Origin of the sequence: Sphingobium soli (assembly GCF_020782245.1) — a bacterium.
GTDB lineage: Bacteria > Pseudomonadota > Alphaproteobacteria > Sphingomonadales > Sphingomonadaceae > Sphingobium > Sphingobium soli.
Genome location: NZ_JAJGNP010000003.1, coordinates 1 through 57012, shown reverse-complemented (window position 1 = coordinate 57012; position 57012 = coordinate 1). Strand labels below are relative to the sequence as shown.

Here is a 57012-nt window from a genome sequence, read left to right as displayed (position 1 = left end):
CATGCCCGGCCCGACGCGACCAGTGGCCAGACGATCCGGTCGATCCTGGGCCAGCGCGCTACCGGCAGTTATCTGGGCAGCATCAATGTCGCCCGAGACGCACAGCGCACCGATGCGTTCCAGTCGGTGAAGGCGATGCTGCTTGATCGCACGGCCACTGCCAACGCCAAGCCGGAACTGGAAATCTTTGCCGACGACGTCAAATGCGCCCATGGCGCGACGGTCGGTGAACTGGATCGCCAGGCGCTGTTCTACATGGCAAGTCGCGGCATGGACCCGGCGACGGCCAAGACGCTGCTGCTCAAGGCGTTCGTCGCCGGCGTGTTTGACGATGTGAGCGACGAAGCGGTGAAGGACCGGCTGGAGGCTGCCGCGATCGCGAAGCTGGAGACGCTGGTATGACCGACCTCGCCCAGGGCCTGCGACTGCGCGACGATTTCCCCGGTGTCGGTGACTGGCATTATCTTGACAGCGCCGCGACCGCGCAAAAGCCCCAGGCGGTGATCGACGCTATCGCCCGCGCTTATGGAGCCGACTATGCGACCGTGCATCGCGGCGTCTATGAACGGTCGGCCAATATGACACTGGCCTATGAAGCCGCCCGGCGAAAGGTCGCGCAGTTCATCGGCGCGGCGTCGGATGCTGAGATCGTCTATGTCCGTGGCGCGACCGAGGGGATCAATCTGGTCGCGCAAAGCTGGGCGGGCACGCAACTCAAGGCCGGCGACCGCATCCTGCTGTCCACGCTGGAGCATCACAGCAATATCGTTCCCTGGCAGATCGTGGCCGAGCGGGTCGGCGCGCAGATCGATGTCGTGCCGCTGATGCGGGATGGCTGCATAGACCTCGACGCCATGGCGGCGATGATCACGCCCGCGCACAAGATGGTGGCGCTGGCCCATGTCTCGAACGTGCTGGGAAGCGTGCTCGACTGCCGCCGCGCGGCCGATATCGCCCATGGGGCGGGCGCGAAAATATTGATCGACGGATGCCAGGCCGTCCCGCGCCTCGCCGTGAATGTGGCCGCGCTTGATTGCGACTTCTACGTCTTTTCCGCCCACAAGCTCTACGGCCCGACCGGCATCGGTGTGCTGTGGGCGCGGCAGGACCTTTTGGACGCCATGCCTCCCTATCAGGGCGGCGGGTCCATGATCGACAAGGTGACGTTCGAAAAGACCACCTATGCGCCTGCGCCAACCCGGTTCGAGGCGGGGACGCCGCATATCACAGGCGTGGTCGGTCTGTCAGCCGCGATCGATTATGTGCAAGCCATCGGATTGGCGACGATCCACGCTCATGAATGCGCGCTCGTCGCCAAGGCGCGGTCCGCCCTGGACGACCTCAACAGCGTGCGGCTGTTCGGGCCGGAAAGCTCGGCTGGAATCCTCTCTTTTGAGGTTCAGGGGGTGCACCCGCATGATGTCGGCACCATATTGGACGAAGGCGGCGTCGCCATCAGGGCTGGCCATCATTGCGCCCAGCCGCTGATGCGTCATCTGGGCGTGGAGGCGACTGCGCGGGCCAGTTTTGGCCTGTATAGTGATGATAGCGATGTGGACGCGCTGGTGCAGGGCCTGGCGCGGGTAAGGAAGATTTTCGGATGACCGACGAACGCAGGATCATGGTCGAGGAAGTGGACGCCGTGGACGCGCCGCCCAAGGCGCGGGTCGATGCAGCGGAGCCTGCTCCCCGCCAGCGCGACTATCTGGACGGATTTCTAACGCAGGCGCCCGCGCCGCAGCCCGTCGGTGAGCCGGGCGGCGACGTTTATGAAGCGGTGATCGATGCGCTCAAAGAAATCTACGACCCGGAAATTCCGGTGAATATCTATGATCTGGGCCTGATCTATGGCGTGGATATCAACGAAGGCCATGTCGCCGTCACCATGACGCTGACGACCCCCCATTGTCCGGTGGCCGAATCCATGCCGGGCGAAGTCGAACTGCGCGTCGGCGCGGTGCCGGGGGTTGGCGACGCGGAAGTGAATCTCGTCTGGGACCCGCCATGGGACCCGCAGAAGATGAGCGATGAGGCCAAGCTCGAACTGGGAATGCTGTAATGACGACGGACACCAAAGCGCGCGCCCGCCCCGCGGCCGTCATCCTGACTCCCAATGCCGAGGCGCGGATCGCCGACCTGATGGCGCAGGCGCCCGAGGGCACGATTGGCGTCAAGTTGTCGACCCCCCGTCGGGGATGTTCAGGCCTTGCCTATTCGGTCGATTATGTGACCGAAGAGGCGAAGTTCGACGAGAAGATCGAAACGCCCGGCGGCACCTTCTACATTGATGGCGCGTCGGTTCTGTATCTTGTCGGATCGACAATGGATTGGGTGGAGGACGACTTCACCGCTGGATTTGTTTTCAACAATCCCAATGCCAAGGGCAGTTGCGGCTGCGGCGAAAGCTTCACGGTCTGATCTTCGACGGCTGACTGTTTGATGCCGCACATGCTTATCCTGGGCATGGGATATAGCGCATCGCGACTGGCGGATCGGTTGCGTGGGGATGGCTGGCGCGTCACCGGCGTTCGGCGTGCCGCTGACGTTCAGGCTGGCATCCTCGCATTTGACGACGACAACGCCGTGCTCTGCGCTATCGCCACAGCCAGTCACATTCTGTCGTCCGTGCCGCCCTTAGGCGATCTGGATCCCGTGCTGCACCGCTACGGCTCGGCCATCACCACCGCGCCTGCCATCTGGACCGGCTATCTGTCCTCAACTGGCGTCTACGGCGACACGAACGGGGCGTGGGTGGATGAAAGTGCGCCGATCGGGCGCGGCCGCCGCACTGCGCGGGTGCAGGCGGATCAGGACTGGGGCGCGTTGCGGGCCGACATGCGGCGTTTCCGTCTGCCGGGCATTTACGGCCCGGGCCGCTCAGCGCTTGACCGGGTCCGCGCCGGGCGCGCGCATCGGATCGATCTGCCCAATCAGATTTTCAGCCGCATCCATGTCGATGATATCGCGAAGGGCATTATCGCCTCGTTTGGAGGGCCGCCCGGCGTCTATAATCTGGCGGACGATCTGCCTTGCTCTCAAAACCGGGTCATCGAATTGGCGTGTGATCTCACGACATTGCCGTGGCCACCGCTCCAGTCCCTCGACGCGGCGAAATTGTCCCCCATGGCGCGGGGCTTTTACGCCGAAAACCGCCGTGTCGCCAATGGGCGGGCCAAGCGTCTTTTGGGCTGGACGCCGAACTATCCGACCTATGTCGAGGGCTTGCGCGCCTGCCTCTGACAGGCGGAACATGGTTTAGCCGTTGTTAACCTCTTCTGGCGACAAGCGGACATCGCTTCAGAAGGATAGCATGATGACCCGCTTCGACCAGGCATTCGCCGCAATTTCTGACCGGATGCTTATGCCGTCGGCCCAGCAGGCCAGGACGATGCAGGGATCCTCCCTATCCACCCTCATCGAACGGGTGAATAGGGCCAAGCAACGGTATCAGCCGGGACGACGCTAAGGGTTTTTCGAGCGCATGGCGACGACCATGCCAGCTACGGCCAGCACCGCTCCTGGCGCAGCGAAGCCGGTCCAGCGATACCCCTCGAGCAGCGTGGAGATGAGCATCGCGATCACCGGGATAAGCACGGCGGTATAGGCAGCCCGTCCCGCGCCGATCGTCTGGATCAACCGGAAGTAGAGCGGAAAGGTCACGACCGATCCAGCAATGCCCAGATAGGCGATGCCGGCCAGATAGCCAAGCCGCAACTCGATGACAGGGGGGCCCGCCGTGGCCCAGGCAAAGCCCGCATCGACCACCGCGCCAATCAGCATCGCCCACGCCAGCACCGCCATCATGGGGAGCCGCCGGGCAATGTCGGTGCCTTGCATGACATTGGCGACCGAAGCACTCAGCAGCCCCAGGATCGAGAAGGCTGCGCCCAGCAGCACAGTGTCCGGCGCGACATCGGCAGCGCGATATTCGTGGACCAGCATCATGACGATTCCCGTCATGGCGATCGCCGACCCGAGAACGAAGCCGCGTGTTACCGGCTGGCGAAAGGCGATATAGGCCAGTAACGAATTGGGGATCAATAACATCGCATAGATGACGGCCACGACACCGGATGTGAGGTGCTGTTCGGCGCGATAGACGAAGTTGAAGTTGAGCATGAACTGCGCGGTGCCCAGCAGGCCGGCAAACATCATGCCCGGCCCGCCGATGCGAAGCGAAACGCCCCGTATCCGTGCAAATATCGCCATGGCGATGCCGGCCAGCAAAAAGCGGTAGCAGACCGACCAGCTTGGAGGGACGGTGCCCAACTGATCCCTGATTACGATCCAGGTCGAACTCCAGATCAGCGTGACGAGCGCGAAGGGCAGCAAGATCCCTCTGGTTGTGTTTGTTGACACAGGAGCCGCGTCAGCCACAGTCAAAGCCGGGCCAGCGCCGCAGCGAGCGGTGCGACGGCGGCCACGTCCTGCGACCAGTTCGTGACCAATCGCGCCGCGCCTTCTCCCCAGTTGTGAAAATCAAAGTCCTGGGCACGCAAATTCGCGGCCTCTTCTGCCGTCAGGTGCACGAACAGCTCGTTGGCCTCGACAGGGTGCATCAATCGCTTGCCAGCCCCTTTGGCGAGGGCCTGGGCCGCTGCATTGGCGGCGCTGGCATTGCGAAGCCACAGGCCATCTTCGATCATCGCCAGCAGTTGCGTGGCAAGATAGCGTCCCTTCGAAAACAGATGCCCTGAGCGCTTGCGCCAGCGCCGAGCCTCTGCTGCCCGATCCTGCGCCTGGGCGCCGAAGAAGAGCAGCGCCTCACCGATCATGCCGCCATTTTTCACGCACCCAAAGGACAGGGCGTTCACGCCTGCGCGCCACGTCAAGTCTGCCGGTGCGCAGCCCAGATGTGCCACGGCGTTGGCGAACCGGGCGCCATCCATATGCAACCCCAGGTCATGCGCCTTGGCGACATCCCCCAGCGCCGCGACCTCCTCTGGCGCGTAGACGAGACCGTATTCAGTGGCGTTGGTAATGCTGATGGCGCGCGCCGGCACCTGATGCACATCTGGTCTGATCGTTTTCAGCCGATCGCGCACACTGTCCGGCGTCAGTTTCGCTCCGACGCCCGGCAGCGGCATCAGCGTCGCGCCGTGGGTGAAGAAACCCGGCGCGCCGCATTCGTCCACGACGATATGCGCCTCTTCATGCGCTATCACGCCGCCATAAGGGGGGCAAAGACAGGCGAGCGCGATGCTATTTGCTGCCGTTCCGCTCGCAACCCACAATGCTTGCACTTCGGTTTCGAAGAGCGTGGAAAAGGCATCGTCAAGCCGTGCGCTCCACGCGTCGCCGTCATAGCCATGATCCGCTCTGTCGGCAGCCGCAATGGCGGCCATCACCTCGGGGCAAACAGGCGTCGCATTATCGGAAAAAAAGTGCATGGTTTTGCGATAGCGAGCAGGCCGCCGGACGGGAAGGGGCCATCGGGAACGGGGTGGCCCTGCCCCTGGGCATTAGGTCAGTATAGATGACCAATTGTTTCCCGCGCCGCTCTGTGACATAGGCGGCCCATCCAATCCATGCACAAGGAGCCCTCTCCATGGACGTCGAGCAGAAATCGCGCTTCACCGTCACTCGCAGCAGCCAGGCTGTAGCAGCGGACCAGCGCGCGATCCTGCTTGCCGATCCGGGCTTCGGCCGCATTTTCACGGATCATATGGTGACCATCCGCTATACGGAAGGGCAGGGGTGGCACAGCCACATGGTGGGTCCCCGCGAACCGTTCCAGATCGATCCTGCCTGCGCGGTGCTGCATTATGCACAGGAAATATTCGAAGGCATGAAAGCCTATCGCCTGGGCGATGGCCAAATTGCCATGTTCCGGCCAGAGGAAAATGCTCGCCGTTTCGCGGAATCGGCTGAGCGCATGGCAATGCCGGCGCTGCCCGAGGACCTGTTTCTGGAAGCGGTCGCCGAACTAGTGAAGATCGACGCGGACTGGATTCCCGAAGGCGAGGGCAGCCTGTATCTGCGCCCCTTCCTGTTCGCGAGCGAGACGTTCCTGGGCGTGCGCCCGTCCAATGAATATATATTCTGCGTCATCGCCTCACCCGCCGGCGCCTATTTCAAGGGTGGCAGCAAGGCTGTGACCCTTTGGGTGTCGGAACATTATAGCCGTGCCGCGCGGGGCGGGACGGGCGCTGCCAAATGTGGCGGCAATTATGCCGCCAGCCTGATCGCGCAGAAGGAAGCGATCGGCCATGGCTGCGATCAGGTCGTCTTCCTCGATGCTGCCGAGAACAAGTGGGTCGAAGAACTGGGCGGCATGAACGTCTTTTTCGTCATGGACGACGGATCGATCATAACTCCCCCGCTCGGTGGCACCATCCTGCCCGGCATCACGCGCAATTCGATCATTCATCTGGCCCGCGCCAACGGTCATGATGTGCGCGAAGAGCCTTACAGCTTCATGCAATGGCGCGATGATGCCGCCAGTGGCCGACTACGCGAGGCCTTTGCCTGTGGTACGGCGGCAGTCGTCACGGCGATCGGCACGGTCAAGAGCAGCAGCGGTGAGTTCACGATCGGAAACGGCGATGGCGGGATCGTGACCGAAAAGCTGCGCGCCGAACTGACCGGTATTCAGCGCGGGACCGTCGCTGATCCGGCCGGCTGGGTGCACATGGTCTGATTTCTCGAAGTCCGCTGCGGGGCCGTCTTCCCATTTCCGGCGTCAGGACCTAGATACAAGGCATGGAACGCTACGACGTCGTCATCCTGGGCGGGGGTCTTGTCGGCCTCACCCTGGGCATCGCCCTTTCCGGCCATGGCGTGAAAACCGCCATTGTCGATCCTGCGGATCCTGTTGATACGACCGCCGCGGGTTTTGACGGACGGGTTTCGGCGATCAGTTCGACAAGCTATGCGATGCTCAAAGCGATTGGCGTGGCGCAGCATCTGGATGGCAAGGGTTGCCCGATCGATCGGATCTGGGTCAGCGACGGACTGGAACCGGGCGCACTGGATTTCGTGCCCGATGCCGATGACGGTCTGATGGGAACGATGTTTCCCAACCGAGATCTGCGGATCGCGCTGGCGCGGACGGCGGCGGAGGCCGACAATCTGACCTTCTATCAGCCCGATCGCGCGACGACCGTCGATCGGAGCAGCGATGGGGTAACACTGACGTTGCAGAATGGCGCGACTATCTGCACGCCCTTGCTGGTTGCGGCTGAAGGGCGCAACAGCCCCACGCGCGAAGCCGCCGGCATTCGCACGACCCGCTGGCAATATAGTCACACGGCTATGGTCACGGCGATCGACCATGACGTGCCGCACGCCAATACCGCCTACGAGATTTTCTATGTCGGCGGCCCCTTCGCCCTGCTGCCGATGCAGCCGGGGACGCGGTCGGCCGTTGTCTGGACCGTTCCGACGAACCAGGCGCCAGCCATGCTCAAATTGTCGGAACGCGCCTGGCTGGCCGAGGCTCAGAAGCGAATGGGCGGTTTTCTGGGAGACATCAGGCTCGCCGGACCGCGCTCCTCCTACCCGTTGGGCTTTCATCACGCCGCGCGCATCACCGATACGCGACTGGCTCTGGTCGGGGACAGCGCCCATGCGATCCACCCCATCGCGGGTCAAGGGCTGAACCTGGGCTTCCGCGACGTCGCCGCATTGGTGGAGGTGCTGGTCGAGGGCATGCGCCTGGGCCTTGACCCCGGCGATGCGCAACTGCTCGCGCGCTACCAGCGTTGGCGCGGACTGGATGCTTTGATGACCAGCGTCGCCATGGACGGGCTGGTGCGTTTGTTCGACATTCCCGGCAAATTGCCCTCCCTTGTCCGTCGGGCGGGATTGGCGGCTGTCCAGTGCACGCCCATGCTCAAGGGGCGGTTCATGGCAGAAGCCCGGGGTCAATCGGGCGCTCTCCCGCGCCTGCTCGCCGGCGAACGGGTCTGACGCCCGCGCCCCTCTCCCATAAGGGTATTTCCTTCGGAAAGGGGCGGCTGCCAATGCGTAAGGCGCAAAAGGATGCGACCAAGCGTGAGCGCCAGCACGATAAGTCCGATCGACTTTGTGCACTGGCATGACACCCTAAATGCGTGGCGGTGCCTGACGCGCGAACCCGAGCACTAGATTGGCGATGACGAGCATTGCCATGATCCAGTGCATAGCGCGCGCGACACCTTTGTAACGGGTCACGTCACGCTTCTTGTGTCAGGCGGGGCCAACAAGGCCGTGATCGGCATGATCGCTCACCCGCCCTGACGATTGGCGACAAGATTATCGACCACTGAAGGGTCCGCAAGGGTGCTGGTGTCGCCCAACGCCTGCGCCGATACTTCACCTTCGGCGATCTTGCGCAGGATACGGCGCATGATCTTGCCCGACCGCGTTTTGGGCAGGCCCGGCGCGAACTGGATCGCATCCGGGGTGGCAATGGGGCCGATTTCCCGGCGCACCCAATTTATCAGCGTCTTGCGCAGCTCGTCATTGGCTTCATCATCATTGTTGAGCGTCACATAGGCATAAATGCCCTGACCTTTTATATCATGGGGGAAGCCTACCACCGCCGCCTCCGCTACGCTTTCGTGCAGCACCAGCGCGCTTTCGACTTCCGCCGTCCCCATGCGATGACCCGATACGTTGATGACATCGTCGACCCGGCCCGTGATCCAATAATAGCCGTCGGCATCCCGCCGTGCGCCGTCCCCGGTCGTATATTTGCCCGGGAAGGTCGTGAAATAGGTCTGAAAGAAGCGATCATGATCGCCCCAGACCGTCCGCATCTGCCCCGGCCAGCTTTGCGCGATGACCAGATTGCCTTCGGTCGCGCCATCCAGCACCTTGCCTTCGGAATCGACGATCTGCGGCACCACGCCAGGCATGGGCAGGGTCGCTGATCCGGGCTTCAGGTCGGTGGCGCCGGGCATGGGCGCGATCATCGCTCCGCCCGTTTCCGTCTGCCACCAGGTGTCGATGATCGGGCAGCGATCCTCGCCGACCACATGATGATACCAGCGCCAGGCCTCTGGATTGATCGGCTCACCGACCGTCCCCAGCAGGCGTAGTGATGCGCGGCTGGTCGCCTTCACATGATCGTCGCCTTCCTTCATCAGCGCGCGCAGCGCGGTGGGGGCAGTGAACAGGGTCCGGACCTGATGCCGGTCCACGATCTGCCAGATGCGCGCTGACGTAGGATGATTGGGTACGCCTTCGTACATCAGCGTCGTCGCCCCGTTGGCGAGCGGCCCATAGACGATATAGGTGTGGCCCGTGACCCAGCCTATATCGGCGGCGCACCAATAGACATCCCCCGGCCGATAGTCGAAGCACAGTTCATGGGTGAGGCTGGCCCAAAGCAGATAGCCGCCGGTCGTATGGAGCACCCCTTTGGGCTTCCCGGTGGACCCGGAGGTGTAGAGGATGAACAGCGGATCTTCCGCCTGCATGGGTTCGGCCGGGCAATCGGCCGCGACCTTTTCGGCTTCTTCATGCAGCCAAACGTCGCGGCCTTCCGCCATGACGACGTCACCACCGGTCGCCTTTACCACGATCACCGACTTGACGCTCGGACAGTCCTTCAGCGCAGCATCAACATTGGACTTGAGCGCCACCTTTCTGCCTGCCCGGCATCCTTCATCGGCGGTCACAACGATGGTGGAGTCGCAATCCTGAATGCGGCCACACAGCGCATCGGGGGAAAAGCCGCCGAAAACCACCGAATGGATCGCTCCTATCCGCGCGCAGGCCAGCAAAGCGAATGCCGCTTCCGGGATCATCGGCAGATAGATGGTGATTCTGTCGCCCTTCTTCGCGCCGGCTGCTTTCAACACATTGGCGAAGCGACACACTTCGGCATGGACCTGCCGATAGCTGTAACGGCGCGGTTCGGCATCGGGGGAATCGGGTTCCCAGATGATCGCGGTCTGGTCACCCCGCTCGTCGAGATGCCGATCGAGGCAGTTGACACTGACGTTCAAAACGCCATCCGCGAACCATTTGATGCCGAAATCGGCTTCTGCAAAACTGCTTTCGTTGGCCAGCGTCGGTGGCGTCATCCAGTCCAGCCGCCCTGCGCGGTCCAGCCAATAGCCGTCGCTGTCCTCGACCGAACGGGCGTAATCGGCTTCGCGCTTGCCCCGATCCATATAGGCACCCTCGGCCCAGGCTTGCGGCACGGGGAAGAAATCTTCGGGCATCAGCTATCCTTTCCAAGGCAAAACCGGTTTTCGTTGCCCTTCTATCGTCGGCTTTCCCTCGCCGAAAGGGGCGAGGCAGACCCTGGCCGCCATCCTTTTGGCCAATGTCCTTGTCAGGAGGGTACGCCAGCCGTCGCTTTGCGGCTTCCCCCGCAGCGCTCGTGCGCCTAACAGACAGTCTCTATGTGGCTGCTCTATCAATTTCCTCTCTGTCCTTTTTCCCGCAAGGTCCGGCTGTTGCTGGGCGAAAAGGGCATCGGCTATGATCTGGTGCGCGAATCGCCATGGGCGATGCGCGACGAATTTCTGGATCTTAATCCCGCCGGCCTGACTCCGGTCATGACGGATCAGGAACGGGGCATTACCCTGCTCGACAGCCAGGCGATCTGCGAATATTTCGAAGAGACGGTGGAGAAAGTGCCGCTGATTTCCGGCACCGCTGCCGGTCGCGCTGAAGTCCGCCGACTCACCGCCTTTTTCGACCAAAGTTTCTATGGCGACGTGGTCGGCCCGCTTTTGCATGAGCGCATGAAGAAAAGGCTGATCGAACGCGCGCCGCCCGACGCCCGAGTATTGCGCGAAGCGATGAAGCGAGCGAACGTCCATATGGATTATATGGACTATCTGCTCGATCACCGCAGCTGGATGGCCGGCGGCACCCTCAGCCTGGCGGATATCGCCGCCGCGGCGCATCTGTCAGTCGCCGATTATCTGGGGGGCATCGACTGGGCCGGCCATGAGCCGGTGCGGCGCTGGTATGCCGGGTTCAAGTCCCGACCGTCTTTCCGTCCGCTTCTATCCGAACGGATGGAGGTCATCACGCCGCCGCCGCATTATGAGAAGCCTGATTTCTAAACCCTCGCGGCTTTCGTTGCTGCCCGAGAGGATGGTCACTCTGTTTCGGCGGCCAGGTAAACCCGGTTGCGGCCATGTTCCTTGGCCAGATAGAGCGCGCGATCAGCAGCCTTGAGCGCGGCGCGGGGATCGTCATAGGCCAGCACATTGGCAACGCCCGCCGAAAAGCTGACCCTGTCCATCCGCTCGCCATTGGTGCGATTGACAAGGCTGCGGCTGGCTAGGTCTTCGCGAACGTCATCCACCGCTTCGCATGTTTCCGCTGCTGTCTTGCCCCGGAACAGCATCACAAATTCCTCACCGCCATGGCGCGCGACATGACAGCGATCATCCGACACCTTGGCGAGCAAGCCCGCCACGAATTTCAGCACACGGTCGCCGGTATCATGACCATGCGTGTCGTTGATCACCTTGAAATGGTCGATGTCGCAGAAGGCGATGGACAATGATTCGCCCGCAGCCTGAGCCTCCGCCACTTCGTCCCGCAACCGCGCTTCAAAGGCGCGGCGGTTGGGGAGACCGGTCAGATGGTCTTGCTCCGCGGCGCGGCGCGCGGTTTCCAGACTGGATTTAAGCGCCTGCGTCTGCTTCTGGTTTTCCCGCAGCTGTGTTTCCACGGCCCGTGTTTTTTCCACCATCGAGCGCGTCAACCCGACCAGGCGCGCCAGCACCGGCTCGCCCTCGGCAACGTCAGCCAGATCCTTCGCCTGCTCCTGCAATGCCGCGCCATAGTCCTTCGCTGACTTGCGCGATTCGTGCATGAGGCCGGTGAACTGATCGAGATTTTCCTCCACCTTGTCCAACATGGTGGCGAGCGATTCGGGCGTGACCTCATCCGCGCGCTGTTCAGCGGCCAGGGTTTCGAGCCAGCCGTTGGTGATCTTGCCGCGTTCCATCATGACGGCGCGGATGGCTTTTTCGACGCCGATATTCGCGCCGGTCAGATAATCGAGCGCGACGCTGAAATTTATGGCGGTCAGATCCAGGTCATGGGCGAAGAGGAAGTCGCCAATGTCGGCATAAAGTTGGCGCCGTCGGTTGATTTCGCGATTGGCGGCGGTGCCGGCCCGCGGCCGGGGCGCAGTTTCTACGTCTTGCGACTCTTCCGCTCGCCCGGAAAGTCCCTTTGCCCACCGGGTCAGGCGGTCGGTCAGCCCATGTTGCGCATTGGCGGTGGAAGGTGGTGCCCCGATCATGACCTTCATAACGGCCGCGCAAGGAGAGGCTTAAATGCGCGGCAACAAGAATCCTGTTGCCTGGTGCGGCCTAGATTTCAGCGGCCACCAGCCAGTCGCGAAAGATGCGCACCGCGCGCGTCTGAAGCGCGCGGGGCCGACACACGAAGAAATAGCGATAGGGGCTTTCGACATGAATGGGGAACAGCCGCACGAGCCGGGGGTCCCTGGACTGCTCGAAATGGCTGGCGTGCATGACGGCTACGCCCAGCCCTTGCGCTGCCGCTTCCAGCATAAGCTGGCCCGAGTCATAATTGTCCACGGCCAGCGGTTGCAGGTCGGGCAGGCCGGCCGCTTCCTTCCAGGCGTCAAAGGACAAGGCCATGTCGCGGTGAAGCAGGATCGTCTGCTGCGCCAGTTCCTCGGGGGACTTGAGCGCCTGCGGCCCTTCCAGCAACTGCCGGCGACCGATCAGATACACCTGCTCATGGTCCAGCTCATGCGCGTAAAGCGCAGAGTCGATGTCTTTGGCCATCAGGACGATCGCGGCGTCCAGTCCTTCACCCAGCCGCGCAACGGCGTGGGGCGTCGTTTCGATGTCGATGTGCAACTGCGGATGCTGCTGACGCAGCCGACCAAGATGTGGGAACAGGCGCTGTGTCGCAAACAGCGGCATGACCGCCAGCCGCAAGCGCAGTTGATTGCCGCCGCTCTGGATATTTTCCAGCGCCTGGCTGAGGGAATCCAGCGCTGGCGCGATATCGTCGAGCAGCCGCTGGCCATCGATGTTGATCTCCAACGCCTGATGCTTGCGGTCGAACAAAGGCCGCCCGATGAATCGCTCGAGCGCCTGAACCCGGCGACTGAGCGCGGGCGTCGACAGGGCGAGTTCCTCCGCAGCAGCCTTGACGGAGCCAAGGCGAGCGACCTGAACAAAGGCCTCCAGGGCCGTAAGGGGCGGCAATCTGCGCATACTATGTTACTATTCCGAAGCCGATCCGCTGCGCCGCGTCAATTCTCTTTATCGAACGGCGCGCTTCCCGGTTCCAAGCATCCTGTCGACAATGAGCAGGAAAATGCGAAAAATGGCAAGATGCATTTTTTGCAACTTGATCCTTCATTTCGCACTTGCGAAATATCTCGTTGCGACGCACATAGGATGAGCCTTTCAGGCATCCTCTCCTAAAACTTTACGGGCTGGCTCATTGGGCTGGCCCTTTTTTTGTTCGTTCTCTTGGTGGCGACAGGGTCTTTCCGACCGGCTTTGCGTTCCCTATCTCGTTTCGACACGAACGATGGGGAAGCCGCGTGGCTGATCAGGAACAAACAGGACGCAGGATACAGGTCGCCAATGCGCGGCCGGAGGATGCGGGGCGCGGATTGGCGCGCCTGCCCTTGGCGGTAATGGCCCAGTTGCAGTTGAGCGAAGGCGACGTCATCGAAATCGTCGGCAAACGCAATACGCCCGCGCGCGTGGTGCGGCCGTACAAAGAGGATGAAGGGCTTGACGTTCTTCGTCTCGATGGATTGCAGCGCGCAAACGCGGGCGTTGGGTCCGGCGATTTCGTCCAGATCAGCAAGGCCGAACCCAGGGCGGCACAGCGCGTTGTGTTCGCGCCTGCACAAAATAATCTGCGCCTTCAGGGCAATCCTGAGGCCTTGAAGCGGGTTTTCTACCAACGTCCGCTCGCGTCGGGCGATGTTGTCGCTACCGCCGGCCAGCAGCAGGTGCCGCCCGGCGATATGCCGCCTCAGCTGCGCCAGATGCTGGCCGCGCCGGCCTATGCGCTGCAGGAAATCCGGCTGGTTGTGGTGTCGACAACGCCCAAGGGCATCGTTCACATCGACGCGGACACCGAAGTCGAATTACGCGCCGAATATGAGGAACCGCGCGAATCCCGTCGCGCCGACGTAACCTATGACGATGTCGGCGGCATGGCCGAGACGATCGACCAGTTGCGCGAAATGGTCGAACTGCCGCTGCGCTATCCTGAACTGTTCGAACGGCTGGGCGTCGACCCGCCAAAGGGCGTCTTGCTGCACGGGCCGCCGGGGACAGGCAAAACCCGGCTTGCGCGCGCGGTCGCCAACGAATCGGAAGCCGAATTTTTCCTGATTAACGGCCCGGAAATCATGGGTTCGGCCTATGGCGAGTCCGAAAAGAAGTTGCGCGAGATTTTCGAGGAAGCGGCCAAGGCCGCGCCTTCGATCCTGTTCATCGACGAGATCGATTCGATTGCGCCCAAGCGCGGCAATGTGACCGGCGAGACGGAAAAGCGGCTGGTCGCGCAACTGCTGACGCTGATGGACGGGCTGGAGCCGCGCACCAATCTGGTGGTCATCGCGGCGACCAATCGGCCCGAGGCGATCGATGAGGCATTGCGCCGGCCCGGTCGCTTTGATCGGGAGATCGTGGTGGGCGTTCCCGATGAGCGCGGACGCCGGGAAATATTGGGGATCCATACCCGCGGCATGCCGCTGGGCGATCGGGTCGACCTGACCGAACTGGCGCGCATGACCTACGGCTTTGTCGGTGCCGACTTGGCGGCACTCACGCGCGAGGCCGCGATCGAAGCGGTGCGCCGCTTCATGCCGCGCCTCAATCTGGAGGAAGGCACGATCCCGGCCGACGTGCTGGAGGAACTGTCGGTTACGCGCGAGGATTTCATGTCTGCGATCAAGCGCGTCCAGCCGTCGGCGATGCGGGAAGTGATGGTGCAGGCACCCAACATCGGTTGGGCTGACATCGGTGGGCTGGACGATGCGCAGATGCGCCTCAAGGAAGGCGTCGAACTGCCGCTCAAGGACCCGGATGCGTTCCGCCGGATCGGCATTCGTCCGGCCAAGGGTTTCCTCCTCTACGGACCACCGGGAACCGGCAAGACGTTGCTGGCCAAGGCGGTGGCCCGCGAGGCGCAGGCGAACTTCATCGCCACCAAGTCGAGCGATCTCCTCAGCAAATGGTATGGCGAAAGCGAACAGCAGATCGCCCGCCTGTTCGCGCGCGCGCGGCAGGTGGCGCCGACGGTCATCTTCATCGACGAACTGGACAGTCTTGTCCCGGCACGGGGTGGCGGGCTTGGTGAACCGGCGGTGACAGAGCGGGTGGTGAACACGATCCTGGCCGAGATGGACGGCCTGGAGGAATTGCAATCCGTGGTCGTGATCGGCGCCACCAACCGGCCGAACCTGGTCGATCCTGCGCTGTTGCGGCCCGGCCGGTTCGACGAGCTCGTCTATGTTCCGGTGCCGCAGGAAGCGGGCCGTCGTCGCATCCTCGACATCCATACGCGCAAGATGCCGCTGGCCGACGATGTCGATCTGGATGCGTTGGCGCATCGGACTGAGCGCTTCACCGGCGCGGACCTGGAAGACCTTGCGCGGCGCGCGGGGCTGATTGCGCTGCGTCAGTCGCTGTCCGTCGATGCGGTCACAATGGCGCATTTCGAAGCGGCGCTGGACGAAACTCGCGCGTCCGTCACGCCGGAGATGGAACGGGAATATGAACAGATCCAGGCGACGCTGAAGCAGAACGCGATGCAACTGGATCCGATCGGCTTCGTGGCGCCAGGGATGTTGCGCGCACGCGAACGTTAGAACGCGGAGGACGACGGAATGAACACTTCTGTCGTCCATACGTTACCGCCCCATGACCCGCAAAGCCGCTTGCCAGCGGACTCCGATTTTGCGAGTCCGAACGAAAATGACAGACAGGCGGTTTTAATGGCGTCCCTTCCCTTCAAGGACAAGCATAAGACAGGTTTCAAAAGCACCCGCAGTGGCTCCTTCCTGAAGCAGTGGAACATCTTCTTCCGCCAGTTCCTGAAGCATCCCGGCATGATCGGTTCGGTAATCCCGTCGTCCCGCGCCTTGGTCGACGCTGTGCTGGAACCGGTAGATTGGGAACGGACGCGGTTGTTCGTGGAATATGGGCCGGGCGTCGGCACCTTCACCCGCCCGATCCTGGAGAGGATGCACCCCGATGCGACGTTGATCGCGATCGACCTCAATCTGGATTTCGTGGCCTGGCTTGACGCTCAGATAGACGACCCCCGGCTGCGCGTGGTGCATGGGTCGGCAATCGATGTGCGCCGCTTCATCCGCGAAGCAGGGTATCAGCAGGCTGATTATGTCGTGTCCGGGTTGCCCTTTTCGACCTTGCCCGACGGGGTGGGCGCGGCGATCTGCGCCGAGACGCGTGCGGCGCTTCGGCCGGGCGGAGAGTTTTTGATCTATCAATATTCCCGCTTTGTGATGCGCCTTTTGACCCCGGTCTTCGGCGCGATCAGCGATCGGCTGGAATGGCGTAACATTCCGCCCTGCCGCGTCATTCGCGCAACCAGTGACGAGGCGCTGGCCCAGGCGGCCTAACACCGTAAAAATTCCTCGACGCCCGCTTCAACGTTCGCGCCGCCATAACGATTGACTCGGCCTTTTATGTGGAGGACGACGGTCCGGGGCAATATGTGGGGCTGGCGATGGCATCGGCTGTCGGGACTGACGCGCAATGGGCGGACATTTTTCTAGGCGCCGCGCTGGAGCCGCATCGGTGGGAAGAGGCGCTGAGCGCCATGGCGCGGGCCACCGGATCGCACCATGGCCAGATGGTGGGCTTTGGTCCGGCGGGCGCTGCGTTCAATTGGATCAGTGATGTCGATCCGGCCATCATACCGGCCAGCCTTTCCATAGATCATGGATCGCCGGGCCTGAATTATCGGGTCGGCGCCGACCTGCTGCCGGACAGGCCAGATATCGTGCATGAAGCGCATTACGACATAGCGCGCCAAGGCTTGCACGCAGCGGACTATCTGGACCTGTGCGCCGATTTCGACATTTTCGACGGATGCCAGACGCGTCTGCATCAGGGGCGGGACGCGATGATCGGGCTGGCCCTGCTGCGGTCCGCGAAGGACGGCCGCACCACGCAGGAACAACGTGACCTGTTCGGGGAGATCGCGGATCACGCCCGCACGGCCGTGCGATTGCAGCAGGCGGTCGAACGGCAAGGATTTGCGCTGCTGGCGGGCACGTTCGAGGCGATGGACCGCGCCTGCTGGCTGATCGACGCGGCTGGCCGGGTAGGCGGCATGACGCCGGCGGCAGACGCGCTGCTGTGCGCCGGTGCCTTGCGGCTGGCCGAAGGATATTTGTCGTGCGACCGAGGCGAAGACAGCCGCGCGCTGAACCAGTCGGTGCGCGCCGTTCTGGGCGTGCCGGCACGGGCTGGAGATCCGGTTATCCTAACGGATAGGGAGGGCAATGTTCAATTGTCGATCGAATGCTACCCGCTCCCTGCGCGCCCATGGGCACTGCCCTTCGCTCCGCGCGCGATCATCGTCGCGCGCACCGGCGCGCCTGCCAATCGTCAGGCGGAGATCCTGATCCGCATGTTCCGACTGACGCCGGCAGAGGCGGATATTGCCGTGCGGATCGCATCCGGCCAGAGCCGGCAGCAGGTGGCCGCCGCGCGGATGGTGAGCGCGGAGACGCTCAAGGTGCAGTTGCGCAGCATCTACGACAAGACCGGATGCGGCCGGGAGGCGCAGCTGGTGCGGCTCGTGGGTCTTCTGACGCAGTAGCGATGCGGGCCTTACCCCCATTGGGGTATGCGCAAGCCTGCGCGAATCGCTAGGAGAGTCTGCGTGACAGCTTGGCTGTCTGTCGGCAGCCGGATCATATGCGACCCATGGTCCGGCCGCCGGCCTTTGGCTCGCCTGCCTTTCATGCTAAGCCGCCGCGCAATGGACCGGCGAGACATGCGATGAATGACCTGACACAGACCCCCGAAATGCTGATTGCGACGATGGGCGCACGGGCGCGCCGCGCGGCTGTGACCATTGCGCAGGCAAGTGACGCGCAAAAGGCCGATGCACTGCGCCGCGCCGCGCAGGCGGTGCGGGACCAGGCGCCGGCGATCATCGCCGCCAATGCGCGGGACATGGATAATGCCGCCGCCAATGGCCTGTCCGCCGCGATGCTCGACCGGCTGAAGCTGGTCGAGGATCGTATTGCGGGCGCGGCCGCGGGCGTGGAACAGGTCGCGGCGCTGCCCAGCCCGCTGGGATCGGTCATTGATCGGCAGGTGCGGCCCAACGGGCTGGAGCTAAGCCGGGTGCGCGTGCCGCTGGGGGTGATCGGCATCATTTATGAAAGCCGGCCGAATGTGACTGCTGACGCCGCGGCGCTGTGCCTGCGGGCGGGCAATGCGGTGATCCTGCGCGGCGGCAGCGAGGCGAAGGAAAGCAATCGCGCCATCCATGCCGCGATGCTGGAGGGGATCGTTGCGGCGGGCCTGCCGGCCGAAGTCGTGCAACTGGTCCCCACGACCGATCGCGCGGCCGTGGGCGCGCTGCTCAAGGCGGCGGAGTTTGTCGACCTGATCGTCCCGCGCGGGGGCAAGAGCCTGGTCGCGCGGGTGCAGGAGGAAGCGCGGGTGCCCGTGCTGGCGCATCTCGATGGGATCAACCACAGCTATGTCGATGGCGCGGCGGACCCGGCGATGGCGGAAAAGCTGGTGGTGAACGCCAAGATGCGTCGGACCGGCATTTGCGGATCGACCGAGACAGTGTTGATCGACCGGGCCTATCGCGAAGCGCCGGCGCTGGTGCGTGCGCTGATCGGGGCGGGATGTGAAGTGCGCGGCGATGACGCGGTGCAGGGCATGGACGCGCGAGTGAAGCCGGCGCAGGAGGCGGACTGGGATACCGAATATCTGGACGCGATCGTGTCGATCCGGATGGTGGATGGCGTGGAGGATGCGATTGCCCATATCGTCGCCCATGCCAGCCACCACACCGACGCCATCATCACCGATGACGGCGCGCGGGCCGAGCGATTCCTCAACGCGGTCGACAGCGCCATCGTGATGTGGAACGCATCGACCCAGTTCGCCGATGGCGGCGAATTCGGGCTGGGCGCCGAGATCGGCATTTCGACCGGGCGGTTGCATGCGCGCGGGCCGGTCGCCCTGGAGGGGCTGACGACGTATAAGTGGATCGTTCGGGGGACGGGGCAGGTTCGTCCCTGAGCCGCGAGCAGGTTGTCGCGACAGCAAGCGCGACATGTAGAAGCATAGGGCATTTCGTTAGTTAGCTAACGAATCATAGGATCAGGCTTTGGCGATCGCGTCGATCGCCTTGAGCTTGTCCAGCATCGGGCCGACCCAATTAAGCGGCAGCATGACCGGGCCGTCCGAGGGCGCATTATCCGGATCATCATGCGCTTCGGCAAAGATGGCGGCGACGCCGGCCGCCATGGCGCTGCGCGCGAGAAGCGGCGCATAGTCGCGCTGGCCACCCGATGCTGAGCCGAGCCCGCCGGGTTGCTGAACCGAATGGGTGGCGTCGAATATCACGGGATAGCCGGTCTGCGCCATCACCGGCAGCGCGCGCATATCGCTGACCAATGTATTATAGCCGAAACTTGCGCCGCGTTCGGTGAGCAGGATGCGATCATTGCCGGTCGAGGCGACCTTCTGCGCCACCGCCGCCATGTCCCAGGGGGCAAGAAATTGTCCCTTCTTGACGTTGATGACTGCGCCGCTGCGTCCGGCGGCGAGCAGCAGGTCGGTCTGGCGGCAGAGAAAGGCGGGAATCTGGAGGATATCGACCGCCTGTGCTGCGGCTTCCACCTGATCGGGGCCGTGAATGTCGGTCAGCACCGGGCAGCCGAGCGACGCCTTGACCTCCGCCAGGATGGCGAGGCCAGCATCGATGCCGACGCCGCGCTTGCCAGATACCGATGTGCGGTTCGCCTTGTCGAAGCTGCTCTTGAAGATGAAGGGCACGCCCGCCTGCTCGGCGGCGCGCGCCAGCGCATCGGCCATGAACAATGCATGGTCGCGGCTTTCGATCTGGCAGGGGCCGGAGATGAGGACGAAGGGCAGGTCGTTGCCGATGGTGATCGGGCCGACCGCGACATGGCGAGGGGTGGTCATGGCGCGATCATTTGGGCGCTTTTGCAAAGCGGCGCAACAATTGCCCGCGCCACAGCCCCTTGCCGGGATGATAATTCCAGCAAAACCAACCAAAGGCGAGGCAGGCGAGCAGCGAGGGCAGCGCCATCGGATCGCCATTGGATTTCATATGGCGATAAAATTCCAGATCCGCGCGCCAGCGGTCGCGCTCACTGCCGCCGCCATTGATGCCATAGAGATTGTCATGACGCCGGCAGCCGACATTGCGGTTGTATTTCCGGTGGTCGATGAAATAGCAGTAATCGCGTTCGGGCGTGTTCATGCCCCGATTAGGGCGGCGGTGTTGGAAAAGTTCAAGCGTAAAGTCTTTTACCTCGGCGGTTTCGATCCGCGCGGCGTCCGTTTCTATCACCAGCTCTATCGCGAGCAGGCGGTGCGTTATGCCGCGCTGACCGGCGAAGCCGTGACGGTAAGCGGGCGGCAGGCGGGCGATGCGGGCGCGGCTGTGTCGGCGCGCTGGAGCGTGGAGAACGCGACCGCCGGGGTCGAAATTGACTATGAATATCTGCGCTGGGAAGATGTGATCGGCAAGGTGTGGATCCGCAATCCCCTGGCGCTCGCGCTCAAATCGGCGCGCGCCTATGCGGGCCATGCCCGGCACATGGATTTTGCGCGGATGCGGCGGCTGCGCCAGGGGCCGGTCATCACCATCCTCTATCCGCCAATCCTGGCGGTGCTGATCCCGCTGATGCTGGCGCTGGTCCCGGCGCTGATCCTGGCATTGGCCTTGCCCTGGTGGGCGGCGGCGATCATCGGCATCGCTCTGAGCGCGCTATTGTCCGGGCGCATTCTGGCCAAGCTGGTCGTGCCTTGGCTGTTGCGGTTCATGACCTATCATGGCGCGCTGGCGGCGCAGGGGCCGGGCGCGGCGCTGGACGGGCGGATCGACGCCTTCGCGCAGCGGATCGCGGCGGCGCTGGATGGCGACTGGGACGAGGTGCAGCTGGTGACGCACAGCGCCGGCACGATTTTGGGCATGCGGCTGTTGCGCCGGGTGATCGCCCTGCGCGGCGGAACGCTGCCCGACCGGTTCGTGATGCTGGGGCTGGGGCAGGTGGTGCCGGTGATTGCGCTGCGGCGCGACGCGCGCTGGTATCATGAGGATCTGAAAGCACTGGCGGATGCGCCGTTCCGTTATGTCGACATCAGTTCGCCGCCCGATGGCGCGGCCTATTTCGACGTGAACCCGTTCCGGCTGGTCGCCCCCGCTTATGCGGCGCGGGTCGATATGCTCTCGCCGCGCTTCCATCTTTTTTACGAGCCGCACAATTATCATGGCGGCTGGTCGAACAAATATGAGGCGCATTTCGACTATCTGCGCGTGGGCGACCGGCTGTCGCCGCTGGACTTCATCAGCCTGACCGCGGGCCGCCGCACCGTTGATGAGGCCGTCGAAGCCTTCAGGACGATCGCATGACCGAGATTTTCACCCCGCCCTATCCCCGGCCGCCCAGGAACAAGCGGGGGTTGGTGAAGCGATTCCTGCGCGGCTGGCACAGCTGGATCCATGTGTTGTTCGACAAAAGCTATACCATGAAGATGGGCGAGATTCGCCTGCCGGGGCGGACCATGTATATCGCCAACGAATTGCCGCTGGTGGACAGGATATTGCGCGGCGGCACTGCCTTTCCCAAGCATAGCGAACTGGTCCGCAACCTCGATCCGCTGATCGGCAATTCGGTTTTTTCGGCCAATGGCGCGGATTGGGAAAGCCAGCGGGCCATGGTCAATCCGGCCTTTGCCCATACCGCGCTCGGGCGGTCGATGCCGCTGATGGTCGCGGCGGCAGATGATCTGGTCGCGCGGATCGAGGCGGCGGCGCGAGACGGCGGGCCGGTCGATATCGACCCCATGATGACCCATGTGGCGGCTGATATCATATTTCGCACCTTGTTCAGCCAGACGCTGGACGCGGAGCGATCCAACATCATCCATACAGCCTTCGGCCGGTTTCAGCGGCTGGCGCATTCAGCATCGATGCTGCGGCTTTATGGCCTGCCCGCCGGCTGGTTCGAGAAACGGTCCAAAGGTCCGGCGCGGGCGATCCATGACGTGTTCCGGCCGATCGTCGAGGCGCGTTATGCCGGTTTTCATGGCCGGGGAGAGGCCGGGACGCGGGACATCCTGCAATCGCTGATCGAGGCGAAGCATCCCGAAACGGGCGCGCATTTCACCTGCGAAGAGGTGATGGAGCAGGTATCGACCATTTTCCTGGCGGGGCATGAGACGTCGGCGAGCACCATGACCTGGGCGCTCTATATGCTGGGCGAATGCGGCCACATCCAGACGCGGGTGCGCGAGGAGGTGGCGCGGTTGGCGGGCGGCCAGCCGCTGACCGGCGCGATGCTCAAGGACATGGGCCAGCTGCGCAATATCTTCAAGGAAACGCTGCGGCTTTATCCGCCGGTGTCCTTCCTCCCGCGTGAGGTGACGTGCCCGGTGGACATGCGCGACAAGCATCTGGAGGCGGGCGCGATGCTGGTGGTCGCGCCGTGGCTGACACAGCGGAACAAGGATAATTGGGCGTGTCCGCATGCGTTCGATCCCGACCGGTTCGAGGATCCGGCCAATGCCGAGATGGCGAAGCAGGCCTGGTTCCCCTTCGGCCGGGGGCCGCGCGTGTGCGTGGGCGCAGGCTTTGCCCAGCAGGAGGTGATGACGGTGATCGCCAGTGTCGTGCGGCGCTTCGCCATCAGCGTGCCGGCAGGATTCACGCCCGAACCGATCAGCCGACTGACGATCCGGCCCCGGACGGGCATGCCGTTGCTGTTTACGCCGATCAGCTGAGCGCCGGTTCGTCTTCCGGCGCGACATCGACCATGACGGACTGGCTCTGGCCCGCGCCGCCGACGAACAGGCCGTCCATCGGCGCGACATCGGCATAGTCGCGGCCCATGGCGACGAAGAGATGCCCGTCGCCCGTGATGCAGCCATTGGTGGGATCAAAGCCGATCCAGCCGCGCGTCGGCCCGCACCAGAGCATGACCCAGGCGTGCATGGCGTCGGCCCCGACCAGGCGCGGCATGCCCGGCGGCGGCAGGGTGCGCAGATAGCCGCTGACATAGGCGGCGGGCAGGCCGGCCAGACGCAGCGCGATCACCATCACATGGGCGAAATCCTGGCACACGCCATGGCGCGCGGCGAAGGCGTCGGCGACCGGCGTGTCGGCATCGGTGACGCCGGGGCGATAGGCGAAGGCATGCTGGATATGCAGCGCGAGGTCCAGCGCGGCGGCGACAATGGGCGCATCGGCCGCAAGGTGTGCACGCGACCAATCGCCGATTGCCGCCAGCATCGGCGTGCGCGCGCCGGCATAAAGATAATGGGCGGGCGCTGTCGGCCCCATAGTGCGGTCCACCAGCGCCGCTTGCGCCACTGCGCCGACCGTCGGATCGGCGGCCTGCGGCGTGATGTCGCCGCCCTGCACGCCGCAGCGGAACCGGCTTTCGATGCTGAGCTGCCGGATCGGGCTTTCGATCACGAGGCGGGCAACGGTGACAGGCCAGCCGCCGGGACGGGTTTCGACCAGCGCAGGGGCAGGATCGACATCCAGCCGATAGTCGGACGTCCACTGGCCGGGCCAGGGCGCGGGCTGCAGGCGCAGGTTGAAGCGGGCGAGGCGCACGGGCGCGGCGTAGCGCAGGATCGTGCGATGGCGGACCTGGTAGATCATGCCAGTATCTCGGCACTTTCCGTTTTGCGAAGCTGAAGGAAATAGCGCTGCCCGATGGCGTCGGAAAGGGCGAGCAGCCGGCGTTCGGCATCCGCGATATGATCCATTGTCAGCATGTCGCCGGTCAGCGGTTTAAGCTGCGCGACCAGCGCGTCGGCGATACGGCGCGGTTCTTCGGGCATGCCGTCGGCGCGCAGCGTTGGCAGGGCGGCGACATGCTCGGCGAGGCGCAGCGCCTGCCAGGCCAGCGCGCGGGGATTGAACGGCTCCAGCGCGATGAGGTCGCGCACCGGCGCGAGCGCGGGACCGGCAAGATAGCGGGTACGGTAGCTGATCTGGCTGTCCATCAGGTCAAGGAGGACAGTGAGATCATCGTCCGACGCCTGATCGCCACCGAACTGGTTGATGAGCCGGCACCCGTTGATCGCCCGCTCCAGTCGACGGCCCATGTCGTGGAAGCGCCAACCATCGCCGCGCGCCATATTTTCCGCCGCGAGGCCAGAGAGCGCCGAGATACGCTCGATCATGCGGGACGAGGCGTCGAGCAGCGTTTCCGTGACCGCGCCTTCGAAGGCGGGCAGCGGCAGGCGAACGAGCCGCCAGACGTCGCTCGCCAGGCGATCGCGCAGGCCTTCGCCAATATTGGCGACGATTGCCATTAATGCGCGGACACTGCCGGCCTGGCGCGCATCGCCCAGCGCCGTGGCGCAAAGCGCGCCGATGGCGGCCCCCGGCGCGCCCGAGCCGGCGGGCACCGCGCCCCAGGCGGCAAGCAGGCCGACCAGCCGTCCCATGGTTGGGCTGGCGAGCGAGGGGCCAAGATCGGCCTCGATCGAGCCGCCGGCGACCGCGCGGATGAGGCGCAGCGTCGCCTCGGTCCGTTCGATATAGCGGCCGAGCCAGAAGAGATTGTCCGCCGCCTTGGCTGGCAACATGCCGCCCATCCGGCGAATGGCGGGCGTGCCGCCCCCCAGCAGGCTTTCGGCGGACGCCGGCTGACGATCGATAACGCACATGTCGGCGGAGATGTCGCCCCGGCCCATTAGCGCCGCGCGGATGTCGCCATGGGCGGCAAGCCGGGCGAAGGCACCGGGCATGACGCGCCACTGCCCCGCGCCGTCACGCGCAACGAAGATGCGCAGAGTGAAGGGCAGGGGGGTGAGCTGTCCGTCGATGATTGCAGGCGTCGTGGACAGCTTCACCATTTCCTGCCCGACATAGTCCATCGGCCGCCGGTCGAGCGCGTCAAGCAAGCGCGCGCGCTGGTCGGCGTCGAGCGTCGCGCCGGGCAGGAACGGCGCTTCGGGTAGGCCGGCAGCGGGCTGATCGAAGGCGGAGCCGATCACCAACTGATCGAGCCGGGCGCGCACATGATCGCGCTCGCGCGGCTGGCCGCACCACCAGGTGGCGATATTGGGGAGGATCAGGTCCGCGCCCAGCACGGCCCTGGCCAGTTGCGGCAGGAAGGCGGCGAGCGCGCGCGATTCGATGACGCCCGCGCCCGGCCAGTTGCTGACCATCAGCCCGCCGCGCGCGCAGGCGTCATACAGGTCGGCGACGCCGATCCGCGACTGGCCGTCAAAGGCGAGCGGATCGAGAAAGCGGCTGTCCATCCAGCGCCACAGGCCATCGACGCGCTTCAACCCCTGGATGGTGCGGACGAACAGGCGCCCATCGGAGACGATGAGGTCGTCGCCTTCCACCAGCATGAGGCCGAGATAGCGGGCAAGATGCGCCTGTTCGGCATAGCTCTGGTTGAAGCGGCCGGGGGTGAGCAGGCCGATGCGCGGGTCCGAGCGGGCACAGTCGGCGGCCAGGCCCCGGCGCAGGTCGGAAAAGAAGGGGGCGAGCCGGCGCGCGTTCATCGCGCCGAGCAGGTCGCCGGTGGCGCGCGAGAAAGCGAGGCGGTTTTCCAGCGCATAGCCGACGCCTACGGGCGTGCGCACCCGGTCGGCGAGCACGCGCCATTCGCCGCCCGGTCCGCGGCCGATATCGGCGGCGTAGAAATGAAGGACATGGCCGTTGGGCGGCGCGGTGCCCGTCATCACCCGCCAATAATGGGTGCTGCCGGTGACGACGCTGGCGGGCAGATGCCCGTCGCGCACCAGCGACTGGGTGGAATAAATGTCGCCGACGATCCGCTCGAGCAACTGGGCGCGCTGAATGAGGCCCGATTCGATGTGAGTCCATTGCCCGGCGTCGATCAGCAGCGGCAGGGGCCCCAGCGGCCAGGCGCGTTCCTGCTCATCGCCGGTGAGGCGAAAGGCAAGTCCCTGATCGGCGGCCTGACGCGCGACATGATCGGCCAGCGTCGCCGGATCGCCCTTCGCCTGCGCGGACAGCCGGTCCAGCATCGCGCGCCAGTGCCCGGCCGTGTCCGGGTCGGCATCGGCGAACAGGTCGCCGCGCGGTGCGGCGGCGAGATAGGCGTCGGCCCAGTTGCCTGCCCCCAGCGAAGGCGCGAGGGCGTCCGCCTGGTTCATGCGCCCGGCTGGCGGGGCAGGCGTAGGTCGAGCGTCATGGGGAATTCGCCGGGCAGTTCGGCCGGCGGCATGTCGACAGGTCCGGGTGTATGGCCATGATCCTGGAATCGCGCCTTGCGCCGGGATTCAGCCTCATAACCGTTGATCGGCAATGTATCGTAATTGCGCCCGCCCGGATGCGCGACATGATAGACGCAGCCGCCCAGCGACCGGCCGCTCCAGCTGTCGAACACGTCGAAGGTAAGCGGTGCGTTGGCCGGAAGTTGCGGGTGCAGGCAATTGGCCGGTGTCCACGCCTTGTACCGCACGCCGCCCACCGCTTCGCCCGGCACGGCGGTGGGGCTCATCGGCACGCGGCGGCCGTTGCAGGCGACGATGTGGCGCCCCGCGACCAGACCGGTGGCGCGTACCTGCAACCGTTCGGTCGATGAATCGACATAGCGCACCGTGCCGCCGATCGCCCCGGTTTCGCCCAGCACGTTCCAGGGTTCGAGCGCATGGGTGATTTCGATGCCCACGCCGCCCGCATCCACCTGACCATGGACGGGGAAGCGGAACTGGCGCTGCGCTTCAAACCAGTTGGGGTCGAAATCATAGCCCGCGCCGCGCAGGTCGGCGAGCACCTCCAGAAAGTCGGACCAGACGCAATGGGGCAGCATGAAGCGATCATGCAGCGCCGTGCCCCAGCGCACGAAGCCGCCCTGTTGCGGGTGACGCCAGAACCAGGCGGTGAGCGCGCGCAGCAATAATTGTTGCGCAAGGCTCATCCGCGCCTCGGGCGGCATTTCGAACCCGCGAAATTCCAGCAGGCCGAGGCGTCCGGTCGGGCCGTCGGGCGAGAACATCTTGTCGATGCAGATTTCGGTGCGGTGGGTGTTGCCGGTCACATCGACCAGCAGGTTGCGGAACAGACGGTCGACCAGCCAGGGCGGCGGCAGCTTGTCTTCGCCCTCGCGGGTCGGATCGGGCACCTGCGCGAGTGCGATCTCCAGTTCGTAGAGGCCGTCATGCCGGGCTTCATCGATGCGCGGCGCCTGGCTGGTCGGGCCGATGAACAGGCCCGAAAAGAGATAGGAGAGCGAGGGGTGCCGCTGCCAGTAGAGGACGAAGCTCTTGAGCAGGTCCGGGCGGCGGATGAAGGGCGAATTATTGAGGGTCGGCCCACCGAGCACGATATGATTGCCGCCGCCCGTGCCGATCGAGCGGCCATCGACCATGAATTTGTCGGCCGTCAGCCGGCATTCGCGCGCGGCGGCGTAGAGTCGTTCGGTGATATCGACCGTGTCCCGCCAGCTAGCGGCGGGGTGGACATTGACTTCGATCACGCCGGGGTCGGGCGTGGCTTTGAGCACGTTGAGGCGCGGGTCGGGGGGTGGCGCATAGCCTTCGATCCTGACGGGGATGCGGGTGGCTTCGGCGACGCGCTCCACCTGCGCGATCAATTCCAGATAATCTTCCAGTTCGCGGACCGGGGGCAGGAAGACGGACAGGTGCGCGCCATGCGGTTCGACCGTGATGGCGGTGCGCACCGCGCCTTCGATGATGACCTGTTCGACCCGGTCCTGCGCGGCTGCGCCGCCTTCGGCATCGGCGACGCGCTGGACGCGCTGCGCTTCCTCACGGCTGGCCGCTTCGCTGACCTGCGCGCGGGCGTCGGCGAGCGGCCCGCGCGGCTCGCTCGTGTCACGGGGATGGATATAGGGATAGTCCGATTCGGGCACATGCGGCAGCGACCCCAGCGGCAGGCGATAGCCGAGCGCCGAATCGCCCGGCACCGCGAACAGCTTGCCCCGGCGCAGCTGCCAGATTTCGCTTTGCCAGCGCGGCGTCGCAGCCTGGCTTTGCCAGCGCTGGACTGGCAGGACATAGCCGACCGGCTTATCGAGGCCGCGTTCGAACGTCTTGACCATGCGTGCGCGCGCTTCGGGATCGGCGATGGCCGGATCCTGCGGGTCGGTGTTGATGGGAAGATCGCCCTCCTTCACCATCCACACCGCCGGATCTTCATAGACGGGATGGGTATAATCGGCCGAAAAGCCCATAGTGGCGGCCAGCGCGGTGAGGAACGCCTGCGCGTCCTGCGCCGTGGTCGGCCGGGCGTCGGCAGGGGCGTCATCCGTCGCGATCAGGCTTTCATCGCGCCACAGCGGGACGCCGTCGGTCCGCCAATAGACGGCATAGGCCCAGCGCGGCAGGCTTTCGCCCGGATACCATTTGCCCTGCCCATGATGCAGCAGGCCGCCGGGCGCAAAGTCGCTGCGCAGCTTGCGGATCAGCCGGTCGGCATAAGCCGCCTTGGTCGGGCCGACGGCGTCGCCATTCCATTCGCCCGCGTCCCCGCCATCCTGCGCGACGAAGGTCGGTTCGCCGCCGATGGTGAGGCGCACGTCCTGGCGCCGGAGGTCGGCATCGACCCGTTCGCCCAGCGCCATGACCGCGTCCCACCGGGTGTCGGTGAAGGGCTTGGTGATGCGCACGGCTTCGGCAATGCGGCTGACCGACATTTCGAAGCGGAAGTCGACTTCGGCTGGTTCGGCCATGCCACTGATCGGCGCGGCGGAGCGATAATGGGGCGTGGCGCACAGCGGGATATGGCCTTCGCCCGCGAACATGCCGCTGGTGGCGTCGAGTGCGACCCAGCCCGCGCCCGGCACATAGGCTTCGGCCCAGGCGTGAAGATCGACCACGTCCTGCGTCACCCCTTTTGGCCCTTCGATCGGTTCCACGTCAGCGACCAGCTGAATCGAATAGCCCGACACGAAGCGGGCGGCGAACCCCAGCCGACGCAGCAACTGGACCAGCAACCAGGCGGAATCGCGGCAGGAGCCGGTGCCGATGTCCAGCGTTTCCTCGGGCGTCTGCACGCCGGTTTCCATGCGGATGACATAGCCGACTTGGCTTTGCAGGCGACGGTTAACCTCTACCAGAAAATCGACGGTGCGGCCTTCATGCCCCTGATGTTCGGCGACCAGCGCCTCGAACAGCGGCCCCTGATCCTCCACGTCGAAATAGGCGGCAAGGTCGGTCTTCAGCTGGTCATCATAGGCGAAAGGGTAATTTTCCGCATAAGGCTCCACGAAAAAGTCGAACGGGTTGATGATGTCGAGGTCGGCGAGCAGGTCGACCTCGATCGAGAAATGATCGACCGGATCGGGAAAGACGATGCGCGCCAGCCAATTACCGTGCGGGTCCTGCTGCCAGTTGAGAAAATGGTTCGCCGGTTCGATCTTCAGCGCGTAATTGGGTACTTTGGTCCGACTGTGCGGCGCGGGGCGCAGGCGGATAACCTGCGGGCCGAGCCGGATCGGCCGGCTGTAGGAATAAGCGGTGAGGTGGTGCAGCGCGGCCTTGAGCATGGCGCGATCAAACGCCACGCCTTGTTGCAATGCAATGCGAAACTGTCGGCTGGCGCAAGAAACTTTGCAGGGATGGCGGCGTGATGGTTCAGTTGTTTGTCAGTCCATCGATCGCTGCCCAGCCCGCGGCGCTGAGCGCGGCGAGGCTGCGCCGGTGCCGGGCGGTCACGCCGCCCAGGGCGATCACCGGCAGGGGCGTGGCATGGGCCAGCGCCGCGAAACGCGCGCGACCGAGCGACCGCGCGCCTGGGTGCGAGCGGGTGGGAAAGAGGGGGGAGAGGAAAAGAAGGTCGGACCCCGCGCGCTGCGCCATCCTGATTTCCCGGCTGTCATGCGCGGGCGCGCTGTGCAGCAAGGGGCGGGGCGGGCGGCGGGAATCGCGGCCATGCCAGCCATCGGCACGCCAGGCCGCCGCCGCGCGCACTGGGCCTGCGAGCAGCAGGATGAGCCGCCGCCGCCGGGCGATGGCGCGCAGCGCATCGAACAGCGCGCGGCGCTGCGCGGGCGGGGTGCGATAATGGCGCAGGATGATGCCCGCCCGGCCACGGGGCAGCGCGCGGGCGGCGGCCAGCAACCGGTCATCGGCCACGCGTTCGTCGGTCAACAGCCAGAGACCGGGCAGCGATTTGCGGTGGCGGCGGTGCATGGCCATCCCTATAGCAGCGCGCATGACGACCGCCAGCATCCCCGCCGATCCGGCCGCCCAGCGGCTGGCCGCCGTGCGCGACGCCATGCGCCGCGCCGCCCGCCTGACCGACCGCAGCGCCGACGACATTCGCCTGATCGCGGTGTCGAAAACGCATGACGCCGACGCCATTCGGCCTTTGATAGCCGCCGGACAGCGCGTGTTCGGGGAAAATCGCGTGCAGGAAAGCCAGCAGAAATGGCCGGCGCTGCGCGAGGCGCAGGAGGATATCGAACTGCATCTGGTGGGGCAGCTGCAATCGAACAAGGCGGCCGAGGCCGTGGCGCTGTTCGACGTGATCCATGGTCTGGACCGGCCGTCGCTGCTGACCGCGCTGGCCAGGGCGATGGACGGGGAGGGCAGGCGCGTGCCCTGTTTCATTCAGGTCAATATCGGCGCGGAAGAGCAGAAGGGCGGATGCCCGATCGCCGACACGCCCGCGCTGATCGCGGCGGCGCGCGATGCCGACATTCCGATATTGGGCCTGATGTGCGTGCCGCCCGCCGATGTGGAGCCGGCGCCTTTCTTCGCGCTGCTGGCCAAGATGGCGCGGGAGGAGGGGCTGGAGCGCCTGTCCATGGGCATGTCTGGCGATTATGAAACCGCGATCATGCTGGGCGCGACCGACATTCGCGTGGGCACAGCGCTGTTCGGCGAGCGCCCCGCGCCCGCCCGCCCGGTGCCGGGGAGCGGGCGGGGGATGATCCGCAATTCAGGAGGATAAGCCCGTCTTTCGATCCTCCCCATGGTGGGGAGTGGTGGAAGGGTGCCACCCTCTTAAAAAGCAGGACACCCCTCCGTCAGGGCTTCGCCCTGCCACCTCCCCTGCCAGGGGAGGATGGCGACTCTAAAAACTGCCGCGCAGGGTGATGCCATAGGTGCGCGGTTCGGCGAGATAGGCCGAAATCAGCTGGTTCGCCATGGGTGCGCCAGCAGCGAACTGGCCCGTGGTCGATGTCGCCGGGCTGCTGGACTGGAGCGGGCTGGAGAAAGCGACCTGGGTGAAATCCTGGTTGAAGATGTTCTGGCCCCAGAATTCGATCGCCCAGCGTTGATCCTTGCCGCGGATGCCGACGCGCGCATTGACGATGGCATAGCCATCCTGACGCTTTTCGGGGAAGAGGTCAGAGCCTGTATTATAGTCGCTGGTCAGGCGGCCATCGACATAGAAGAGCGCGGAAAGGCCGCTGGACCCAAGCTGCGGCGTCCAGGCGGCGCTGGCGGTGGTGACGAGTTGCGGCGCGTTGGAATTGATCGATCCGGGCAGCAGGAACAGCGCGGGATCGAGCGGGACGCTGCCGTCGCCGCTGCCGACCAGCCGGTTGGCGAATTTGGCGCGGGCATAGGTTAGGCCGCCGGAAATGCGGACATTGCGCGCGGGGCTTGCCGACAATTCCAGTTCCACGCCCTGACTGATGAGCCCCGGCCCCACATCGCCGCTGTCGCAGGTGCGCGCGGCGCTGAGCGCGCTGTCGCAGCCATTGATATTCTGTACGACGAAGCTGGTGCCGTTGAAGGTGTTGAGCTGGAAATTCTTGAACTCCTGCCGGAAGGCGGCGATGTTCGCGCTCCATTTGGGCTGCGCATATTTGAGGCCGATTTCAAAGGCGTCGACCTTTTCGGCTGCGAATCGCAGGCTGGTGACATCGGCATTGGTGCGCGGCGCGAAGACGGCGGGAATGGCGTTGAGGCCAGTCGACCCCAGCTGGAAGCGATCAAGGTTGAAGCCGCCGGCCTTATACCCCTTCGAATAGCTGCCATAGAGCAGCAGATCGTCGATCGGCTTCCACGACAGCACGGCCGTACCGGAAAATTCGCCATCGCTGATGCGGTCGTTGAGGTCGAGCGCGTTGAGGCTGGTCGATCCGTTGCCCAGGCAGCCGAGCGTCAGGATGCCGCCGGCCAATGCGGCGGCGCTGCCCAGTTGCGGATTGGTCGCGATGCCCGGCAGCGCGGACGACTGAAGCGCGGCGCAGGTGGCATTGTTATTATTGAAATCGGCCGAGAAGCGCTTGCTTTCATGGGTGTAGCGCAGGCCCAGTGTCAGATCGAGCCGGTTGGTGAGGTGGACGATATTATGCGTGAAAAGCGCCCAATTCTCACTCTTCTGCCGGTAGATGGACGCGGTGTCGCCGGTGCCGCCGGGAATGGCGGCGAGCGCGCGCAACCCATTGCCAAGGCCGGTCGAGATCGCGCCCGCCTGCGCCGCGGCAAGGGCTGGGGGCAGGCCGGCATTGATGAAGGACGCGGTCAGGCCCGAATTCAGATTGGCCTGCGTGCCGGTGATCAGCGGTTGGGTGGCAAGGCCGCTGCCGCAGGCGGCGAGTTGCTGTGCGGTGAAATTGCTGGTTGCGCCAGCCCCGGCCATCAAGCGACAGGCGGCAAAGCGGCCATAGTCGGCGCCGAATCGGATATTGTCCTGTAACGTCAGCCGTTCATTGGCGTAATAGCCGCCTACCAGCCAGTCGAGCGCGTCGCTGAACGCTGATCCTTGCAGCCGCAATTCCTGCGTGAAGGTCTTGAACTGACGATAGGTGTTGGGATCGCGATAGAGGAGGTCGGCGCGATTATAGTCATAATCGCCATAGTCGCGGGATTTGTAGTCGCGATAGGCGGTGATGCTGGTCAGCTTGGCGCCACCGAAATCATAGTTGATTTCGCCTGAAACGCCCCAGTCCTTCAGCTTGCTGACATAGTCGCGGCCCGGCGTGATCGACAGTTCGCGATCATAGGGATCGGCGGGAATGACGCTGCCCTGGCCCGCCAGGATCGCGGCGATGCGGTTGAAGGGCGCGTCGGTGTAGCCGCCGCCGGCGGCGGGCAGCCGTTCGCGCGATTCGATATAGGCCGCGCCGCAGCAGCTTTCGTCGCGATTGGTATAGTCGCCGATCAGGCGGATGGAGAGCGCGTCATTGGGTTCGATCAGCGCCTGCCCGCGCAGAAAATAGCGGTCGCGGTCATTGGTGTCGCCCACGGTCGCGCCGGTGCCGTCGACCAGCTTGTAGAAGCCGTCGCGCTTGCTCCACACGCCGTCGAGCGCCAGCGCGATGCTGTCGCTGATCGGCCCGGTGACGCGGCCCGACAGACGCCAATAATCATAATTGCCGTAGGTGATTTCCCCCTTGGCATGGAATTCGCGTTCGGGCGCTTTGCTGATGATGTTGATGAGGCCCGCCGATGCGTTGCGGCCGAACAGCGTGCCCTGCGGCCCGCGCAGCACTTCCACCCGCTCGATTTCGCCCAGTTCGTTAAGGCCAGCGCCCGTGCGCGAGCGGTAGACGCCGTCGATGAAGACCGCGACCGAGCTTTCCAGGCCTGGATTGTCGCCGACAGTGCCGATGCCGCGAATACGGGCCGAGGCATTGGCTTCGGAGCCGGTGGAGGAAACGAGCAACGAGGGCGCGAGCTGGTTCAGCGTACGGATGTCGCTGGCGCCGCTATTCTGCATCGCCTGCGCGCCCACGGCCGACACCGCGATCGGTACGTCCGACAGCGGGCTGGCTCGGCGGGTGGCGGTGACGATGATGTCAGCGGCCGGATCGTCGGCCGCGGCCTGCGGTATAGCGGCGTCCTGCGCCAGCGCGGCGGGGGCAAGCATGCCCAGCGCCAGCGCGCCGGTGGTGGTCAGCCAGAGACTCTTGTCTGTCAGCATCATATCATCCTCTCCTGGCCCGCGCGGCTTTTCGGCGCTTCGGGTTCGGGTGCGATTATGCTGCCACAGCAGGGGATTGGCAAGAGTTGCCCGCTTTTCCGGGGCTTTTACGCAGATGCGAGATGCATCCATGTCGGCGCTGTTGCACAGTGGCAACATTTGCGCTTTGCTTTCCGTAACGTCGCTTTACGAAAGCGGAAAGCGCAGCAGGCGGTCCGCGACGGGCACGAGCGCGGCCGCACCCGGCCCGACGGCGCGGCGAATCTCGCCATGGCCGGCATCCAGCCCGCCGGTGAGCGCGCCGAGCGCGGGCAGGATCAGCTTGGTCGCCGATCCGACAAAGCAGCGGCGCGACACATGGCGGCCGCGCAGCGATAGGCGCAGCTTGGGGTGGAAATGGCCGGAAATTTCAGGGTCGGGATCACCGGCCTGCGCCTCATGCCGCAGCCAGATGCCGCCGACTTGCGCCTGGGCGACGCGCCGTCCACCGGGCATTGCGGCCACGCCAATGTCATGATTGCCGGTGATCCAGGTCCAGTCCAGCCGACCGGTCAGGGCCGCCAGCCGATCGCGCGCCTGTGGGTCGAGCCGGGCGGCGCCGTCGCTGTCGTGAAAACTGTCGCCCAGCGAGTAGACCGCCTGCGCGCCCGTGCGCGCCACCAGCGCGTCGATCATGTCGAGCGTGGCATGGCTGTCATGCGGGGGCAGGAACTGGCCGAAACGGGCATACCAGCTCGCCTTTTCGAAATGCAGGTCGGCGACCAGCAGCGCGCGGCGCGCGGGCCAATAGAGCGCGGCTTCGGGCAGGGCCAGAAACGCCTCTCCTGCGAACGAAAGGGGAACCATCCAGCGCCTATGCGCCTGTCCGTCGCGGCTTTCAAGTGGCGGCCTACAGGCCTATAGGCGCTGCCATGCCCGCCACATCGCCCGCCACCCCGTCCGCCTACGCCATTGCCGCCTTGTATCGCTTCGCCCGGTTCGATGATCCCGATGCGATCGCCGTGCAGTTGCGGGCGCTGTGCGGCGATCTTGGCACGTGCGGCACACTGATCGTCGCGGGCGAGGGAATCAACGGCACGGTGGCAGGCAGCGATGACGCCATCGCCGCGCTGGTCGATCATATCCGCACCCTGCCGGGCTGCGCGGATCTCGACGTCAAATATGCGCGCGCCGATGCCGCGCCGTTCGCGCGCATGAAGGTCAAGGTGAAGGCGGAGATCGTAACGCTGGGCGCGGGCGATCTGGACCCTGCGACCCAGGCGGGCGATTATCTGGACCCGGCGCAATGGAACGCGTTGATCGCCGATCCCGACACGATCGTCATCGACACGCGCAACGCCTATGAGGTGGCCTGCGGTACATTTGAAAATGCGATCGATCCGGCGACGCGGTCCTTTCGCGACTTTCCCGCCTGGTTCGATGGGCTGGCGGAGCGGCTGCGCGCCAAGGGACGGGCGCCCAAGATCGCGATGTTCTGCACCGGCGGGATACGGTGCGAGAAATCGACCGCGCTGGTGAAGGCGCGCGGCTTCGACGATGTCTATCACCTGAAAGGCGGCATCCTGCGCTATCTGGAGGAGATGCCGGAAGCTGACAGCCGCTGGCAGGGCGAATGCTATGTCTTCGACGAGCGGGTGACGGTGGGCCATGGGCTGAAACCGGGCAACCATGTCGCCTGCCCCGCCTGCGGCCTGCCCTATCCGCGCGAGGGGGAGCATATGTGCGCCGGGGACGAAACGGGCGCCTGGCCGCATCGGGGGTAGGAGCCTCCCGCGCTCAGCGCGGCTCTTCGACCAGTTCGGCGATTTCGAAGACATAGCTGGCCCAGCCGCGCATCTTCGCGCCATCGGCGGCCGGCGCTTTCAGCTTCTTCGCTTCGGCCAGCGAGCGAGTGTGGCCCCAGAACACCTCGGTCCTGCCATTTTCCAGTTGCGCGACGATCCGCCAATAATGGGTGAGCGGGTCGGCGGTAGGGCCGATACGCTTCACATAGCCATCGGCCATGGTGGCGACGAGATAGCGTTTGCGGCGGGCCATGGATCAGGCGCGGTAGCGGTGGAGGCTGGCGCCATGGGCGCGCAACCAGGCGCGCGCGGGGCGGGGATCAGCGCCCAGGATGCGGCGATGCGCGGCATGGAAGGCGGAGCTGTGGTCCATGTGAAGCAGATGCGCCAGTTCGTGCGCGACCGTGGCGCGGCGCACGTCGGGCGGGGCGAGGATCAGCCGCCAGCTATAGCGGATCGCGCCAGAGGCGGCGCAACTGCCCCAGCGGCTGCGCGGATCACCCACGCCCACCGATGCGACGATGAGGCCATGATCGCGCGCGATGGCATGGCTTTCGGTTTCCAGCACGGCCCGCGCCCGCGCGACCAGCCAGCGCTGCACGCGCGCCCCGACCGATTCCGCCGGGCCGCCCAGCAGGAGACGGTCGCCCTCCAGCCGAATCGTGCGGGTCGCGCCTGCGATCCAGCAGATGGTGACATCGCGCCCTTCGAGCGGGAAGGTCGCGCCATCGGCGAGTAGGGTGATGGCGGGCTGCTTGGCCAGTTGCGCGCGCACCCATGCTTCATGGTCCTGCGCCCAGGCCAGCGCCTTTTTCAGGTTCGCGCGCGCGGGCAGCGAGAGGCGAAGGCCGCCACGGGCGCTGTCCAGCGTCAGCCGATAGGCGCGGGCGCGGGCCGAGCGGCGGATGCGCACCGGCACGGGCGCGCCATCGATCAGGATCGCGGCATCGCCCTCAAAGCTCGCGGTCGACAAGATGATGTTCCCAGTCGCCTGCATCCGCCTCCGCCACGGTCCAGCCGCGCACCGATTCGCCGGCGCGATGCACCGCTTCCCGGTCGCCGCTGACGAGATAATGCCAGTCGGGCAGGGGCAGGCCGTCCCCACGCAGCCGGTAGGCGCAGGTGCGCGGCAGCCAGCCGAGGTTGCGCACCTTGGCCGGGGTCAGCCGCACGCAATCGGGCACGAAGCGGCGGCGGTCCTTGTAATTGCTGCACTGGGCGCTCTGGCGGTCGAGCAGGCGGCAGGCGACATTGGTGGGATAAATGCGCCCCGTATCCTCATCCTCCGCCTTGTGCAGGCAGCATTTGCCGCAGCCGTCGCACAGGGCTTCCCATTGCGCGCGATCCAGCTGGTCCAGCGGCTTTTCCCAGAAGGGGGTCATTTGATCCATTGGTGCAGGAAGGCGCGGACCTTGTCCGGCGCGCCTTCGTCCACGTCGGCGGTGGCGGGGTCATCCACCGGGACCAGAGCGATCGGCTGACCGTCCGGACCGAACAGATAAGGGGTGCGGCTGTGGCTCACCAGATAGTCGCTGGCGCTCGCGCTCTCTTCCTTGCCGTAGATGACCGCGAAATCCTTAGCGACCTTGGCGATCTGGTCCGGCGTGCCGGTAAGGCCGATGAGGCGGGGGTGAAAGGCGGCCACATAGGTTTTGAGCACGGCGGGCGTGTCGCGGGCCGGATCGACGCTGATCAGCATCGGCTGCACCTTGGCGGCCAGTTGGGGACTGGCTTTTTCAAACTGGGCAAAGCCCTGCATGATGCGTTGCAGGTCGACCGGGCAGATGTCCGGGCAATAGGTATAGCCGAAATAGACGAGGCGATACTGGCCCTTGAAGTCATCCCAGCGGACCTGTTTTCCGTCCTGATCGGTAAGGGTGAAAGGGCCGCCGATGCGCGCGCCGGCAAGGTCGCCCTGGGCTGCGCCATTGTTTGATGCGGCGTTGCCGCCCCCCATATCGCAGGCGGAAAGCAGGGCGAGCATCGGCAGGGCGCAGGTCAAGATGGCTTTGTTCATGGCATCGCCAGCCATGCCCTGCTAGAAGCCGATTTGCAAATAGACAGGGCGCAGCATGACGAAGACCTTCCTTTCCGCTTTCCTGGTTCCGGCCGCTATGGCGATGATGGCGCCCGGCGTCGCGCAGGCGCAGTTTTCGGATAATTACAACTTTCTCAAAGCGGTGAAGGATCGCGACGGACAGAAGGTGACGGACTTCATCCAGAAGCCCGGCTCCACCGTCATCAACAGCCGCGACGTCACCAGCGGCGAAAATGCGCTGCACATCGTGGTGGCGCGGCGCGACAATAGCTGGCTGACATTCCTGCTGTCCAAGGGCGCCAATCCCAACCTGACCGACAATGACGGCAACACGCCGCTGATGGACGCGGTGCAGGCCCGGTTCGAGGAAGGCGTGCGCACGTTGCTGGCCTATAAGGCGCAGGTCGACAAGCCAAACGACAATGGCGAGACGCCGCTGATCCGCGCGGTGCAGTTGCGTGACGTGGGGCTGGTGCGCCTGCTGGTGGCGCAGGGGGCCAATGTCGACAAGCGCGACAGCCTGGCGGGCATGTCGGCGCGCGACTATGCGGCGCGCGACAATCGCACGCCGGGGCTGGCCGATGCGCTGGACGCAGCGAAGGACAGCGGCGCGGCCAAGCCGTCGGGACCGGTGCAGGGTCCGGTCTTCTGATCGGCAGGCTTTGAGCGGGGGCGTAAAGCCCCGCTCTCTTTCCCCGCCGCGCAAATGGCGATATGGGCGGCCGATGACGACTTCGCCCGCGCCCATCAGCCGATCGCTCTTCTTCTTTTCCATCTTTTATGGCGGCATGGTCTGCATCGCGGGCGTGCTGGGCAACAAGCAGGTGGCGCTTGGCCCGCTGTCGAGCATCGGGCCGATGGTAGGGCTGGGTCCGCTGGCGGTGGAGGCGGGGATTTTTGCCTTTCTGCTGCTGGTCACGATATCCAGCGCGGTGGCGGAATTGCATGGCCGTGCCGTGGCGACACGATTGGTGCAGATCGGCTTCCTGCCGCTGATCGCGTCGATCCTGCTGTCGATCCTGGTGCTGGCGGCCCCGGCGGCCGGCGACATGGACCCGGCGCGGGCCGATGCCTTCGCGCTGATGATGGGTGGCACGCCGCGCATATGGCTGGGCGGGATCATCGCCTATGGCATTTCCCAAACGCTGAACGTGACGCTGTTCGCGGCGCTCAAGGGGCGGGAGGGCAGCCGGCTGCTGTGGTTGCGCGCGGCGACGGCAAGCATATTGTCGCAGATCGTCGACACGCTGCTGTTCGTGACCATCGCCTTTTACGGTATCTTTCCGATCGGCGAATTGCTGCTGGGGCAGATGCTGGCCAAGGTGCTGCTGTCGGCGATCCTGGTGCCGCCGGTCATCTATCTGCTGGTCGGGCTGGGGCGGCGGCTGGACCGGCAGAGCTGAAAACGACAGCAAAGCCGACATATCCAGAGACGGGTTTTTTGATTAGTTAGCTAACTAATGGAATGGCGGTTCTTGCGGGTGCGGGCATATCGGCCTATGCGCGCGCGCATGAACAGCAAGCACGCCCCCGATCCCGCGCTCCTGGCCAAGGCCGAAACCCTGGTGGAGGCGCTGCCCTATATGCAGCGTTATGCCGGCAAGACCTTCGTGGTCAAATATGGCGGGCACGCCATGGGCGACCCTGAAGCCGCGCGCGATTTCGCCGAGGATGTCGTGCTGATGAAGGCGGTCGGCATCAATGTCGTCGTCGTCCATGGCGGCGGACCGCAGATCGGCGCGATGCTGAAGAAACTGGGCGTCGAATCGCAGTTCATCGGCGGCCTGCGCGTCACCGACAAGGAAACCGCGCAGATCGCCGAAATGGTGCTGGCCGGGTCCATCAACAAGGAAATCGTGGGCTGGATCGCGGGTGCCGGCGGCAAGGCGGTGGGCATTTCGGGCAAGGATGGCGGCCTGGTCGTCTGCGAAAAGGTGCTGGGCAAGCGTGAGGCGGACCCCAATTCGGGCATCGAGCGCAATGTTGACCTCGGCTTTGTCGGTGACCCGGTTTCGGTTGACCGGTCGATCCTGGACACGCTGGCCAATAACGGCATCATCCCGGTGGTGGCGCCGGTGGGCATCGGCGCGGACGGCCACACCTATAATGTCAACGCCGACACGATGGCGGGCGCGATCGCGGCGGAATTGAAGGCGTCGCGCTTCTTCCTGCTGACCGATGTGGCGGGTGTGCTCGACAAGCAGGGACAATTGCTGTCCGACCTCGATCCGGCAGCGATCCACGGGCTGGAAGCCGATGGCACGATCAGCGGGGGCATGATCCCGAAGCTGGAAACCTGCGTGCGCGCGGTCGAGGGCGGGGTCGATGCGGCCGTCATCCTGGACGGGCGGGTGCCGCACGCGATGCTGCTGGAAATCTTTACCGATCAGGGCGCGGGCACGCTGGTCCATAAATAGGCGCGGCAGCACGGGCCGCAACCAATGGCGGTGCGCCGCGTATATGGCTATCGACCCCCCAAGGTGAGGAGCATGACGTGGCAAAATCGGCGGAAAAACGCGGCAAGGACGAGACCAAGGCCGCCGAGAAGACGGTCAAGGCGACCGGCAAGAAGGCCGGCGGCGCGCGCGGCGGCATCACTGCGCCGGTCACGCCCTCCCCGGAGCTGGCCGAAATTGTCGGCGACAAGGACCTGCCCCGCAGCGAGGTGGTGAGCAAGGTGTGGGATTATATCAAGAAGCATGACCTGCAGGACGCCAAGGACCGGCGCCAGATCAATGCCGACGCCAAGCTGGAAAAGATTTTCGGCAAGAAATCAGTGAGCATGTTCGAGATGAACAAGCATCTGAGCCAGCATCTGACCGCCAAGAAGGCCTGAGTGGCAGGGGCGGCCGGAACGCCCGGTCGCCCGCAGCCGCCTGTCCAATGCCTCTCTATTCGATGCCGGTGAAGACCAGTTTCTGCACCCGGCGGCCGGTATTGACTTCGGTCGCGTAGAGATTGCCCTGGCTGTCGGTGTCGATGCTGTGCAGCCAGGTGAACTGGCCCGCCTGCCGGCCGATCCGACCGACTGCGCCCAGCACCTCATGGGTGGCGCGGCGCAAGATCCAGATCCGGCCGTTCATCATATCGGCGACATAAAGATAGGTCTGGTCCGGGTCGGGCGAGAAGGCGATGTCGGTAACGCTGTGGGTGCCGCCGGTGTCGCCTGCGATGACGAGATCGCGCACGAAGGTCAGGCTGCCGTCCTTCCCCCGCTTGAACAGCTGCGCCCGGTTGTTGTTGCGATCGCAGACATAGACATGGCCGTCGCGGGTCGGCACCACGCAATGGACGATATCGGCGAAGATGGGGGCCTTGGGATCGGCGACCTTGCTAGGGTCGACGGCATGGCTCTGGTCGAAATCGCCGGTGCGGGTGGGGGCGACCGGCGGCTTGCCATAGGCACCCCAGCGGCCCTTATAGGCGTTGCTCTTCGCGTCGAAGCCGATGACGCGGCGATTGATATAGCCGTCCGAAATCAGCACCATGTCCTCGCTATGATTGACGTCCGACGGGTTGCCGAGCAGGTCGGTCGCGTCATTGCCGCCGGTCCTGCCGCGACGACCGAAGCTGCGGATATGGCGGCCATCGGCGCTGTAGTTCAGGACGACATGATCGCCCTTGCCATTGCCGCCGAACCAGATTGTCCCGGCCTTGTCGACGAAGATGCCGTGCAGGCTTGAGGGCCACTGCGTGACGCCATCGACGCTGGGCGCGCTGTCGGGGCCGCCCCATCCGCCGAGATAGCGGCCGTCGCTGGCGAAGCGCACCACGGGAGGCGCGGGCTTGCAGCAGACGGCGATTGGCGGGTCTTGCGCCAGGCCCGTATCGGTGGCGGTGAGCGAATGGGGGCGATGGACAACCCAGACACTGTCGTCGGGGCCGACCGCGACGCCGCTCACCTGCCCCAGCAATAGGTCCGGCGGCATGGCGGGCCAGGCGGCGTCGACCATGAAGCGCGGCATTTTCGTTCCGGGGCGCGCGATCTGTTCGAAGGCGAGCGGCGCGAGCGCGGGGCGCGCGGGCATTGGCGCATCGGGCGCGGGACTGGTCGCGCCGAGAAGCGGCAGGGCGAGGAGGAGGGCAAGCAGGCGGCGCATGGGGTAGCTCCCGGATCGCGAGGTTAGGGGATCATGCCAGCGGTCAGGCCGGCGTCAAGGATCGTGCACGAGACCGGCGATCATGGCTTGAGAGAAAGGGCAGCTTTGGCGCAACTGGCCTTTTCCATCAAGGCCAGTTTTGGATAAGTGGACAGGATAGACCCTTCAGTCGGAGGAATGTTCATGTCCACTTCGCTGCTTCGCCCGCCGTCCCTGTTGCGCCTGCTCGGCGCATGGCGCGCGCAGGACAGCGCGGAGCCGGCCTATCGCCAATTGGCGCAGGCGCTGCGGATGCTGGTGCTGGACGGGCGGGTCGGATTGAATGTGAGGTTGCCGGGCGAGCGGGAACTGGCCGCTGCGCTGGGCCTGTCGCGCACGACCATTGCCGCAGCATTCGACCGGCTGCGCGACGAAGGGTTTCTGGAAAGCCGGCAGGGGTCGGGCAGCGTCACCCGCTTGCCCGCCGGACATGCGACGACGCCGGCCACCGATCCGGAGAGGACGAGCGGCGGCAACCTGCTCAACTGGACCCACGCGGCATTGCCCGCCGCGCCCGGTGTCGCCCGCGCCTATGCCCATGCAGTCGAGGCGCTGCCTGCCTATCTGGGCGATCTGGGCTATGATCCTTTCGGCCTGATGGTGCTGCGCCGCGCGATCGCCGCCCATTATGAGCGGCGCGGTTGCCCGACATCGCCCGACCAGATCATGGTGACGAACGGTGCGCAGCAGGGATTTTCGCTGTTGCTGAAGTGGCTGGCGGGGCCGGGCGATCGGGCGGTGATCGATCATCCGACCTATCATAACGTCATCCAGGCGTTGCAGCGCGCCCATGTCGTGCCGGTGCCGGTCGGCCTGCCCGAACAGGGGTGGGATATTGACGCGATGGAGGCGGCGTTCCGCCAGACCGCGCCGCGCTTTGCCTATGTGATCGCTGATTTCCACAATCCGACCGGGCGGTCGATGGACCCGGCCACACGGCGCGCGCTGGTGGCGGCGGCCACGCGCACGCACACGCCGCTGATCGTCGATGAAACGATGGTGGCGATGGGACTGGACTTTGCGCCGCCGCCGCCGGTCGCCTGCCACGACCCATCGGGGCGGCAGGTGATTTCGCTGGGGTCGGCGAGCAAGATTTTCTGGGGCGGGTTGCGCGTCGGATGGATCCGGGCGGACGCGCAGACGGTCGCGGCGCTGGGGCGGTTGCGCACGACGATGGATATGGCAAGCCCGGTGGTGGAGCAATTGGCGGTGGCGCAGCTGATCGATGCGGATGTCGGGCTGGGCGCGCGGGCGCAGACACTGCGCGACCGGCGCGACCATCTGCTGGGCCTGATCGCCACGCATCTGCCGCACTGGCGGGTCGAATCGCCGGCGGGCGGCCTGTCGCTCTGGGCCGAATTGCCGCGCGCGGAGGCGACCGCGCTCGCCGCGCTGGCCGAAAGCCTGGGCGTGCGGGTGGCGGCGGGGCCGCGCTTTGGCGTGGGCGGCGCGTTCGAGCGATTCCTGCGCCTGCCCTTCACGCTGGACGAGGGCCAGCTGGAGGCGGGGGTTGCGCGGCTGGTGGAGGCGGACGCGCGGCTGCATGCGCGCCTGCCGCGCGGGCGCGACAGTTTCGCGCTGGCGATGGAGGCGGACCGGCTGATTTAAGGCGCGCAGCGCGCTTTAGACAGAAAAAGGCCGCGCGGTGCGGGACCGCGCGGCCTTTCTGTCTAAACCTGACGGGCGTGGTTCAGGCGGTCTTTTTCGCCGCCTGATAGCGCTCGATCGCTTCCACCGTGATCTGGCGTGCGTCTTCCGCGCCGCCCCAGGTGCCGATGCGCACCCACTTCTTCTTCTCCAGATCCTTATAATGGGTGAAGAAATGCTCGATCTGCTGGAAGACGATTTCCGGCAGGTCGTCGCGTTCGCCCACATTGGAATAATAAGGGAAGGTCGAATCCACCGGCACGCACACCAGCTTTTCATCGCCGCCCGCTTCGTCTTCCAGGTTCAGCACCGCGATCGGACGGGCGCGCACGACGCAACCGGGGATGAAGGGCGACCGCGCGACGACCAGCGCGTCGAGCGGATCGCCGTCGGGCGACAGCGTATGCGGCACGAAGCCGTAATTGGCCGGATAGCGCATCGGCGTGTGCAGGATGCGATCCACGAACAGCGCGCCCGACGCCTTGTCGAACTCATATTTGACCGGCTCGCCGCCCACCGGCACCTCGATGACGACATTGAGGTTGTTGGGCGGATCATCGCCAACGGAGATCAGTTCGATATTCATGAAAACGCCTTTTTCCTACACGTTTCGCTGCGGGTGAGTCATGTTCTTGGCTTGAGCAGCCGGTCGAGGCTGCCTTCACCCTCTCCTGTCTTTTCGAGGCGCGGATAGCGCAAGCCACCTGAATATGCGAGCGACAAAGTGCGGTAATATTTGTCCTGCTTGACGATGATCTGGATCGGCGTCTTGCCGTCCTTTGCCGCGGTGATTGCCGCCTTCCAGTCTTCGGGCGAAAATTCGTTGCCGTTGACCGCCAGTATCTTGGCGCCCACGACTAGACCGGCCTTGAACGCCGCGCTGTCCCAGATGACGCTGCTGATATCGCCGTCATTCTTGACGATCGCGCCGATGCCCGACCCCTGGTCGACATATTTGCCCGCTGTTTCGGCCGCCTTGGTGAAGCTGTTGGGCTCTTCGGTGTAGACAAGCTTGTAGCCGCCCATGAAGAAGCCGCCCTTGGGCGTTTCGCCGGTGGGGCGATCGACATATTTCTGGAAGAAGCCGGCCCAGTCATAGGGTGCGATGCCGTTGAGCGTCGCGATGACGTCGTCGCGATTATAGACGACCTGGCCCCAGTCGCCCGGCTTGATGCCGAAAAAGGCCTTCGCGAAATCGTCCAGCCCCTTGCGGCCACGGGTTGCCTTGCTGATGATGGCGTCGGCCTCCAGCCACATCATCAGGCCTTCATTGTAATAATCCTCCGACCGCTGCCAGCTGCTCCAGCCCTTGGGGCGGCGCGCGGATATGATGGGATCATGGGTGGTGTCTTCCAGCGGACGCCATTGCCGGCCGACTGCCGTGTCGAGCCGCGCGGCGATATTGGCATAGGCGTCGAGCGTTTCCTGCTTGGTGAACATGCCCGACCGCGCGCCCAGCACATAGCCCCAGAATTGCGTCTGGCCTTCATAGACCCACAGCAGATTATCCTGCATCGGCGTGCGGAAATCGGGCGTCCAGAGCAGGTCGGGGCGGCGGAACTTGCCGTCCCAGCTATGGGTGAATTCATGCGGGAGAAGGTTGCGGTCAAGCAGCGCCTTGTCCGAATCCCAATCCTTGAAATAGCCCGGTTCGACCTGGTTTTCCGAGCTGCGCTGATGTTCCAGGCCAATGCCGCCCATTTCGTCCGTGATAGCGAGCAGAAAGTCATAATGGTTGAAATGATAGGCGCCAAACAGCGCGCCGGCTTCGTCGACCAGCTTTTTATGCTTGGCGATCTGTTCGGGCTTGTAAGCGAGTTCGTCGGCATCGTCGGCGACGATGTTGAGCGTCACGTCATGGCCCAGGTCCACCGGCTTGAAATAGCGGCCGGCAAAGACGGGCGAATCCTGCAACGCTTCATAGTCGATGGTTTCATAGGCGACGGTATCCCCCGTCTTCGTGCCGCGCAGCGCGGTCGCGGCCTGCCAGCCGGCGGGATAGGTGACGGTCGCCTGCACCGGGATCTGGCGGGTATAATAGCCCGCCGGGTAGAGCGACACCTGTTCCCACTGGAGGTTCAGCATCTTGGGCGTGATGACGACGCGGCCCTGATTGGGCTGGGTGGCGGACAGGCACTGGAAGGAGGCGACGATCTCGCTCGCGCCCTGGGGCACGTCGATGGTGAAGGCGTAGACGTCGAGCGGATCACGCACCCACTCAATCGGCTGGCCATTGGCGGTGATGGTGAGGCCGGCGAGCTTTTCGATCTGGCCGCGCGGGGCGTGGTTGCCCGGCAGCCATTGGGGCATCAGCAGCGTCATCGGCCCGGCCTGGGCGACGGGGATGGTTTCCTTGACGCGGTAGATGCGCTGCATGGTGTCGGTCGCGTCTACCTCCAGCCTGATCGTGCCGGGATAGGGCGTGTCGCGTGGCGCGGGCGTCGCGTCGTTGACGGGCAGGGCGGTCGGTTTGGACCGCAGCGCGTCCTGCGCGTGGAGCGGCGTAACGATCGCGGTGGCGAGGCCTGTCGACAGGCAAAGGGCGGCAGCAAGGCTGCGGATCATGGAGGTCTCCGAAAGATGGACAGGCCGGTCGGCCCGGATGGCCCAAGCATGGCGGCTGCGCGCGCGCGCGTCCACCCCTGACCGAACGGGGATACGCCCTCAAGGGCAGGGGACCGAAAAACCGCGTTTCCTTGGACTTGAAATGCCGTTAAAGGCGCTGCCCCATGGCCAGAATAGATACCCCGCGCCCGGTGCGCGGCACGCAGGACATGCTGGGCGGCACGCCCGATGCTTTCCAGGAGAGGTTCGCGCATGTGGTCGCGACCTTCGATCGCGTGCGCCGGCTCTATGGGTTCCAGCGGGTCGAGGTGCCGGTGTTCGAGGCGACGGCAGTGTTCGCCCGGTCGCTGGGCGAAAGCACCGATGTCGTGTCCAAGGAAATGTATACGTTCGAGGATCGCGGTGGTGACAGCATCACCCTGCGCCCCGAATTCACCGCCGGGATCAGCCGCGCCTACATCACCGAAGGCTGGCAGCAATATGCGCCGCTCAAAGTCGCGACGCACGGGCCGCTGTTCCGTTACGAACGGCCGCAAAAGGGACGGTTCCGCCAGTTCCACCAGCTGGACGCGGAAATCATCGGTGCGGGCGAGCCGGGCGCGGACGTCGAATTGCTGGTGATGGGCGACCAGTTGCTGCGCGAGCTGAAGATCGAGGGCGTGACGCTGACGCTCAATACGCTGGGCGACGCGGCGAGCCGGGACGCCTGGCGCGCGGCGCTGATCGCGCATTTCGAGGCAAACCGGGGCGATTTGTCGGAAGACAGCGTTGAGCGGCTGGCGAAGAACCCGCTGCGCATCCTGGACAGCAAGGACCCGCGCGACCGGCCGATCGCCGACAGCGCGCCGGATATCGACGCTTATCTGACCGATGAGGCGCGCAGCTTTTTCGAAAAGGTGACGGCGGGGCTGGACGCGGCTGGCGTGGCGTGGGAGCGCAACGCGCGGCTGGTGCGCGGTCTGGACTATTATCGCCACACCGCGTTCGAGTTCGTAACCGATCGGCTGGGCGCGCAGGGCACGGTGCTGGGCGGCGGGCGTTATGACGGGCTGATCGAGAATCTGGGCGGCCCCGCCACGCCGGCGGTCGGCTGGGCAGCGGGGATCGAGCGGCTGGCGATGCTGGTGGATATGCCTGATATTGATCGGCCGCTCGTCGTTGTATTTAGTGAAAGTAATTCGCAAGATGCGAATGTCACAAGCCTTACGGCGGCTCTTCGACGGGCTGGATTCGCAACTGATACGGTTTTTGGAGGATCGCCGAAGAAACGATTCGATAAAGCGCAAAGCAAGCTACCCCAAATTATGCTGGTAGTCCGTGAAGCTGTAGAAGGCCGCCCAAACTGGAATCCGATTTTCGTTGATGTGAAACGTGGCCGTGGAGCGATGGAGCAGGACAGCGAATACATCGAAAAGCTGGCTGGAGAGATTTTGCAGAAGTCCGCGATGTTAGTCCCTCTCAGCAAGGATGAGAAATGCTGGGCTGATTATGGCGTGGTTCTGAAAGCCTGATGCACATTTCCGCTGAACGCATTGCGCAGATCGAGGCGCGCCGGGACGAGGTGCAGGCGTCGATGACGCGCGCCGATCTGGCGCCCGATCAGTTCGTGCGGCTGTCCAAGGAATATGCCGAGATCGAGCCGGTGGCGGCGGCGGCGCGCGAATTGCGGCGCTTGCGGCAGGAACTGGCGGCGCTGGAAATGATGACCGGCGGCGAGGAGGCGGACCCGGCCATGCGCGACATGGCGCAGGAGGAAATGCAATTGCTCAAAAGCCAGCTGCCCGCCGCCGAGCGCGCGCTGGCGCTGCAATTGCTGCCCCGCGACGCGGCCGACGCGCGGCCCGCCATGCTGGAAATCCGCGCCGGCACCGGCGGGGACGAGGCGGCCCTGTTCGCCGGCGACCTGTTCCGCATGTATCAGCGCTATGCCGATACACAGGGATGGAAGATGGAGATGCTGTCGGCCAATGCGTCCGAACAGGGCGGCTTCAAGGAAGTGGTCGCCAGCATCAATGGCGCGGGCGTCTTTGCGAAATTGAAGTTCGAGAGCGGGGTGCACCGGGTGCAGCGCGTGCCGGTGACGGAAAGCGGCGGGCGCATCCACACCAGCGCCGCGACCGTCGCCGTGCTGCCCGAACCCGAAGAGGTGGACGTGCAAATCGCCGACGCGGACCTCAAGATCGACATTTATCGCGCGTCGGGCGCGGGCGGGCAGCATGTGAACACCACCGATTCGGCGGTGCGCATCACCCATGTGCCGACCGGCATCGTAGTGACGCAGCAGGATGAACGGTCGCAGCACAAGAACAAGGCGAAGGCGATGCAGGTGCTGCGCGCGCGCCTGTACGAAGCCGAGCGCGAACGCACGCAGAATGAGCAGGCCGGGGCGCGCAAGGCGATGGTGGGATCGGGCGACCGGTCCGAACGCATCCGCACCTATAATTTCCCGCAGGGGCGCGTCACCGACCATCGCATCAACCTGACGCTGCATCGGCTGCCCGAAATATTGGAAGGGCCGGGCCTTTCCGAAGTGATCGACGCGCTGACGGCCGAGGATGAAGCGGCGCGGCTGGCGCAGTTGGACGGGGTGAGTTGACGGGGTCTTCCCCCCTGTGCCTGACGAGCGGGAGCATCCCGGACGCGCTTCGCGCCGCCACCGATAGTCTTGCCCGTTCCAGCGACACGGCGCGACTGGACGCGGAATTGCTGATGGCGCACGCGCTGGGCCTGTCGCGTGGTGACATGCTGATGCGGCAGCGCGATTTGGGCGTGCCGTCCGATTTCGCGGCGCTGATCGCGCGGCGGGCGGCCGGAGAGCCGGTCGCGCATATCATCGGCACGCGCGATTTCTGGACGATCACGTTGGCTGTGACGCCCGACACGCTGATCCCGCGCCCGGACAGCGAGACGCTGATCGAGGCGGCGGTCGACTATTTCGGGGCGCAGGGTCCGCAGACGGTGCTGGACCTGGGCACCGGGTCTGGCGCGCTGTTGCTCGCGGCGCTGGCGCAGTGGCCACAGGCGCGCGGGCTGGGGATCGACGCGTCGGCGGGCGCGCTGTTGGTGGCGCGGGGCAATGCGGCGCGGCTGGATCTGGACGCGCGCGCCGAATTTCGCGCCGGGGACTGGGCGACAGGGGTGGAGGGGGTGTTCGACCTGCTGCTTATCAACCCGCCCTATATTGGCGTGGATGAGCCGCTGAGCGGCGATGTATTGCGCGAACCGGCCAGTGCGCTGTTTGCAGGGGCGGACGGGCTGGACGATTATCGCCGCATCGCGCCCGACCTGCCACGCCTGATCGCGCCGGGCGGCATGGCGGCGATCGAGATTGGCCACAGGCAGGGCGACAGCGTCGGCGCGCTGGTGGCGGCGCAGGGGTTGAACGTCGCGATCCGCTGCGACCTGGCGGGGCTTGATCGCTGCGTCATCGCCACGCGGACATGATGGGCAATGGGCGATTTACGCGCAGGAAAACGAAAATCGCTTGGTTTATGCCGGGAAAGCCACTACATCGGGTCAAGGAACGGCTCCATCTCGTGATCTGGCTACTATGGCCATGGACAGAAAAGGCCGTTTTTTACGCTCCTTAAAGTCATGACGGCGTTCGCTGCGCTAGCGCCGGTGGCGGCCAGGCAATTGGCCCGGATCATCCGGCCAGGCCCGGCGGAGCCATATTCGGCCAAATGGATGGCCGTGCTTGGGGATGGCGACTGAACAGTGTCTTCAGTGAGTTTTGACATAGCGAACGCAAGGACCATGTCTTGATCAACAACCGGCAATCCGGCCGTCGCAATCGCGGCCGGAACAATAACGGTCGACCCAATGGTGGCAACCGGGGCGGCGGCGACAATGGCAACCGCATCGACAACCGCGCGCGCGGCAATGCGGCCCAGCTTCTTGAGAAATACAAGAATATGGCCCGCGATGCGCAGATGGCCGGCGACCGCGTGAATGCCGAATATTATTTGCAGTTCGCCGATCATTATTTCCGCGTGCTGGCCGACAATCGCGCCCGCCAGGAAGAACAGCAGCAGCGTTATCGTCGCAATGACGATGACTATAGCGAAGACGGCGATGAATTCGACAGCGCCGATTATGGCAGCGACGATGGACGCGCCGACCAGTCCGAGCGCGGATCGCGCGATCAGGGCCGGGGCCAGGCGCGGGATCAGGGCCGCGATCAATCGCGCAATCAGGGCAGGGATCAGGCCAGAGACCAGGACGGTCGGCAGGATGACGAGCGCGAAGCGCGCGGCAACCGGCGCGACCGCACCCGCCGCGATCAGCAGGGCGGTGACGTCGATGCATCGACCCGGATGGAACGCGGCGTCGAAGGCCCGACCGGCACCCCCGCCGACGCGATGAGCGAGGCTGCGCAGGCCGCGCCCGCTGCGGCTCCTGCCGCTGAAACCGAAGCGCCAAAGCCGCGTCGCGGCCGTCCGCGCAAGGTCGATGCCGCCAAGGCCGCCGATGACGCGCATGGGATGGACGCCACGATCCTGCCGCCCTCGATCGCGCGGGCGGACAATGATGAAGACGCGCCAGCCGAAGACGCACCCAAGAAGCGCACGCGCCGGCCGCGCGCGAAGGCGGCCGAGGCCGCTGAATAACAGCATCGCCCGCTATTTGGCGGCGACATCGGGGGACGATGCGAGCGCGCATCGTCCCCTTTTTGCTGCCCGCTTTCCAAGTCGCGCGCGATCCGGCACAAGGCGGACGCAAAGACCGGAGAGAGAGATGATCGCTGCGCGCCTGCCCGTCCCGTTGCTGCTGGCCCTGATGTCGGCAAGCGCCCATGCGCAGGTCGCAAGCGACCCGGTGGGCGCCAGCGCGCAGGGGGATATTGCCGTCACCATCTATAATGGCGGCCAGTCGCTGGTGCAGGATGAACGGCGACTGCCGGTCACGCAGGGCCGCAACCGCATCGAATTTCCCGATGTATCGGCGCGCATCCGGCCCGAAACGGTGAATCTGTCGGGGCCGGGCCTGTCCATCGTCGAGCAGAATTTCGATTTCGACCTGCTGTCGCCCGACAAGCTGATGGACAAGGCGGTGGGGCAGGAGGTGACGCTGGTGCGCACCAATGTCGCGACCGGGGCGGAAACGCGGGAACGGGCTAAGGTGCTGGCGGCCAATGGCGGCATCGTGCTTCAGATCGGCAGCCGGATCGAAGTGCTGCGCGACGACGGCCTGCCGGTGCGGGTGGTGTTCGACCGGGTGCCGCCCAATTTGCGCGCGCGCCCGACATTGTCCGTGACGGTGGAAGCGGACCGCGCCGGGACCGTGCCCGCCCGCCTGTCCTACCTGACGCCCAATCTGGGCTGGACCGCCGATTATGTCGCGATGTTCGACGCGGCGAAGCAGGCGATGGACATGCAGGGATGGGTGACGCTCACCAACAATACGGGCACGACCTTCACCAACGCGCGCACCCTGTTGGTGGCCGGCGACCCCGCCAGTGGCGGCGGCCGGCAACGCGGCTTTGCGCCGGGCGCCGGCGCGATCGATGCCGCCGGAACCGAAAGCGGGACGCGCGAGCGGCTGGGTGACTATTATCTCTATCCGCTGGCTGCCCGCACGACGATCGCTGATGCGCAGCAGAAGCAGGTGAGTTTTCTGGATGTGCAGGGCACACCGGCGCGGGCGACCTATGAATATGTAAACGGGTGGCTGGGCAGTTCCGCCGAGCCGATGAGCGCGTCGAGCGTGCTCAAATTTTCAACGTCAAGACAGGGCGGCCTGGGCGACCAACTGCCCGCCGGGACGATCCGCGTCTATATGCGCGATGCGCGCGGCGATCCGCAGTTCATCGGCGAGAATCGCATCGACCATACGCCGATGGGATCATCCATGGCGTTGCGCACCGGCGAGGCCTTCGACGTCAAGGTCCGCCCGACCGTCGAGCAGCGCACCCGCAAGGGCGCGGACCGGTGGGAAACGCGCATGCGCTATACGCTGACGAACGCGCGACCGGAGGCGGTGACGGTTGACCTGGCGCAGCTGGGCCTGTGGGGCGACACCCGCGTGGTGCAGCAAAGCCTGGAGGGACGGCGCGTGTCAGCGGAGCGGATGGAATGGAGCGTGCCCGTGGCGGCCAATGGGTCGGCCGAACTGCTGGTCACGTTCGATTCGCGCTATTGAGCGCGACGACATGATGGCCGGGCGGCTGATCCTTGTCCTTGCGCTGGCGTTAGCGGCTGTGGTGCCAGCGATGACGCGGGCGCAAACGCTGGTGTCGCCACGGCCCGATACGGTGGCGCTCACCATTTATCGCCAGCCCGGCCGCACGCGCGGCGCGATCGACCCGCAATGGCCGCGCGGCTATGCGCTCGTCACGGAAACCCGCACCATCGATCTGCCGCAGGGCGAAAGCGTGATCCGGTTCGAGGGCGTGGCCGAAGGGTTGATGCCGGAAACGGCCGTGCTGTCCGGCTTGCCGCAGGGGGTGCGGGAGAAAAATCGCGACGACCGGCTGTTGTCGCCCGCAGGACTGGTCGACGCCTATCTCAAGCGCAGCGTGACGCTGCGCCGCACCGATCGCGCCACGGGCAAGGTGACGCAGCAGGATGCGGTCATCACCGCAGGGCCGGCGGGCGGCGTGATCGTGCGCACGGCGCAGGGTTATGAGGCATTGGGGTGCAGTGGCCTGCCCGAAAGGATGCTTTACCCGCAGGCCCCCGCCGACCTGTCGGCGCGCCCGACGCTGTCGGTGATCGCGACTGCCGATCGGCCTACGCGCGCGACCGTGCAGCTGACCTATCTGGCGCAGGGGTTCGACTGGGCGGCCAATTATGTCGCGGAGCGGCGCTCGGATGGCCGGATCGACCTGATGGCGTGGCTGACGCTGGCCAATGGTGGCGTGACGGGCTTTGCCGATGCGAAGGTCGCGGTGATCGCCGGGCATCCCAATCGGGAGGCGCGGGCGTTGCTGCGCCGGCAGGCAGCCGGTGCGCTCAGCTTACGCTGCTGGCCGATGGACGGCACCAGCACCCACCCGCGCTGGGGATTGCCGCCGGTGGCGATGGCGCAGCGGATGGAGCGGGCGGAGGATATCGTCGTGACGAGCGCGCGGCTGGCGGCGCCGGCTCCACCGCCGCCACCTCCGCCGCCTCCGCCACCTCCGCCACCGCCCGAAGATGTCGGCGATTTGAAACTCTACCGCATTCCCTTTGCCGTCGATGTCGCGCCGAGCGGGCAGAAGCAGGTGGCCCTGCTAAGGCAACCGGGCGTGGCGGCAGAGCGGCTTTATGCCGCCACGGTGCGCGGGGCGACGCCATCGCTGCCGATGACACTGCGCCTGCGCTTGCGGAACCGGGCGGAGGATGGCCTGGGAATCGCCATGCCCGCAGGCCGCGTCGCGTTGTTCGAGCATGTGGCGGGGCAACGGCTGTTGGCGGGGGAGGCGGACGTGGCGGACAAGGCGGCGGGCGAGCGGATCGATTATGACCTGATGCAGAGCCCCGATGTGCGGATCGCCGCGACAATCGCGCAGGAAAGCGCCAAGCGCCGACGCTGGATCGTCAGCGTCAGCAATGCGCGGGCGCAGCCCGTGACCGCCGAAGTCACCCTGACGCAGGATATTACGCCCCGGCCAAAAGGGCTGGAGCGGCGCGGCAGTGGCTGGATCTGGCGCATAGTCGTGCCGGCGAACGGCAAGGCAGACTATCGCTATGATGAGCGGTTCGACCGCTGAACCGTCAGGCGGTCGGAAAGGGCCGGGGTCGGTGATCGGCGTCCAGCGCCACGAAGGTATAGACGCCGCTGGTGAGCGGCACTTCTTCCTGCGCGATTCCGCGCGTCGCCACGACGTCGATGCGGATCGCCAGCGATGTCCGTCCGCGCCGCTCTTCGCGCGCATAGACCGACACGATATCGCCCAGCAAAATCGGGGCGATGAACTTCATGCTTTCGATCGCGACGGTGGCGACCGGTCCCTGCGCCAGGCGATGGGCGATGATGCCGCCGGCGATATCCATCTGGCTGAGCACCCAGCCACCGAAAATATGGCCGTTGGCGTTGATATCGGCCAATCGCGGCATCACGCGCAGCACGGCTTCGCCCCGGTCGTCTTTCGTCGTTTCAGTCATCCAGCGGCACCTCGTCCTTCGCCCTGTCAATTACCTGTTCGTCATGCCCGGTCCCGCTGGACAGGAAGACGAGCGCCATCAGCCCCGTCCCCAGCATGAAGGTCAGCCATACGCCCAATGTGGTCGCGATCGCCATATGGATCGGCAGCGAACCCGTCCACCAATAGAGAAACAGCAGCGCCGCGCCGACGCAGGCCGCGCCGCCGGCCGCCATCCAGGCCATGATCCGGCGAAACCGGCCCCAGGCCGTCGCCGCGATCTGCGGGTCGTCGAGCGCTTGCTTGCGTGTCATCCCTTTTCTTTGGGGCGTGATCGTGGGATCATCAAGCGCCGGACGCGATTTGGGTCGCCAACGCCCGGCTGGCGGCTCGTTCATCGCGCAACAGAATAACAGGACCGGCGGACGCAGGCGAACAAGGAGAGCAGGCCATGACCATTGCAACGATTTTGCAGCGCAAGGGGAACGACGTCATCCAGGTCGAGCCCAGCGACAGCGTGCTGAGCGCCGTCCGATTGCTGGCGGACCAGCGAATCGGTTGTGTGCCCGTGGTCGCGGATGGCCAGGTGGTGGGCATTTTTTCGGAGCGCGACCTGGTGTACCGCGTGGCGCAGGATGGCCCGTCCGCGCTGGACCACAGCGTCGGCGACGTGATGACCGCGCCGGCCATCACCATTGATGAACAGACATCGGTCATGCAAGGCCTGTCGCTGATGACGAAGCGACGCATCCGTCATCTGCCGGTAGTGGTCGATGGCGCGCTGGCGGGCATGATCTCGATCGGCGATCTGGTCAAATTCCGCATCGACAGCATCGAATCGGAAGCCGCGGCGATGCGCGACTATATCCAGACCGTCTGATCGCCGGAGGGCTGCCGGATCAGGCCGCGGCCTGAACCGGCGGCTTGCGGCGGATCACCAGCGCGATCAGTTCCCGAAGTGTCCCGCGCGCGCACAGCAGCAGCGCGCCCAGAAAGGCGAGGCCGCCGGCCGGAACCAGAATGGCGAGCCGCAGCGGGGCAGGGAGAACCGGCAGCGCAGAATCGATGGCGAGCACGACGCCGGCCATCAGCAACGAACAGCCAAGGCCCGGCGCCGCCGCCAGTGCGAGGTCGGCGAGGCGCAGGCCCATGGGCGCGCCAGCGAGGCGTGCGGTCACCAGCGTCAGCAGCGGAAAGGCGGCCAGCCAGGCCCAGGTCAGGCCGATCGCCCCATATTGGATGCCAATCAGGAAGGCCGCCGGCATCAACACCGCGCCGACTCCGGCGATTCGCGCGGTGGTGCCGGGGCGGCCGAGCGCATTGCTGACCGGCGCGAACATCACCTGCACCGTCATGAACGGCATGGCGAGCGCCAATATGGTGACGAAGGGGGCCATGGCCAGCCATTTTTCCCCGAACAGCGTTTCCACCAGCGGTCCTGCCGTCACCGCCATGCCAAGGTAAATGGGGCAGGTCAGCAGCAGCAGCAGCTTCACCGCCTTGCAGAAGGACCAGGAGACGCGGCTCACATCCTTCTGCATTCGCGCATAGGCGGGAAAGGCGACGTCGTTGAGAGGGGGCACGAATTTACTGACGAAAATCTGGGTGAGGAACAGCGCTTCGGCGTAAAGGCCCAGCGCATGGGGATCGAGCACGCGGCCGCCGATGAAGATGTCCGCCTGGCTCTGGACGATCCAGAACAGCTGGCCGCCCAGCAATGACGCGCCATAGCCGACCATCGCGCCGGTGCCGCGAAAATCGAAACTGGGAATCGGGCGGAATCCGGTAACGATGACATAGCCCGCCGCCTTGACCCAGAAGCCGGCGATCGGCGCGAAGACCAGCGTCCATACACCCCAGCCTGACAGGGCACCGGTAAGTGCGACGCCGGCGGAGGCGGCCGCTGCGATCAGGTTGACCAGCGCGGGCCGCTTGAAGTCCAGCGCGCGGCCCATGATCGCTTCGGGAATCGAGATGAACGGGGTGGACAAATAGAGCAGCGCCTGCACTCGCAGCAGGTCGGCGACCATGGGCTGGTCATAATAGTCCGCCGCCAGGGGCGCGATGGCGAGTTGCAGCAAGGCGAGCGATCCGTTCAGCAGCAGCATGATGCCAAAGGCCTGGCGCAACCGATGCGGTTCAACGCTGTCCGACTGCACCAGCGCGCTCACCAGGCCATAGCCGTTGAGGAAGGTCGCGAAATTGAGGATCACCTGCGTCATCGCGAACAGGCCATAGTCGGCCGGATCGAGCAGGCGGATGACGGCGAGCGTCACCACCCAGCTCATCATCTGCGACACGATCTGGCTACCCGAACGCCAGAAGATCGCGCTGCGTATCCGCGCGCCAAAGCCCGCGTCATTCGCATCCGCATCCTGCAAACCCATATCGCTATCCGTTCCTCGATCCTGATCGCTGGTCGGAGCCTTTATCAGGGAAGGTGCCAAAAATTTCTGAAATAAAACTGCAAAAAGGGTTTGACGGTTCGGAAAGCCACCCATATATGCCGCCTCACCGGACGGGACGCTGCCTTTTACGAGGCGCTGACGGAACGGTCGCCAACATTTGCGGGACACTCTCCCTCGGAAGCAGTTTCGAGGAAGGTTCTCTGTCCCCTAAGAGTGTTGGCTGGTTCTTTGACATTGTAGATTAGATGAAGGGACATGTGGGCGGCGGCTCGGTGTCTGGCGCTTTCTTTAGGGCGCTGGATTATCGTAAAAGCTTAAGCCGGTTCATATGTCTCAATACATATCCACAGTATATGTA

Annotated in this window: 51 protein-coding genes (1 of these 51 only partly in view); 28 read left to right on the top strand and 23 right to left on the bottom strand. The window is 65.1% G+C overall.

What is annotated here, in order from left to right; all coding sequences use genetic code 11:
• The 5 genes in view from LL253_RS04950 to LL253_RS04930 are tightly spaced (at most 21 nt apart) and all read left to right on the top strand, a layout consistent with a single transcriptional unit that may run on beyond the window.
• Positions 1–402 carry the 3' portion of a SufD family Fe-S cluster assembly protein gene (locus LL253_RS04950; protein WP_009823340.1) on the top strand. 351 nt of this gene lie to the left of the window's left edge, so 402 of the gene's 753 nt are visible here — the last part of the coding sequence; its start codon lies beyond the left edge, outside the window; the stop codon is at positions 400–402.
• A complete protein-coding gene (locus LL253_RS04945; protein ID WP_228226415.1) occupies positions 399–1604 on the top strand; it encodes a cysteine desulfurase in 1206 nt (401 codons plus the stop codon). Before LL253_RS04950 ends, LL253_RS04945 begins: the two co-directional genes overlap by 4 nt.
• Positions 1601–2059: an SUF system Fe-S cluster assembly protein gene (locus LL253_RS04940; protein WP_228226414.1), complete on the top strand. Its 459-nt coding sequence runs from the start codon at positions 1601–1603 to the stop codon at positions 2057–2059. Before LL253_RS04945 ends, LL253_RS04940 begins: the two co-directional genes overlap by 4 nt.
• Complete coding sequence (locus tag LL253_RS04935; protein WP_228221461.1) at positions 2059–2418, top strand: HesB/IscA family protein; 360 nt, start codon at positions 2059–2061, stop codon at positions 2416–2418. The genes LL253_RS04940 and LL253_RS04935 overlap by 1 nt, the downstream gene beginning before the upstream one ends.
• Before the next feature lie 21 nt (positions 2419–2439).
• Entirely contained in the window at positions 2440–3240 is an 801-nt protein-coding gene (locus LL253_RS04930; protein WP_228226413.1) for a Rossmann-fold NAD(P)-binding domain-containing protein, read from the top strand.
• A 222-nt stretch (positions 3241–3462) separates the two neighbouring features.
• Here the strand turns inward: LL253_RS04930 and LL253_RS04925 are convergent, their stop codons facing one another.
• Positions 3463–4332 (bottom strand): DMT family transporter, encoded by an 870-nt coding sequence (locus LL253_RS04925; protein WP_266100882.1) that lies wholly within the window; start codon positions 4330–4332, stop codon positions 3463–3465.
• 47 nt (positions 4333–4379) lie between these two features.
• A complete protein-coding gene (locus tag LL253_RS04920) occupies positions 4380–5390 on the bottom strand; it encodes a threonine aldolase family protein (RefSeq protein WP_228226411.1) in 1011 nt (336 codons plus the stop codon).
• A 158-nt stretch (positions 5391–5548) separates the two neighbouring features.
• Between LL253_RS04920 and LL253_RS04915 the strand changes: the two genes are divergently transcribed.
• Entirely contained in the window at positions 5549–6640 is a 1092-nt protein-coding gene (locus LL253_RS04915) for a branched-chain amino acid aminotransferase (RefSeq protein ID WP_228226410.1), read from the top strand.
• Positions 6641–6702: 62 nt separating this feature from the next.
• Positions 6703–7911, top strand: coding sequence for a UbiH/UbiF/VisC/COQ6 family ubiquinone biosynthesis hydroxylase (locus LL253_RS04910; RefSeq protein ID WP_228226409.1), 1209 nt, complete (start codon positions 6703–6705; stop codon positions 7909–7911).
• Positions 7912–8207: 296 nt separating this feature from the next.
• Here LL253_RS04910 and acs read toward each other — a convergent pair whose 3' ends face one another.
• Positions 8208–10154, bottom strand: a complete 1947-nt coding sequence (gene acs / locus LL253_RS04905; protein ID WP_228226408.1) for an acetate--CoA ligase — start codon at positions 10152–10154, stop codon at positions 8208–8210.
• Positions 10155–10337: 183 nt separating this feature from the next.
• Between acs and LL253_RS04900 the strand changes: the two genes are divergently transcribed.
• Positions 10338–11009, top strand: a complete 672-nt coding sequence (locus LL253_RS04900; RefSeq protein ID WP_009823351.1) for a glutathione S-transferase family protein — start codon at positions 10338–10340, stop codon at positions 11007–11009.
• Positions 11010–11044: 35 nt separating this feature from the next.
• Here the strand turns inward: LL253_RS04900 and LL253_RS04895 are convergent, their stop codons facing one another.
• Together LL253_RS04895 and LL253_RS04890 are read right to left on the bottom strand one after the other, a co-directional pair.
• Positions 11045–12205 (bottom strand): GGDEF domain-containing protein, encoded by a 1161-nt coding sequence (locus LL253_RS04895; protein WP_228226407.1) that lies wholly within the window; start codon positions 12203–12205, stop codon positions 11045–11047.
• A gap of 70 nt (positions 12206–12275) precedes the next feature.
• A complete protein-coding gene (locus LL253_RS04890) occupies positions 12276–13157 on the bottom strand; it encodes a LysR substrate-binding domain-containing protein (protein WP_009823353.1) in 882 nt (293 codons plus the stop codon).
• 335 nt (positions 13158–13492) lie between these two features.
• Here LL253_RS04890 and LL253_RS04885 point away from each other — a divergent pair, with 335 nt between their 5' ends.
• The 4 genes from LL253_RS04885 to LL253_RS04870 all read left to right on the top strand — a co-directional run bounded on the left by LL253_RS04885 (position 13493) and on the right by LL253_RS04870 (position 19211).
• Positions 13493–15781: a CDC48 family AAA ATPase gene (locus LL253_RS04885; protein ID WP_228226406.1), complete on the top strand. Its 2289-nt coding sequence runs from the start codon at positions 13493–13495 to the stop codon at positions 15779–15781.
• 126 nt (positions 15782–15907) lie between these two features.
• Positions 15908–16555, top strand: a complete 648-nt coding sequence (locus LL253_RS04880) for a class I SAM-dependent methyltransferase (protein ID WP_228221478.1) — start codon at positions 15908–15910, stop codon at positions 16553–16555.
• 107 nt (positions 16556–16662) lie between these two features.
• Positions 16663–17763 carry a helix-turn-helix transcriptional regulator gene (locus tag LL253_RS04875; RefSeq protein ID WP_228226622.1) on the top strand — a complete coding sequence of 367 codons (1101 nt, stop codon included), beginning with the start codon at positions 16663–16665 and terminating at the stop codon, positions 17761–17763.
• Between the two features lie 182 nt (positions 17764–17945).
• Positions 17946–19211 (top strand): glutamate-5-semialdehyde dehydrogenase, encoded by a 1266-nt coding sequence (locus LL253_RS04870; RefSeq protein WP_228226405.1) that lies wholly within the window; start codon positions 17946–17948, stop codon positions 19209–19211.
• An 81-nt stretch (positions 19212–19292) separates the two neighbouring features.
• Here LL253_RS04870 and kdsA read toward each other — a convergent pair whose 3' ends face one another.
• Together kdsA and LL253_RS04860 are read right to left on the bottom strand one after the other, a co-directional pair.
• On the bottom strand, positions 19293–20120 hold the full coding sequence (kdsA, locus tag LL253_RS04865; RefSeq protein WP_228226404.1) for a 3-deoxy-8-phosphooctulonate synthase: 828 nt from the start codon (positions 20118–20120) through the stop codon (positions 19293–19295).
• Between the two features lie 7 nt (positions 20121–20127).
• On the bottom strand, positions 20128–20421 hold the full coding sequence (locus LL253_RS04860; RefSeq protein WP_009823360.1) for a hypothetical protein: 294 nt from the start codon (positions 20419–20421) through the stop codon (positions 20128–20130).
• 21 nt (positions 20422–20442) lie between these two features.
• On the opposite strand from LL253_RS04860, the gene LL253_RS04855 reads away from it, so the two are divergent.
• Positions 20443–21576 carry a hypothetical protein gene (locus LL253_RS04855; protein ID WP_228226403.1) on the top strand — a complete coding sequence of 378 codons (1134 nt, stop codon included), beginning with the start codon at positions 20443–20445 and terminating at the stop codon, positions 21574–21576.
• Complete coding sequence (locus LL253_RS04850; RefSeq protein ID WP_228226402.1) at positions 21573–22946, top strand: cytochrome P450; 1374 nt, start codon at positions 21573–21575, stop codon at positions 22944–22946. Before LL253_RS04855 ends, LL253_RS04850 begins: the two co-directional genes overlap by 4 nt.
• Here the strand turns inward: LL253_RS04850 and LL253_RS04845 are convergent.
• The 4 genes from LL253_RS04845 to LL253_RS04830 form a co-directional block, all read right to left on the bottom strand.
• Positions 22939–23832 carry a transglutaminase family protein gene (locus tag LL253_RS04845; protein ID WP_228226401.1) on the bottom strand — a complete coding sequence of 298 codons (894 nt, stop codon included), beginning with the start codon at positions 23830–23832 and terminating at the stop codon, positions 22939–22941. The genes LL253_RS04850 and LL253_RS04845 overlap by 8 nt on opposite strands.
• Entirely contained in the window at positions 23829–26315 is a 2487-nt protein-coding gene (locus LL253_RS04840) for a circularly permuted type 2 ATP-grasp protein (protein WP_228226400.1), read from the bottom strand. Before LL253_RS04840 ends, LL253_RS04845 begins: the two co-directional genes overlap by 4 nt.
• Complete coding sequence (locus LL253_RS04835) at positions 26312–29671, bottom strand: transglutaminase family protein (protein ID WP_228226621.1); 3360 nt, start codon at positions 29669–29671, stop codon at positions 26312–26314. Before LL253_RS04835 ends, LL253_RS04840 begins: the two co-directional genes overlap by 4 nt.
• 88 nt (positions 29672–29759) lie before the next feature.
• Positions 29760–30323, bottom strand: coding sequence for a thiamine phosphate synthase (locus tag LL253_RS04830; protein WP_228226399.1), 564 nt, complete (start codon positions 30321–30323; stop codon positions 29760–29762).
• Positions 30324–30339: 16 nt separating this feature from the next.
• On the opposite strand from LL253_RS04830, the gene LL253_RS04825 reads away from it, so the two are divergent.
• Positions 30340–31080 (top strand): YggS family pyridoxal phosphate-dependent enzyme, encoded by a 741-nt coding sequence (locus LL253_RS04825; protein ID WP_228226620.1) that lies wholly within the window; start codon positions 30340–30342, stop codon positions 31078–31080.
• A gap of 123 nt (positions 31081–31203) precedes the next feature.
• Here LL253_RS04825 and LL253_RS04820 read toward each other — a convergent pair whose 3' ends face one another.
• Complete coding sequence (locus LL253_RS04820) at positions 31204–34008, bottom strand: TonB-dependent receptor (RefSeq protein ID WP_228226619.1); 2805 nt, start codon at positions 34006–34008, stop codon at positions 31204–31206.
• Positions 34009–34194: 186 nt separating this feature from the next.
• Positions 34195–34854, bottom strand: a complete 660-nt coding sequence (gene pdeM, locus LL253_RS04815) for a ligase-associated DNA damage response endonuclease PdeM (RefSeq protein WP_228226398.1) — start codon at positions 34852–34854, stop codon at positions 34195–34197.
• 65 nt (positions 34855–34919) lie between these two features.
• Between pdeM and trhO the strand changes: the two genes are divergently transcribed.
• A complete protein-coding gene (trhO, locus tag LL253_RS04810) occupies positions 34920–35771 on the top strand; it encodes an oxygen-dependent tRNA uridine(34) hydroxylase TrhO (RefSeq protein ID WP_228226397.1) in 852 nt (283 codons plus the stop codon).
• A 13-nt stretch (positions 35772–35784) separates the two neighbouring features.
• Here trhO and LL253_RS04805 read toward each other — a convergent pair whose 3' ends face one another.
• The 4 genes from LL253_RS04805 to LL253_RS04790 are packed head-to-tail and all read right to left on the bottom strand — an operon-like array spanning position 35785 to position 37824.
• On the bottom strand, positions 35785–36045 hold the full coding sequence (locus LL253_RS04805) for a hypothetical protein (protein ID WP_228226396.1): 261 nt from the start codon (positions 36043–36045) through the stop codon (positions 35785–35787).
• A 3-nt stretch (positions 36046–36048) separates the two neighbouring features.
• Positions 36049–36789: a M48 family metallopeptidase gene (locus tag LL253_RS04800; RefSeq protein WP_228226395.1), complete on the bottom strand. Its 741-nt coding sequence runs from the start codon at positions 36787–36789 to the stop codon at positions 36049–36051.
• Entirely contained in the window at positions 36746–37174 is a 429-nt protein-coding gene (locus tag LL253_RS04795) for a YcgN family cysteine cluster protein (RefSeq protein WP_228226394.1), read from the bottom strand. The genes LL253_RS04800 and LL253_RS04795 overlap by 44 nt, the downstream gene beginning before the upstream one ends.
• Positions 37171–37824, bottom strand: coding sequence for an SCO family protein (locus LL253_RS04790; protein ID WP_228226393.1), 654 nt, complete (start codon positions 37822–37824; stop codon positions 37171–37173). Before LL253_RS04790 ends, LL253_RS04795 begins: the two co-directional genes overlap by 4 nt.
• A gap of 40 nt (positions 37825–37864) precedes the next feature.
• Between LL253_RS04790 and LL253_RS04785 the strand changes: the two genes are divergently transcribed.
• The 4 genes from LL253_RS04785 (at position 37865) to LL253_RS04770 (ending at position 40666) form a co-directional block, all read left to right on the top strand.
• Entirely contained in the window at positions 37865–38482 is a 618-nt protein-coding gene (locus tag LL253_RS04785; protein WP_009823375.1) for an ankyrin repeat domain-containing protein, read from the top strand.
• A gap of 73 nt (positions 38483–38555) precedes the next feature.
• Complete coding sequence (locus LL253_RS04780) at positions 38556–39233, top strand: queuosine precursor transporter (protein ID WP_228226392.1); 678 nt, start codon at positions 38556–38558, stop codon at positions 39231–39233.
• A gap of 96 nt (positions 39234–39329) precedes the next feature.
• A complete protein-coding gene (gene argB, locus LL253_RS04775) occupies positions 39330–40247 on the top strand; it encodes an acetylglutamate kinase (RefSeq protein ID WP_009823377.1) in 918 nt (305 codons plus the stop codon).
• Positions 40248–40324: 77 nt separating this feature from the next.
• A complete protein-coding gene (locus LL253_RS04770) occupies positions 40325–40666 on the top strand; it encodes an SWIB/MDM2 domain-containing protein (protein WP_009823378.1) in 342 nt (113 codons plus the stop codon).
• A gap of 55 nt (positions 40667–40721) precedes the next feature.
• On the opposite strand, the gene LL253_RS04765 is transcribed toward LL253_RS04770, so the two are convergent.
• Positions 40722–41930 carry an NHL repeat-containing protein gene (locus LL253_RS04765; RefSeq protein WP_228226391.1) on the bottom strand — a complete coding sequence of 403 codons (1209 nt, stop codon included), beginning with the start codon at positions 41928–41930 and terminating at the stop codon, positions 40722–40724.
• Between the two features lie 183 nt (positions 41931–42113).
• On the opposite strand from LL253_RS04765, the gene yczR reads away from it, so the two are divergent.
• Positions 42114–43577 carry a MocR-like transcription factor YczR gene (gene yczR / locus LL253_RS04760; RefSeq protein WP_228226390.1) on the top strand — a complete coding sequence of 488 codons (1464 nt, stop codon included), beginning with the start codon at positions 42114–42116 and terminating at the stop codon, positions 43575–43577.
• 82 nt (positions 43578–43659) lie between these two features.
• Here yczR and ppa read toward each other — a convergent pair whose 3' ends face one another.
• Together ppa and LL253_RS04750 are read right to left on the bottom strand one after the other, a co-directional pair.
• A complete protein-coding gene (gene ppa, locus LL253_RS04755; RefSeq protein ID WP_009823381.1) occupies positions 43660–44202 on the bottom strand; it encodes an inorganic diphosphatase in 543 nt (180 codons plus the stop codon).
• A 38-nt stretch (positions 44203–44240) separates the two neighbouring features.
• On the bottom strand, positions 44241–46181 hold the full coding sequence (locus LL253_RS04750) for a M61 family metallopeptidase (RefSeq protein WP_228226389.1): 1941 nt from the start codon (positions 46179–46181) through the stop codon (positions 44241–44243).
• Between the two features lie 164 nt (positions 46182–46345).
• Here LL253_RS04750 and hisS point away from each other — a divergent pair, with 164 nt between their 5' ends.
• The 6 genes from hisS to LL253_RS04720 all read left to right on the top strand — a co-directional run bounded on the left by hisS (position 46346) and on the right by LL253_RS04720 (position 53874).
• The gene (gene hisS, locus LL253_RS04745) at positions 46346–47692 is read left to right on the top strand and encodes a histidine--tRNA ligase (protein WP_228226388.1); all 1347 of its coding nucleotides are present in this window, start codon (positions 46346–46348) and stop codon (positions 47690–47692) included.
• Entirely contained in the window at positions 47692–48777 is a 1086-nt protein-coding gene (prfA, locus tag LL253_RS04740; RefSeq protein ID WP_009823384.1) for a peptide chain release factor 1, read from the top strand. The genes hisS and prfA overlap by 1 nt, the downstream gene beginning before the upstream one ends.
• A complete protein-coding gene (prmC, locus tag LL253_RS04735) occupies positions 48774–49625 on the top strand; it encodes a peptide chain release factor N(5)-glutamine methyltransferase (protein WP_266100881.1) in 852 nt (283 codons plus the stop codon). Before prfA ends, prmC begins: the two co-directional genes overlap by 4 nt.
• Before the next feature lie 317 nt (positions 49626–49942).
• Complete coding sequence (locus LL253_RS04730; RefSeq protein ID WP_228226387.1) at positions 49943–50791, top strand: DUF4167 domain-containing protein; 849 nt, start codon at positions 49943–49945, stop codon at positions 50789–50791.
• A 127-nt stretch (positions 50792–50918) separates the two neighbouring features.
• Positions 50919–52322, top strand: a complete 1404-nt coding sequence (locus tag LL253_RS04725; RefSeq protein WP_228226386.1) for a DUF4139 domain-containing protein — start codon at positions 50919–50921, stop codon at positions 52320–52322.
• 10 nt (positions 52323–52332) lie between these two features.
• Positions 52333–53874, top strand: a complete 1542-nt coding sequence (locus LL253_RS04720; RefSeq protein WP_228226385.1) for a DUF4139 domain-containing protein — start codon at positions 52333–52335, stop codon at positions 53872–53874.
• 4 nt (positions 53875–53878) lie between these two features.
• Here the strand turns inward: LL253_RS04720 and LL253_RS04715 are convergent, their stop codons facing one another.
• Together LL253_RS04715 and LL253_RS04710 are read right to left on the bottom strand one after the other, a co-directional pair.
• Positions 53879–54268, bottom strand: coding sequence for an acyl-CoA thioesterase (locus LL253_RS04715; protein WP_009823390.1), 390 nt, complete (start codon positions 54266–54268; stop codon positions 53879–53881).
• Positions 54261–54560 (bottom strand): hypothetical protein, encoded by a 300-nt coding sequence (locus tag LL253_RS04710; protein ID WP_009823391.1) that lies wholly within the window; start codon positions 54558–54560, stop codon positions 54261–54263. The genes LL253_RS04715 and LL253_RS04710 overlap by 8 nt, the downstream gene beginning before the upstream one ends.
• Positions 54561–54697: 137 nt before the next feature.
• Between LL253_RS04710 and LL253_RS04705 the strand changes: the two genes are divergently transcribed.
• Complete coding sequence (locus LL253_RS04705; protein ID WP_228221525.1) at positions 54698–55126, top strand: CBS domain-containing protein; 429 nt, start codon at positions 54698–54700, stop codon at positions 55124–55126.
• 19 nt (positions 55127–55145) lie between these two features.
• Here LL253_RS04705 and LL253_RS04700 read toward each other — a convergent pair whose 3' ends face one another.
• Positions 55146–56633 (bottom strand): lipopolysaccharide biosynthesis protein, encoded by a 1488-nt coding sequence (locus LL253_RS04700; RefSeq protein WP_228226384.1) that lies wholly within the window; start codon positions 56631–56633, stop codon positions 55146–55148.
• Between the last annotated feature and the right edge of the window lie 379 nt (positions 56634–57012).

What these genes read in the sequence shown, in the direction of transcription:
- LL253_RS04830 (WP_228226399.1), bottom strand. Translation starts at nt 30,323, where the DNA reads ATGGCCATGCACCGCCGCCACCGCAAATCGCTGCCCGGTCTCTGGCTG.
- LL253_RS04705 (WP_228221525.1), top strand. Translation starts at nt 54,698, where the DNA reads ATGACCATTGCAACGATTTTGCAGCGCAAGGGGAACGACGTCATCCAG.
- LL253_RS04790 (WP_228226393.1), bottom strand. Translation starts at nt 37,824, where the DNA reads ATGGCTGGCGATGCCATGAACAAAGCCATCTTGACCTGCGCCCTGCCG.
- LL253_RS04875 (WP_228226622.1), top strand. Translation starts at nt 16,663, where the DNA reads ATGGCATCGGCTGTCGGGACTGACGCGCAATGGGCGGACATTTTTCTA.
- LL253_RS04860 (WP_009823360.1), bottom strand. Translation starts at nt 20,421, where the DNA reads ATGAACACGCCCGAACGCGATTACTGCTATTTCATCGACCACCGGAAA.
- LL253_RS04895 (WP_228226407.1), bottom strand. Translation starts at nt 12,205, where the DNA reads ATGATCGGGGCACCACCTTCCACCGCCAATGCGCAACATGGGCTGACC.
- LL253_RS04765 (WP_228226391.1), bottom strand. Translation starts at nt 41,930, where the DNA reads ATGCGCCGCCTGCTTGCCCTCCTCCTCGCCCTGCCGCTTCTCGGCGCG.
- LL253_RS04880 (WP_228221478.1), top strand. Translation starts at nt 15,908, where the DNA reads ATGGCGTCCCTTCCCTTCAAGGACAAGCATAAGACAGGTTTCAAAAGC.
- LL253_RS04820 (WP_228226619.1), bottom strand. Translation starts at nt 34,008, where the DNA reads ATGCTGACAGACAAGAGTCTCTGGCTGACCACCACCGGCGCGCTGGCG.
- LL253_RS04715 (WP_009823390.1), bottom strand. Translation starts at nt 54,268, where the DNA reads ATGACTGAAACGACGAAAGACGACCGGGGCGAAGCCGTGCTGCGCGTG.
- LL253_RS04805 (WP_228226396.1), bottom strand. Translation starts at nt 36,045, where the DNA reads ATGGCCCGCCGCAAACGCTATCTCGTCGCCACCATGGCCGATGGCTAT.
- argB (WP_009823377.1), top strand. Translation starts at nt 39,330, where the DNA reads ATGCGCGCGCGCATGAACAGCAAGCACGCCCCCGATCCCGCGCTCCTG.
- prfA (WP_009823384.1), top strand. Translation starts at nt 47,692, where the DNA reads ATGCACATTTCCGCTGAACGCATTGCGCAGATCGAGGCGCGCCGGGAC.
- LL253_RS04720 (WP_228226385.1), top strand. Translation starts at nt 52,333, where the DNA reads ATGATGGCCGGGCGGCTGATCCTTGTCCTTGCGCTGGCGTTAGCGGCT.
- LL253_RS04915 (WP_228226410.1), top strand. Translation starts at nt 5,549, where the DNA reads ATGGACGTCGAGCAGAAATCGCGCTTCACCGTCACTCGCAGCAGCCAG.
- LL253_RS04840 (WP_228226400.1), bottom strand. Translation starts at nt 26,315, where the DNA reads ATGAACCAGGCGGACGCCCTCGCGCCTTCGCTGGGGGCAGGCAACTGG.
- LL253_RS04910 (WP_228226409.1), top strand. Translation starts at nt 6,703, where the DNA reads ATGGAACGCTACGACGTCGTCATCCTGGGCGGGGGTCTTGTCGGCCTC.
- LL253_RS04800 (WP_228226395.1), bottom strand. Translation starts at nt 36,789, where the DNA reads ATGCAGGCGACTGGGAACATCATCTTGTCGACCGCGAGCTTTGAGGGC.
- LL253_RS04945 (WP_228226415.1), top strand. Translation starts at nt 399, where the DNA reads ATGACCGACCTCGCCCAGGGCCTGCGACTGCGCGACGATTTCCCCGGT.
- LL253_RS04795 (WP_228226394.1), bottom strand. Translation starts at nt 37,174, where the DNA reads ATGACCCCCTTCTGGGAAAAGCCGCTGGACCAGCTGGATCGCGCGCAA.
- LL253_RS04870 (WP_228226405.1), top strand. Translation starts at nt 17,946, where the DNA reads ATGAATGACCTGACACAGACCCCCGAAATGCTGATTGCGACGATGGGC.
- LL253_RS04900 (WP_009823351.1), top strand. Translation starts at nt 10,338, where the DNA reads ATGTGGCTGCTCTATCAATTTCCTCTCTGTCCTTTTTCCCGCAAGGTC.
- LL253_RS04785 (WP_009823375.1), top strand. Translation starts at nt 37,865, where the DNA reads ATGACGAAGACCTTCCTTTCCGCTTTCCTGGTTCCGGCCGCTATGGCG.
- LL253_RS04700 (WP_228226384.1), bottom strand. Translation starts at nt 56,633, where the DNA reads ATGGGTTTGCAGGATGCGGATGCGAATGACGCGGGCTTTGGCGCGCGG.
- LL253_RS04930 (WP_228226413.1), top strand. Translation starts at nt 2,440, where the DNA reads ATGCCGCACATGCTTATCCTGGGCATGGGATATAGCGCATCGCGACTG.
- ppa (WP_009823381.1), bottom strand. Translation starts at nt 44,202, where the DNA reads ATGAATATCGAACTGATCTCCGTTGGCGATGATCCGCCCAACAACCTC.
- LL253_RS04825 (WP_228226620.1), top strand. Translation starts at nt 30,340, where the DNA reads ATGACGACCGCCAGCATCCCCGCCGATCCGGCCGCCCAGCGGCTGGCC.
- pdeM (WP_228226398.1), bottom strand. Translation starts at nt 34,854, where the DNA reads ATGGTTCCCCTTTCGTTCGCAGGAGAGGCGTTTCTGGCCCTGCCCGAA.
- LL253_RS04890 (WP_009823353.1), bottom strand. Translation starts at nt 13,157, where the DNA reads ATGCGCAGATTGCCGCCCCTTACGGCCCTGGAGGCCTTTGTTCAGGTC.
- LL253_RS04750 (WP_228226389.1), bottom strand. Translation starts at nt 46,181, where the DNA reads ATGATCCGCAGCCTTGCTGCCGCCCTTTGCCTGTCGACAGGCCTCGCC.
- LL253_RS04940 (WP_228226414.1), top strand. Translation starts at nt 1,601, where the DNA reads ATGACCGACGAACGCAGGATCATGGTCGAGGAAGTGGACGCCGTGGAC.
- LL253_RS04780 (WP_228226392.1), top strand. Translation starts at nt 38,556, where the DNA reads ATGACGACTTCGCCCGCGCCCATCAGCCGATCGCTCTTCTTCTTTTCC.
- LL253_RS04920 (WP_228226411.1), bottom strand. Translation starts at nt 5,390, where the DNA reads ATGCACTTTTTTTCCGATAATGCGACGCCTGTTTGCCCCGAGGTGATG.
- LL253_RS04835 (WP_228226621.1), bottom strand. Translation starts at nt 29,671, where the DNA reads ATGCTCAAGGCCGCGCTGCACCACCTCACCGCTTATTCCTACAGCCGG.
- kdsA (WP_228226404.1), bottom strand. Translation starts at nt 20,120, where the DNA reads ATGACCACCCCTCGCCATGTCGCGGTCGGCCCGATCACCATCGGCAAC.
- LL253_RS04850 (WP_228226402.1), top strand. Translation starts at nt 21,573, where the DNA reads ATGACCGAGATTTTCACCCCGCCCTATCCCCGGCCGCCCAGGAACAAG.
- acs (WP_228226408.1), bottom strand. Translation starts at nt 10,154, where the DNA reads ATGCCCGAAGATTTCTTCCCCGTGCCGCAAGCCTGGGCCGAGGGTGCC.
- LL253_RS04725 (WP_228226386.1), top strand. Translation starts at nt 50,919, where the DNA reads ATGATCGCTGCGCGCCTGCCCGTCCCGTTGCTGCTGGCCCTGATGTCG.
- yczR (WP_228226390.1), top strand. Translation starts at nt 42,114, where the DNA reads ATGTCCACTTCGCTGCTTCGCCCGCCGTCCCTGTTGCGCCTGCTCGGC.
- hisS (WP_228226388.1), top strand. Translation starts at nt 46,346, where the DNA reads ATGGCCAGAATAGATACCCCGCGCCCGGTGCGCGGCACGCAGGACATG.
- trhO (WP_228226397.1), top strand. Translation starts at nt 34,920, where the DNA reads ATGCCCGCCACATCGCCCGCCACCCCGTCCGCCTACGCCATTGCCGCC.
- LL253_RS04845 (WP_228226401.1), bottom strand. Translation starts at nt 23,832, where the DNA reads ATGATCTACCAGGTCCGCCATCGCACGATCCTGCGCTACGCCGCGCCC.
- LL253_RS04935 (WP_228221461.1), top strand. Translation starts at nt 2,059, where the DNA reads ATGACGACGGACACCAAAGCGCGCGCCCGCCCCGCGGCCGTCATCCTG.
- LL253_RS04710 (WP_009823391.1), bottom strand. Translation starts at nt 54,560, where the DNA reads ATGACACGCAAGCAAGCGCTCGACGACCCGCAGATCGCGGCGACGGCC.